Below are 54,336 nucleotides of genomic sequence, written 5' to 3'. Positions count from 1 at the left end.
GCCTTTCCTCGGGCGCGTGTCGATGGATTCGATCATTCTCGACATATCGGCCCTGCCGCCCGGCAGGCTGCGCGAGGGCGATGTGGTCGAGCTGCTCGGTCCCTCGCAGAGCGTCGACGATGCCGCCGGCCATGCCGGCACCATCGGTTATGAAATCCTGGCCAGTCTCGGCCCGCGCTTTCACCGCCACTATGTCGGCGGTTAAGCGGTTTGGCCGCGCTTGACAAGCGGGCGCCTGTCGGCAAGGTTCGGGGCATGAGCAACCTCGCTTACACCAGAACCTTGTTCAGGGTCTGCCCGATCGCGGGATCGTAGCCCCGGCGCGGCCGCCTTCTGGCATCCGTCCGTATCGGGGCATCCATACATCCAAACCGCCATCAAGCCGTACAGCCCTTCGTGGCTGCCGGCTTTCATCACGCCGCCATCAGTGCGGCGGCAAGCGCGCATCCATTCGATGCGCCGATCCAAGAGGTGTGCCATGCAACATGCAACAGGACCGCGTCCATCGAGTCGGATTGTGATCAGCGACACCGACCATGACAGGTTGACCGGCCTGGCGAGAGCCTTGCTCGACCGTGCCCCCGAGACGGCCGAGGAACTGCTCTTCGAGATGGACCGCGCCGTCGTCACGGACGCGGCGGCGATGCCGACCGACGTGGTGCGTATGGGTTCGATCGTGACGGTCCGCGGCGAAGGCGGGGAGACCCAGCGCATCATGCTGGTCTATCCCGGCGACGCCGACATTGCCGAAAACAGGATCTCGGTGCTGACGCCGATGGGAACGGCGCTCATCGGGGCGGCGGCCGGGCAGGCGGTGTGCTGGAGCAGTCGGGGCGGCCGTGAACTGTCGGTGACCGTCGAAGCCGTCGACACGCCGGCCTCCGGCGCGCAGCGGCGCTGATCGAGGAGGCGGTGATGAAGAACACGAATTGCTGCCTGACGACGAAGGACCGCGCCGTCCTCGAAGTCATGCTGGAGCGCCGGCGGGCATTCGCGGATCCGATCGTGCGCATGCTCGAACACAAGCTTTCAAGCGCCGATATCGTGCCGATCGATTCGGTCGGCCCCGATATCGTCACGCTGAACAGCAGGGTGGTGTTCAGCGTCGATGCCGGTCACGCCGAGACGCGTACCCTGGTGCAGAACGAGGGGCGCGGGCCGGTGGGCTCCAGCCTGTCGGTGGCAACCAGGCGTGGGCTGTGCATGCTTGGCATGGCGCAGGGCCAAGCGGCTTCGATCGAGCACGCCGACGGCCGGCGGGAGTCGATCCTGATCAAGGCCGTGCTCTACCAGCCGGAGGCTGCCCGGCGCGCGGTCAGGCAGAGGGACCGGGCCGACGGGCGGCGACCGCACGGGCTCACTCTCGTCTACAGCGCCGCAGACGATTGGCGGCCTCTTGGCGAGACGCCCGGAATGCGGCAGACAGAAGACGACGACCCCGGTCCCTCGGCGGCGTGAATGGGCAACAGCGCATGGTTCTCGAAAATCGGCATCGATTTTCATTTGGGATCATGCGCAAATCGAGAAATGCGGTCGCGTCCACGGGCGTCCTGAGGACGCGCGGCGCGGCAAGGAGTGAACGATGCAGATCATGGTGCTGGGCGGCGGCGTCATCGGGGTGACCACGGCCTATTATCTTGCCGAGGCCGGCCACGAGGTGACGGTGCTCGACCGCCAGAAAGGCCCGGCGCTGGAAACCAGTTTCGCCAATGCCGGCGAGATTTCGCCCGGCTATGCCTCGCCCTGGGCCGGCCCCGGCATTCCGCTCAAGGCGATCAAATGGCTGTTGATGAAGCATGGCCCGCTGGTGGTGCGGCCGGCCTTCGATCCGCATATGTGGACCTGGCTGGTCAAGATGCTGCGCAACTGCACCGCGGAGCGCTATGCCATCAACAAGTCGCGCATGGTGCCGCTGGCCGAATACAGCCGCGACACGCTGAAGGCGCTGCGCGAGGCGACCGGCATCACCTATGACGAGCGCAGCCGGGGCACGCTGCAGCTGTTTCGCACGCAAAAGCAGCTCGACGGTACCGGTGGCGATGTCGATGTGCTGAAGAAATATGGCGTGCCCTACGAGATCCTCGACCAGGACGGCTGCATCGCGGCGGAGCCGGCGCTGGCCGGCGTGCGCGAGAAATTCGTCGGCGGGCTGAGGCTGCCGCATGACGAGACCGGCGACTGCAAGATGTTCACGGAGAAACTGGCCGAGCTCTGCGTGGCGCGGGGCGTCAAGTTCGAATACGACACGACGATCTGGCGCGTCCTGCGCAGCCGCAACCGCATTGCCAATCTCAGCACCAGCAAGGGGTTCAAGACCTCCGAAGCCTATGTGATGGCGCTGGGCAGCTACTCGGCCGGCTTCATGCGCCGGATGAAGCGGTCGATCCCTGTCTATCCGGTCAAGGGCTATTCGATCACCGTGCCGATCAAGGATGCCGCCCTGGCGCCGGTGTCGACCGTGATGGACGAAACCTACAAGGTGGCGATCACCCGGCTGGGCGACCGCATCCGCGTCGGCGGCACGGCCGAGATTTCAGGCTTTGACCTCAGGTTGCACGAATCGCGGCGGCGCACGCTCGAACATTCGGTCGGCGATCTCTTTCCGGGCTCCGGCGCCATGCGCGAGGCGACCTTCTGGTGCGGCCTGCGGCCGATGACGCCGGATGGGCCGCCGCTGATCGGCCGTACCGAGCTTTCCAATCTCTTCCTCAATACCGGCCATGGCACGCTCGGCTGGACCATGGCCTGCGGCTCGGCCAAGGTGCTGGCCGACATCATGTCGAACAAGGTGCCTGACATCGATGCCCGTGCCCTGGCGCAGGAGCGCTACCTGAAATAGGCGGCGCGGGAGATCAGAACGCCTGCTTGACCCAGGCTTCGTCGAACAGCAGCCGATAGATCCACGGGATCGTCACGTTGCTGGAAACCGGATTCGAATGGGCGAGATAGTCGTCATAGATCGGCTTCATCCTGACGTAGAAGGCGGGATCGAGCACCATCATGCCGTTCTCTGAATCGTGGAAGAAGCTGCGGTTGTTGAGGTTGACCGAGGAGATGGCGACCAGCCTTTCGTCGATCATCATGATCTTGGAATGCAGCACCACGTCGGGCGCCTTGAACTCGCGGATGTTGATGCGGTCGCCATATTTCTCGACGAACAGCTTGTTGAGCGCGGTGAGGAACTTGCCGCCAATATCGCCCTTGAGATCGATGCGGCCGACAATGTCGATCTTGACGCCGCGGGCGAGCGCCCGGTCAAAAGCATGGGCGAGGCTCGGCGTCAGATTGAGGTAGGGATTGACGATCTGGATATGCTGCCGGGCGGCATCGACCAGCTCGACGAAATAGTCCTCCAGCGCATGGTCGTCCTCATAGGGCACGGAGATGAAATGCCGGGCATTGCCCTGGGGGCGGCCATTTCCATGGACCGGGATGGAGAAGGGGCGCGCCAGATTGGTGTCGGCGTCGCGCAACCATATCGTCGATAGATGCGCGGCGAGCGTCTCGACCGTCGCCCGGTCGGCGAACTCGATGTCGAAGTCGCTCCAGTTCGAATAGTAGTTCAGCGAAAAGCCGTCGGTCTTGCCGTATTGCTGCAGGTCCGGATAGCGCGACAGGTCGATCGGACTATGGAACAGGAAGCCGTCATGGATGTTGCGGCCGCCGATGATGACGCGCGAGCGCGCAGGGTCCACAGCCAGCGTCGCCAGCATCTTGATATGATGGGTCTTGTGCAGCTGTGAAATCTGCTCGTCGATCGGCGCGCCATGATCGGCGCGCCAGCGGTATTCCTGCAATTCGACATTGGGGAATTCGGCGGCCAGCCGGTGCAGCATGGCGTCGTCCTTTTCGCGCTCCAGCACGTCGGTGACCAGTATGCGCACCTTGGTGCCAAGGGCGGCATGATGGCGGATCAGCCGCTCGATGATGCAGCCGGAGAAGTCCGCCTTGAATTCCAGCGACGACAGATAGATCAGCTTCAGCCGTGGCGCCCTGGAGAAATCGAGAGGCAGCTCCGGGTCGCCTTTGTCTATCGCCGCATCGGACAGCGGTGCGCCCATCAGCGCCTCGACCTTGGCGTTGAAGCCGTCGCGCGACTTGCGCAGCAGCCTGGGCTCGCCGACGGGTAGGGCGCAGGTCTGCGACAGCCAGCGGCTGGCATAGAAGGCGCGCTCGAGCGCGTCGAGGCCGGCGCTTTCGGGGACCGGGCAGCGCTCGTAGCGGCTGTCGAAGCTGGCGAGAGCCGGATCCGCGGTCTCTTCGCGCCGGATGGTGAGCGGCGCCCCGGCCGGGACAAGGCTGGAGCGGATCCTTGCCGTGCAGCGGTTCAGGCTGTCGCTGGGAAACAGGCTGACCGTGTCGTCCTCGCCGGACAGGCGAAAACGAAATGCCGCGCCGGCGGCGATGGTGCGCGAGGCTCCGGCGGCGCGGATCGCCAACGCGCCGTCGCAGGTGGCCTCGATCTCGACCGGCTGCTCTCCGGCCTGGCGCACGACGATCTCGGTGCTTCGCGCCTGCAGGCCGGAGAAATCGAAACTCTTGGGTGACGAGGGCCGTGCCGCCGCATCGATGTAGAGCGTCTGCCGCGACACCCGCCAGCGTCCGTCGAAATGGCCCACGCCGCTACCGCCATTGGCCGACGGCAGATGCGTCCTGGCGAGTGGTTCGGCCAGTTGCTGCAGCGTCGAATAGGTCGCCCGGAAGCCGCTGTTCTGCACATCGCGGCGGTTGCGCCCGTACGGGCCGGTACCATTGGCGCGATCCATGGCGCCGAGCTGATTGTGGGCGAGCAGCGCCAGGAAGCGTCTTTCGTAGTCGCTGGCGCCGGCATCGCCAAAAAACTGCGACGCGGCGACCTGCGGCCCAGGCGTGCTGGCCGACAGAGACGGCCGCGCGCAGGCCGCCTGTCCCGGCAGGAGATCGCAGGCATCGCGGCCTGTGCCGGCACAACCGGCAAGGGCGGTCAGCCCGAACAGGGCAAGGATGATAAATGCGTGGCGATTCACCCGGTGGCTCCGGCCTTCATGGCGCTCAACTGAGCCGGGTCGCGCGGCGGCATGAAGCCTTGGGGAAACACCTTGCAGACGGGGATGGCGAAGGTAGCGATCAGCAATTCCGCCTCGCCGCGCATCTTGCGTGGCGCCGTCTTGTCATCACGGATCGCCCGGGCGGAGGCGACGAGCGCGCCGTCGCAATCGCAATGATTGTGGCGTGCGATGTAGCAGGCGTCGTGGGTCTGACACGCCGCGTCGAGGCGGTCGACCGGCCGGGCCGACATATCGCCGGTGCGGGTGCCGGGGCCGCAATAATTGCCGAAGACGAAAGGCGAGGGGCGCGCCATGGCGTAACGGATCGGCTTGGGCAATTCGGCTTCCGGCACTTTTGTCCACGGGTTGGCGCAGGCCGAAACGAAAATCAGCGGCAGGATGGCAAGAACGGCTCGCATTTTTTCCGCGCCAGCTTTCTGAACGATTCCCACCGGCGGCCCTGCCAATGGCCGGCGACCGCATGCCTGATGCCACACTGGCCGGTTTTGTGGCAAGCAAAAGGCGGCGTGTATCACCAGACCGTGTTATTACCGCAGCGATACAACCTGCCGGGCGCATCGACCCCGTCTGGCATTTCGCGAGCACCAGTGATGCGTATCGGCTTTGCGGTTACAGCTGTCGTATTTCTGTCCTGCATCTCGGCGGCCAATGCCGCCGCCAAGACCGTTCACGACAAGGACAACGGATTTTCCCTGACCTTTCCGGAAGGGTGGAGAAACGAGGCGCCTTCCGGCAAGACGATGCGGCTGAAGATAAAATCCGGTGATCAGGGCCTGACCTGCCGGATATCGGTCGGTCACTATGATCCGCAGGCGTCCGGTTCCCCCGCCGATCCCAAGGCATTTCTCGAAACGGGCTGGTCGCCGCAGGCCTGGCAAGAGATGGTGGGAGCCGCCTTTACCTCGGCGGCCTTCAGCAACGAAAAGTTGATCCGCTTTCCCGACGGCTATCCGGCACGAATGGCCGATATGGATTTCCAGGTCGGCGACGGCAGCGCCAGCTTCCCCGGTCACGCCAAGGTCGTGCTTTCGCTGCGCGGCAGCCACTTCGGTCTGGTGACTTGCGGGCTCACGGGCGACAGCCTCGAGCAAATGAAGCAGAAGTGGGCGCCACTGGCCGACGAGGCCGAACGGGTGGCGAGTTCGTTCGTTCTCGATAGGCCGTGAGCGCCTTACAGGAAGAGACTTTTTTCCCGCTCCACCGCCTTGGTGATGAAGCCGGCGACGATCTGGATGCGGCGCAGCGGCCTCACCGATTCATGATAGACCAGCCAGTAGGCACGGCGGATGGGCGCCACCACATCGACGGCCACCAGCTCCGGCATCGAGCGCGCGACGAAGGTGTGCAGGATGCCGATGCCGGCGCCCGAGCGCACCGCTTCGGCCTGGCCGAGTGCCGAGGAGATGGCGAAGCTGGTGCGCCAGTCCGCGCTGAATTCGGCCGCGTAGTCGAGCGAAGGGCTGACGATGAGATCCGGCACATAGCCGATGAGGGTGTGTCGGCCGAGTTCGGCCGCGGTTTTGGGCAGGCCATTGGCCTCGGCATAGGCGCGCGAGGCAAACAGGCCCAGCGAATAATCGACCAGCTTACCCGCTACCAGCCGGCCCTCGGTCGGCCGCTCGACGGTGATGGCGATGTCGGCTTCGCGACGGGACAGCGAGAAGGAGCGCGGCACCGGCACGAGCTGGATCGTCAGCTCGCGATGCAGTGCGGTCAGTTCGCCGAGGCGCCTGGCCAGGAAGGCGACGCCGAACCCGTCCGGCGCGCCGATGCGCACGGTGCCGGAGATATCGTCGCCTTCGCCTGATATGATCGAGCGCGCGGCGATCATGTCACCCTCCATGCGCTCGGCAATGTCGAGGAAGCGCTCGCCGGCCGGCGTCAGTTCGCTGCCGGTGGTCAGCCGGCGAAAGAGCTTTGTGCGCAATGCGTCTTCGAGCGCTGCAATGCGGCGCGAGACGGTGGCGTGGTTGAGCTCCAGCCGCTTGGCGGCGCCAAGGATCTGGCCGGCGCGTGCCACGGCGAGGAAGATGCGGACGTCATCCCAGTTCATGGGAATCCCCAGGAGATATCTTGCGGTCCTCCATTTGCGAGAATTGATGCGCGCCCGTCAATCGTTATCTATTTGCTGCACAACGGTTGCGTTCTTCCTCGCGTTGCCTTCGCCATCGCAAAGGCGGACAATGCGTCCATCACAAACAAGGGAGAGATATCATGATCGAATACGGTCATTTCATCGGCGGCAAGCGTGTCGCCGGCACCAGCGGCCGCAAGCAGGACGTCATGCAGCCGATGGACGGCTCCGTGCGCGGCACGGTGGCGCTGGCCTCGCAGGCGGAACTGCGCGCGGCGGTCGAGAATGCCAAGGCGGCGCAGCCGAAATGGGCCGCCACCAACCCGCAGCGCCGCGTTCGCGTCTTGATGAAATTCCTCGAACTGGTCGCCCGCGACTATGACGAACTGGCCGACATACTGGCGCGCGAGCACGGCAAGACCATCGCCGACGCCAAGGGCGACATCCAGCGCGGCCTCGAAGTGGTCGAAGTCTGCATCGGTGCGCCGCACATGATGAAGGGCGAGTTCACCGATGGCGCCGGCCCCGGCATCGACGTCTATTCGATGCGCCAGCCGCTCGGCGTCGTCGCCGGCATCACCCCGTTCAACTTCCCGGCGATGATCCCGCTGTGGAAGATCGCCCCGGCGATCGCCTGCGGCAACGCCTTCATCCTGAAGCCGTCGGAGCGTGATCCGGGCGTGCCGATCCGCATCGCCGAACTGTTCCTCGAGGCCGGCCTGCCGGCTGGCATCCTCAACGTCGTCAACGGCGACAAGGAAGTCGTCGACGCCATCCTCGACGATCCCGACATCAAGGCCGTCGGCTTTGTCGGCTCAACGCCGATCGCCCACTACATCTATTCGCGCGGCACCGCGGCGGGCAAGCGCGTGCAGTGCTTCGGCGGCGCCAAGAACCACATGATCATCATGCCTGACGCCGATATGGACCAGACCGTCGACGCGCTGATCGGCGCCGGCTACGGCTCCGCCGGCGAGCGCTGCATGGCGATCTCGGTGGCTGTGCCGGTCGGCAACGACACGGCCAACCGGCTGATGGAAAAGCTGATCCCGCGCGTCGAGAGCCTGAAGGTCGGACCGTCGACGGATTCGGCCGCCGATTTCGGCCCGCTGGTGACGGCGCAGGCGCTGGAGCGGGTGAAGGGTTACGTCGATACCGGCGTCAAGGAAGGCGCCAAGCTGGTCGTCGATGGCCGCGGCTTCACGATGCAGGGCTATGAGAACGGCTACTATATGGGCGGCTGCCTGTTCGACAATGTCACGGCGGACATGCGCATCTACAAGGAAGAAATTTTCGGGCCGGTGCTCTCGGTGGTACGTGCACCGACCTATGAGAGCGCGATCAAGCTCGCCAACGACCATGAAATGGGCAATGGCGTCGCCATCTTCACCCGCGACGGCGACGCCGCGCGTGATTTCGCAAGCCGTGTCCAAGTCGGCATGGTCGGCGTCAACGTGCCGATCCCGGTGCCGATCGCCTATTACACGTTCGGCGGCTGGAAGGCGTCGTCCTTCGGCGACCTCAACCAGCACGGCCCGGACGCCTTCCGCTTCTACACCAAGACCAAGACGGTGACGTCGCGCTGGCCGTCCGGCATCAAGGATGGCGCCGAGTTCGTCATCCCGACGATGAACTGATTGGGAAACGTTCCAAAAAAAGAAAGAGGCGGCTCATCCCGCCTCTTTCTTTTTTGTCGGCCGCTTGCCTCCGTCAGACCGTCGGTATGGTGCCACCGTCGATGACGTATTCGGCGCCGTGGATCGCCGAGGCGCGGTCCGAGACAAGGAATGCCACGAGTTCCGCAACCTCTTGCGGCCATGCCGGCCGGCCGATCGGGATGCCGCCCAGCGCATCCATGATGCCCTGGCGGGCGGTTGCCTCATCCGAGCCCGAGTGGGATGCCAGCCGCTTCACCATGGCTTCCGAAGCAGTGGTGTGGATCCAGCCCGGCGCCACGGTGTTGACGCGGATGCCTTTGGGGCCGAGTTCCTTGGACAGCGCCTTGCTGTAGGTTGAAAGGGCTGCCTTGGCCGCCGCATAGGCGATGGTGGATTCGTGCAGCGGCAGGCGGCGCTGGATCGACGACATGTGAACGATCACGCCTGAACCTTGCTCGATCATATGCGGGACAAGCAGGCGATCGAGCCGCACTGCCGCCAGCAGGTTGAGGTCCAGTTCATCTTGCCAGGCCTGCTCCGACAGTCCGGCAAATCCTCCTCCTGGGCTCTTCGAACCGCCGACGTTGTGAACGATGATGTCGACACCACCAAGCTGCTCCATGACACCCGCGGCGACCTTTTCGACGCCTGCCAGAGTGCTGATGTCGGCCCGCATGAACAGCTTCGGCTGGCATGCTTCCGTCGCCGAGCGAGCGGTGGTTGCAACCATCGCTCCCGCCGCCGAAAGCCTACGCACGATGGCCTCGCCGGCACCCTTTGTGCCCCCGGTGACCAGAACGCGCTTGCCGGCAAATTCCCGATCGTCGACCGCAAATTTCTGGACGAAGGTCATGCGCCGATCTCCAGCCGCGCGATCCGGTCATCGGCCAGTGTGAAGACGTAGTGGAGTGTCGCGGGGCTGCCGGGGAAATTTCCAGACACGATGCCGGCGATCCGCCATTTATCGCCGTTGACCGTCACGTCGGCGACCTCGACGGACACCCGGTATTTGCGTGTCGTTGCCTCCATCCAGCCGCGGATGGCGACTGAGCCTCGATGGGGTTCGCCTTCGTCCTTGACCGTGGCGTCTGACGAGAAAGGCACGAGCATGGCGTCGATGTCGTGCCGGTTCTTGGCGGCAAAATAGTCGGCCAGCGGCTGCGGAAGGTTTGCGGTCATGGTGTCGTCTCCGGTGCGGGGTTGCCGCCGCCCATCGAGGCCGGCGGCGCTTGTCCGGCTTCTAAAATGAGATATACTGGTGAAATGACAAGAACCGACGAAAAAGTAAGGTACTTACCTGAGAGTAAGCCCGAGACGTTGACGCCGTTGTCGGCAGCGAGCGGCGTCGAGAATGTGCTGCGCATCCTCGAGGGCCGCTGGAAGCTGGTGATCCTGTTTCACCTGTTCGGCGGCAAGGTGCTGCGCTTCTCCGACCTCGAACGGGCGATCCCGGCGATCTCGCAGAAGATGCTGATCCAACAGCTGCGGCAGATGGAGGCCGACGGCATCGTTCGCCGTATCGTCCACCACCAGGTGCCGCCGAAGGTCGAGTACTGCCTGACCGATTGGGGCCAGGCGCTGTGCCCGGCCCTCGACGCCTTGCTGAAATGGGCGGCACTTCGCGAACCGACGGAAGTCTGACGCCGATCGTTGCTCTGCAACGCGCCGCAAGCTCCGAAGCGATGCTTGTTTTCAGATCGGGGCCTCACCATATCGATTCCAGGGAATGATAAGGTTCCCTGACGACAGACCGGAAACCAGAAGGAGTGACGTGATGAAGACGTCGAACCCGGCCTGGAGCGTTCCGGTGCGTTGAGGCTGCCCCATGTGCCTCCCTTTGCCGGAACGTCGAGGCGAAGGAGGTGCCAAATGGCACACAGATTTTCGTTTCGATGGATCAGGATAGCCGTGATCGGCGCCGCGCTGGCGCTGTCGACGCTATCGGCGCAGGCGCAATTTATCTGCGGCGGCCACAACGACCTCGTCGCGGGACTGGCGCAGGCCTTTCAACAAAAGCAGCTTGGTTATGGTGTGGTCGGGCAATCCGCCATTGTCGAGATCTATGTTTCGGCAAGCGGGACCTGGTCCATGCTGGTGACCGACGTGCAGGGCCGAAGCTGCATCTTCGCGACCGGTGAGGGATGGGAGAGTACCGCCATCGCCGCCGCGCAAGGAATCTGATCGCCCATTCAACGCGTCGCGGCGACCTCGGCGTGGCCGCGCAGCAGTGCCATCAGCCGCTTGGCATCCTTGGCGGCTGCCTCCTCGTCGCCGTCGAGGATCGAGCGGATCAGCGCGACATGATGCTCGGCTGACTCGGCCAGGCCCGTATCCGCCTTGTAGCGGAACCAGAAGCGGCGGCTGTGGGTCTGCAGCGGCGCGGCCAGCCGCGCGGCGAAGCGGTTGTCAGCGGCCATCGCCAGCGCCTCGTCCAGCGCCTTGTCGGCCTGGATGAAGGCAAGCACATTGCCCGAGATGACCGCCTTCTGCATGGCCAGCGCCGCCTCGTGAAACAGGTCGGCGGCCTCGCGGGTGACGAAGCGGGCGGCCGAGCGGGCCAGCACCACCTCGACGCCGCGCCGGGCGTCGAGCACGCGCAGCCAGTCGCCGGGATGCAGCGGCGCGATCGCGATGCCGGCGCGTGGCCTGACATCCAGCAGCCCTTCCCAGGCCAGCCGCTGGATCGCCTCGCGCACCGGCGTGCGGCCGAGGTCCAGCTTCTCGATAAGCGCTCCTTCGGTGACAAAGCTCGACGGCGCCAGTTCCAGCGTGACGATCATATGCTCGAGCACGCGGTAGGCCCTGGCCGCCGCCGGCTCGGACGTCATGGTTGCTTCCATGGATATCAAAGGCGATCTCCTGATATATTTTGGATATATCATAACGGATTCCGCATTGACAGTGGGTTTCTTAACAGATATACGTCTGATATATCAGATGGAGACACGACTATGTGGACCGGAGTTTTCCCCGCCGTTACGACCAAATTCACCGCCGACGACCGGCTCGACCATGCCGAAATGGAGCGCTGCTTCGGCCTGCAGATGGAGGCCGGTTGCGACGGCATCATCGTCTGCGGCTCGCTCGGCGAAGGGCCGATGCTGTCGCCTGACGAGAAGATCGAGGTGCTGAAGACCGCGCAGAAAGTCGCCGGCAAGAAGCCGGTGCTGCTGACCGTCAATGAGGCGGGCACCCGGGAGGCCGCCGCTATTGCCAGGCGCGCCGCGAGCGAAGGTGCCGATGGCCTGATGGTGGTGCCGAGCCCGATCTACCACACCAATGCGGAAGAGACCGTCGCGGCGCTGCGCGCGGTCGCCGAGGCCGGCGACCTGCCGGTCATGATCTACTCCAACCGGCTCGCCTATCGCGTCGACGTCACCGTCGACCAGATGGAGGAGTTGGCGTCGGACAGGCGCTTCGTCGCCATCAAGGAATCCTCCGACGACATCAGGCGCTCGACCGAGATCATCAACCGGCTTGGTGACCGCTACGATCTGTTCACCGGTGTCGACAATCTCGCCTTCGAGGCGCTGTCGATCGGCGCCATCGGCTGGGTAGCCGGCCTGGTCACCGCCTTCCCGCGCGAGACCGTCGCCATCTTCCAACTGATGAAGCAGGGCCGCCGCGAGGAGGCGCTCGCCATCTACCGCTGGTTCCGGCCGCTGCTCGACCTCGACGTCTCGACCTATCTGGTACAGAACATCAAGCTTGCCGAAGTGCTGGCAATCGATACCAATGACCGCGTGCGCATGCCGCGCCAGCCGCTGTCGGGCGAGCGCCGCAAGGCAGTCGAGAAGATCATACGGGATGCGCTGGCGGTGCGGCCGAAGCTGCCGTCGCTCCAGACGTCTCCTCTATCGGCGGACAGACTGGTGGCAGCCGAATAAGGGACAGCACCGACGTGCCAGAAAATTCCAAATCCCCGGAACAGGAGCAGCGTTCCGCCGCTGGGGCGCCTTCTCCCCGTGAATGGGGAGAAGGGAAAGATATCGCCATTGTCGGCGGTGGCATCATCGGCATCTGTGCCGCTGCCTTCCTTGTCGAGGCGGGGTGCAGCGTAACAATCTTCGACCGCACCGGCATCTGCGAGGAGACGAGCTCCGGCAATGCGGCGGCCTTCGCCTTCTCAGACGTGCTGCCGCTGGCGCACAAGGGCATGATCAAGCACCTGCCGAAATGGCTGGCCGATCCGCTCGGCCCGCTCAGCATTCCGCCCGCCTACCTGCCGCGGCTGCTGCCCTGGCTGATCCGCTTCTGGCGCGCCGGCGCGCCGGCGAAATACGAAGCCAGCCTCGCCGCCCAGGCCGGCATGATGAAGCTCGCCGAAACCGAATGGATGGGGCTGCTCGATCGCTCCGGCACGCGGCCGATGCTGCGCGAGGACGGCTCGCTGGAGCTCTACGAGAGCGAAGCCGAGTTCCGCGCCTCGCTGTCCGGCTGGGCCGCGCGCGAGCGCTTCGGCATCGGCTTTCGCCATGTCGAGGGCGAAGGCCTGGCGGGTTTGCAGCCAGGCCTCTCCCCGCGCTTCATCAAGGGCACCTTCGTGCCGGGCTGGAAGACGGTGGCCGATCCAAAGCTGCTCGGCAAGGCGGTGTGGGCTTACGCCGAGGCCAAGGGTGCCCGCTTCGAGAGGGCTGGGATCGATCGGGTCGCGGCGGACCAGGATGGCGCGACACTGACGTTGGCCGATGGCACGACCAGGCAGGCAAGGCACCTTATCGTCGCTGCCGGCGCCTGGTCGCATCTTCTGGCGCGGCAGCTTGGCGACCGCATTCCGCTGGAGACCGAGCGCGGCTACAACACGACGCTGCCCAGGAGTGCCTTTGACGTGAAGCGACAGCTGATCTTCTCCGGCCATGGCTTCGTCATCACGCCGCTGGAGACGGGCCTGCGCGTCGGCGGCGCCGTCGAGCTCGGCGGCATCGAGCGGCCGCCCAATTTCAACAGATCGAAGGCGCTCCTGCAGAAGGCGCAGCAGTTCCTGCCCGGGCTCAATCCCTCGGGCGGGCGCGAATGGATGGGGTTCCGGCCCTCGCTGCCGGATTCGGTGCCTGTCATCGGCAAGGCCTCGGGAAGCCGGCCGGTGGTCTATGCTTTCGGCCACGGCCATCTGGGCCTGACCCAGGCCGCGGCGACCGCACGGTTGATCCGGGAAATCATCCTGGGGCAGGTTGCGTCTGTTGATCTTGCCCCCTTCAGTCCACAACGGTTTTGAATTTTTCGAGGAACGACATGGCCAAGAAATCCTTCTTCTGCATCGACGGCCACACATGCGGCAATCCGGTGCGGCTGGTCGCCGGCGGCGGCCCGCTGCTCGAGGGCTCGACGATGATGGAACGGCGCGCGCATTTCCTTGCCGAGTATGACTGGATCCGCACCGGGCTGATGTTCGAGCCGCGCGGCCATGATGTGATGTCAGGTTCGATCCTCTATGCGCCGACGCGCGAGGATTGCGACATCGCCATCCTGTTCATCGAAACCTCCGGCTGCCTGCCGATGTGTGGCCATGGCACCATCGGCACGGTGACGATGGCCATCGAACACGGGCTGATCAAGCCGAAGACGCCGGGTGTGCTGAGGCTCGATACGCCGGCCGGGCTCGTCATCGCCGAATACAAACAGGTCGGCGAATATGTCGAGGAAGTGCGCATCACCAATGTGCCGTCTTTCCTCCATGCCGAAGGTCTGACGGTCGAATGTCCCGGGCTCGGCGAGATCACCGTCGATGTCGCCTATGGCGGCAATTTCTACGCCATCGTCGAGCCGCAGAAGAACTACCGCGACATGGCGGATTATTCCGCCGGCGACCTCATCGCCTGGAGCCCGGTGGTGCGGCAACGGCTCAACGAGAAATATTCCTTCGTGCATCCGGAGAACCCCGGCATCAATAGGCTGTCGCACATGCTGTGGACCGGAAAGCCGACGGTGAAAGGGGCTGATGCCCGCAATGCCGTGTTCTACGGCGACAAGGCGATCGACCGCTCACCGTGCGGCACGGGTACCTCGGCGCGCATGGCGCAGCTCCATGCCAAGGGCAAGCTCACGGCAGGCGATGCCTTCGTGCATGAATCGATCATCGGTTCGCTGTTCAAGGGCAAGGTCGAAAAGGAGGTCACCGTGGCGGGCAGACCGGCGATCATCCCCTCGATCGGCGGCTGGGCGCGGATGACCGGACTGAACACGATCTTCATCGACGACCGCGATCCGTTCGCGCATGGTTTCGTGGTCAAGTGAGGAGAATCCTGACCTTGCGGAAAGGAGTGTGACGAAAAGACGAACCCTGTCAGTAACGCAACGAATCCTCATATCACCTAATTTTGACGGCGATTTCTTCGAAACGGGGTGCATGATACGGCCGAATCGTCAAAGACATTGCGTTATGCCAATGATAGGGTCCGCGATAGTCCAGGGGTCGGGTGCAGAAAACGGGCGGTCGGAACGACGTGAATCGGAAACACGCGGGGCGGTCAAAAAAATCACGTTGCAATCCGGGCTCGAAACTTTACGACTAGGGGAAATACGAAAAGGAATGCGTCTGCATGGGCGACATTCCAGGGGAGCCATGTACACATGCAGTATTTTGTCCAGCAGCTTATCAACGGGCTGACGCTGGGATCGATCTATGGGCTGATCGCAATCGGCTACACGATGGTCTACGGCATCATCGGCATGATCAACTTCGCCCATGGCGACATCTTCATGGTGGGCGCCTTCACGGCGCTGATCGTCTTCCTCATCCTCGGCGCGCTGTTCTATTCGGTGCCCGTGGTCATCGCGCTGCTGGTCATGATGATCGTGGCGATGCTGCTCACCAGCCTCTACAACTGGACGATCGAGAAGGTGGCCTATCGGCCGCTGCGCGGTTCGTTCCGGCTGGCGCCGCTGATCACCGCCATCGGCATGTCGATCGCGCTGTCGAACTTCGTCCAGGTGACGCAAGGTCCGCGCAACAAGCCGATCCCGCCGATGGTCAGCCAGGTCTACAACATCAACGGCGTCAGCGTGTCGCTGAAGCAGATCATCATCGTCATCGTCACCGCGCTGCTCCTGGTGGTGTTCTGGTACCTGGTCAACAAGACCTCGCTTGGCCGGGCGCAACGCGCCTGCGAACAGGACCGCAAGATGGCGGCCCTTCTGGGCATCGACGTCGACCGCACCATCTCCATCACCTTCATCATGGGCGCCTCGCTTGCCGCCGTCGCCGGCACGCTGTTCCTGATGTATTATGGCGTGGTGGCCTTCTCCGACGGTTTCGTGCCGGGTGTGAAGGCATTCACCGCGGCGGTGCTTGGCGGCATCGGCTCGTTGCCGGGCGCCGTGCTCGGCGGGCTGCTGATCGGCTTCATCGAGAGCATGTGGTCGGCCTATTTCTCGATCGACTACAAGGACGTCGCGGCGTTCTCGATCCTGGCGATCGTGCTGATCTTCCTGCCTTCCGGCATATTGGGCCGGCCAGAAGTCGAAAAGGTCTGAGATCATGGCCGTGACCGTATCTCGTGAGAGCGACAGCGTCGCCACCCCCACCCAACGCGCGCTTAAGGAAGCGTTTTATGCCGGTGCCATCGCGCTTGGCCTGTTCGTGCTGTTCATCGGTCTGAAGACCGGTCAGAACATGTCCAATGAACTGGTCCTGACTCAGCGTTGGGGCCTGCTCGCCGCCGTGGTGATCGCCACGGCCGTCGGCCGTTTCCTCTATGTCGCCTATGGCCAGCCCTTCATGGCCAACCAGAAGATCGCCAACGTCGCCACCGGTCTGTTGCCGGCCAGCGTGGGGTCACGGTTCTTCACGCTGCCGGCGTTCATCGTGGCTGTCGTCGCGATGGTGCTGCTGTTCGTCTTCAATGGCTCCCTCGCCGGATGGGTGGGAGCGGAACCTGCCGGCTATCTGCAATTCCTGCGCGCCCTGGCGGTCATCTATGTGCTGGCTTGCGTGATCTACTACTTCCGCGCCTTCATCCATGCCAACTTCACCAAATTGGGCATCACAGCGCTGGTGCTATACCCGATCCTCGTGGTCGCGGTGCTGTCGCTGAACGCCTGGTCGATTGCTGGAGGGCTGCAGGGCTCGCTGAAATGGGTCGACAATTTCGGCATCCAGATCCTGATCTATGTGATGCTGGCCTGGGGGCTGAACATCGTCGTTGGCCTCGCCGGCCTGCTCGATCTCGGCTACGTCGCCTTCTATGCACTTGGCGCCTATGCCTATGCGCTTCTTGCCACGCAATACGGCCTGTCGTTCTGGATCCTGCTGCCGGCAGCGGGCTGCATGGCCGCTCTGTGGGGGGTGCTGCTCGGCTTCCCCGTGCTGCGCCTGCGCGGCGATTATCTGGCGATCGTGACGCTCGCCTTCGGCGAGATCATCCGCCTGGTGCTGATCAACTGGCGCGAGGTCACCAACGGGTCGGCCGGTATCTCCGGCATTCCCAAGGTTTCCTTCTTCGGCCTGATGACCTTCAACGTGTCGGACCCCAACTACATTGCCAAGGTTCTGCACATTGCGACCTCGAGCGCCTACTACAAGATCTTCCTCTACTATCTGATCCTGGGCCTGTGCCTGCTTACCGCCTTCGTCACCATCAGGCTGCGCCGTCTGCCGGTCGGCCGCGCCTGGGAAGCCTTGCGTGAGGACGAGATCGCCTGCCGCTCGCTCGGCATCAACACCACCACCACCAAGCTGACTGCCTTCGCAACCGGTGCCATGTTCGGTGGCTTCGCCGGCTCGTTCTTCGCCGCGCGGCAAGGCTTCGTCAGCCCGGAATCCTTCGTTTTCCTGGAATCGGCCATCATCCTTGCCATCGTCGTTCTCGGCGGCATGGGCTCGCTGGTCGGCATTGCGGTTGCCGCGATGGTGATGATCGGCGGCACCGAGGCGCTGCGCGAACTCGACTTCCTCAAGCAGATCTTCGGGCCGGACTTCACCCCCGAACTCTACCGCATGCTTCTGTTCGGCATGGCCATGGTCATCGTCATGCTGTGGAAGCCGCGCGGCTTCGTCGGCAGTCGCGAACCGACCGCCTTCCTCAAGGAGCGAAGGGCTGTCTCAAGCTCCTTCACCAAGGAGGGCCACGGCTGATGAACGCGACCACGCAAATGAACGACGCCATCCTGCAGGTCGACCATCTGTCGATGAAATTCGGCGGCCTGGTCGCCATCGGCGACCTCTCCTTCACCGCCAGGCGCGGCGAGATCACGGCGCTGATCGGGCCTAACGGCGCCGGCAAGACCACCGTGTTCAACTGCATCACCGGCTTCTACAAGCCGTCCGAAGGCATGATCACGCTCAACCGGGCCGACGGCTCGACCTATCTGCTGGAGCGGCTGCCCAACCATGAGATCCCGGCGCGCGCCAAGGTGGCGCGCACCTTCCAGAACATCCGGCTGTTCTCGGGCATGACGTTGTTGGAGAACCTTCTGGTTGCCCAGCACAACAAGCTGATGAAGGCCTCGGGCTATACGGTGCTTGGCCTGTTCGGCTTCAGCGGTTACCGCAAGGCGTCAGCCGAGTCGATGGAGCTGGCCAGGCATTGGCTGGAGAAGGCCGATCTCGTCGATCGCGCCGATGATCCGGCCGGCGATCTGCCCTATGGCGCGCAGCGGCGCCTCGAGATCGCGCGTGCCATGTGCACGGGTCCGGAACTTCTGTGTCTCGACGAGCCGGCGGCGGGCCTCAACCCGAAAGAATCGGCGGCGCTCAACGAGCTCTTGATGGACATTAAGCACAACACCGGCACCTCGATCCTGCTGATCGAGCACGACATGTCGGTGGTCATGCAGATTTCCGACCATGTCGTGGTGCTGGAATACGGCCGCAAGATCTCCGACGGCAATCCGCAGTCGGTGCGCACCGATCCGCGCGTCATCGCCGCCTATCTCGGCGTCGACGACGAGGAGGTCGAGACCGTGCTGACCGAGGTCGGCGACGAGGACGTCATCGAGCAGCTCGACATTGGGCCGGATGCGGCGCATGGCCCGGGTACGTCGTCATCATACCTGGCCGGACCTGTGACCGACACTGTCGGACATAGCGATGGCGAGCGCGTCACGGTGTCGAAAGGCGCCTCGAAGGCGGCACAGGTCGATGCCCGCGCGGCAACCGTGGTGAGCAAACCCGTCGCAAAACCGGCCGCGCCGGCCAAGCCGGCGGCGAAAGCAGCACCGAAGAAGACGGCCGCCAAGGTGCCCGCGGCAAAAGCCGAAGGCATTTCGAACCGCCTCGCCGCCCCTCGTGGCGGCAAGGCCGACAACCTGACCCGCATCAAGGGTATCGGCACGGTCAACGAGAAGAAGCTCAACGAGCACGGCATCTTCCACTTCGACCAGATCGGCGCCTGGAAGAAGGCCGATGTCGAGGCTGCCGAAGCCTATCTCGCCTTTGACGGGCGCATTGCGCGCGAGGAATGGGTCAAGCAGGCCAAGCTGCTCGGTCGGGGCAAGGACACGGAATTCTCGCGCCGCGTCGATGCCGGCAAGGTGGCGACCAGCCATGCTTCCGCAAAGACTACCGGTGCGGCCAAGCCTGTGTCGGGCAAGCGTGGAGGGGGCAAATAATGGCCGGGACAACGCTGCTCGATATCAAGGGCGTGGAGACCTACTACGGCAACATCCGGGCGCTGAACGGCGTCGATGTCACCGTCAAGGAGGGCGAGATCGTGGCGCTGATCGGCGCCAACGGCGCCGGCAAATCGACGCTGATGATGACCATTTTCGGCGCTCCGCGCGCCCGCACAGGGACCATCACCTTCGCCGGTACCGACATCACCCAGTTGCCGACGCACGAGATCGCGCGCATGCGCATCGCCCAGTCACCCGAAGGCCGGCGCATCTTTCCGCGCATGACGGTGATGGAAAACCTGCAGATGGGCGCCAGCCTCGACAACCTCAAACACTATGACGAGGACGTCGAGAAGGTGTTCACGCTGTTCCCGCGGCTCAAGGAGCGCATCGCGCAGCGCGGCGGCACGCTGTCGGGCGGCGAGCAGCAGATGCTGTCGATCGGACGCGCGCTGATGGCGCGGCCGAAGCTGCTTCTGCTCGACGAGCCGTCGCTGGGCCTGGCGCCGCTGATCGTCAAGCAGATCTTCGATGCCATCCGCGAGCTGAACCGCACGCAAGGACTGACCGTGTTCCTGGTCGAGCAGAACGCGTTCGGCGCGTTGAAGCTCGCCACGCGCGGCTACGTCATGGTCAACGGCAATGTGACGATGAGCGGCACCGGCAAGGAACTGCTCGCCAATCCGGAAGTGCGCGCCGCCTATCTCGAAGGCGGACATCACTGAGTTTGGAGCGGAATGTGCATCCGGTATCCCGCTCCAACTTGTTTGTTTGTCGCATGATCCTTGTCCGAAAAGTCTGCAACTTTTCGGGATCGTGCTAGGGAGACTTCATCATGCAGGGCATTCTCTATGAGGAACCCTCGATCTGGCAGTTCTTCTTCGTCACTTGCCTGCTCGGCGGCTGGGCGGCCTGGATGACCGGCAAGGCCAGCGCCCAGACATGGCGCTCCTTCATCCAGCTTTTCGCCTATCTGCTGGGTCTCGGCATCGGCATCCGCTTCATCCATCATGCGCTGTTCGACGGCACGATGTTCTCGCTGCAGTACTATATCGTCGACACCATCGTGCTGATGATATTGGGCTTCGTCGGCTATCAATACACACGAACCAACCAGATGGTCACACAGTATAATTGGCTCTACGAAAGAGCTTCAATCTTGAGCTGGAAACCGAAAGGTTGAGGTTCATCATTAACGCCGGGTCAGGGATGAATCGGCGTGACAAGTGCCTGAAAATCGGCAAACTATGCTTTCTGCGATAAGGGTGGGCATCGCATGAAAGCTTCATCCACGCCCACTCCGTTAATGGGAGCGTTTAAATGAAAAAGTCACTTTTGTCCGCCGTCGCCCTGACCGCGCTTGTCGCGTTCGGCGGCAACGCGTGGGCTGATGTAATGTTCGGCGTTGCCGGTCCGATCACCGGTCCGAACGCGGCCTTCGGCGCACAGCTGCAGAAGGGCGCAGAGGCGGCGGTCGCTGCGATCAATGCCAAGGGCGGCATCAACGGCGAGCAGATCAAGCTTGAAGTCGGCGACGACGTCTCCGACCCGAAGCAAGGCATATCGGTTGCCAACAAGTTCGTCGGCGACGGCGTCAAGTTCGTGATCGGCCACTTCAACTCGGGCGTCTCGATCCCGGCCTCGGAAGTCTACGCCGAAAACAACATCGTCGAAATCACCCCGGCCGCGACCAACCCGAAGTTCACCGAGCGCGGTCTGTGGAACGTGTTCCGCACCTGCGGACGCGACGATCAGCAGGGCAGCATCGCCGGCGCCTATATCGCCGCGAACTTCAAGGATGCCAAGGTCGCCGTCGTGCACGACAAGACCCCTTATGGCCAGGGCCTCGCCGATGAAACCAAGAAGGCGATGAACGCCGCCGGCGTCAAGGAAGTGATGTATGAAGGCGTCAATGTCGGCGACAAGGACTTCTCGGCGCTCATCGCCAAGATGAAGGAAGCCGGCGTCACCCTGATCTATTGGGGCGGCCTGCACACCGAAGCCGGCCTGATCATCCGCCAGTCGGCGGACCAGGGCCTCAAGGCACCAATGATGTCGGGTGACGGCATCGTGACGGACGAACTCGCGGCGATCGCGGGCGACGCCGTCGCCGGCACGCTCAACACGTTCGGACCCGATCCGCGCCTGATCCCGGCCAACAAGGAACTCGTCGAGAAGTTCCGTGCGCAGGGCTTCGAGCCGGAAGCCTACACGCTCTACGCCTACGCCGCCGTGCAGGTGGTCGCCGAGGCGGCTGCTGCCGCCAAGACGAACGATCCGCAGGCCGTTGCCAAGGCGATGCATGAAAACGGCCCGTTCCCGACCGTTCTGGGCGATCTTGCCTATGACGCCAAGGGCGACCCGAAGCTGCCGGGCTACATCATGTACGAGTGGAAGAAGAAGGACGACGGCAAGTATTCCTGGTTCCCGAAATAAGCTGCTCTGACAGGTCTGAAATCCAAGATGCCCGGCGCAACGCGCCGGGCATTTTCTTTTGGCGCGTTCGGTCGGCCGATGATCTTTCTTGCCGGCTCCCCTCAGGCGGAGAGATCGCATCCAGGATCGAAATTGTCGCCATTGTTCCGTCCGTTGGGGCTAAGGCGTGCGAGTGTTGGCCGGATAATTGATTTAAATCGGTTTAAACCGGCGCTGATTTTGTTTGCACTGCAGCATTTTCACGCTAATCATTGCACCGATTTCCCGTCCCTTCCGCTGCGGAGCCCAGTCCTTGGCCATCACGAAGATCCTCGTCGCCAACCGGTCAGAAATCGCCATCCGCGTCTTTCGCGCGGCCAATGAACTGGGCCTCAAAACCGTGGCGATCTGGGCCGAGGAAGACAAATATTCGCTGCACCGCTTCAAGGCCGACGAGAGCTACCAGGTCGGGCGCGGTCCGCATCTCATCAAGGATATGGGGCCGATCGAGAGCTATCTGTCGATCGAGGAGGTGATCCGCGTCGCCAGGCTCTCGGGCGCCGATGCCATCCATCCCGGCTACGGGCTTCTGTCCGAAAGCCCCGAATTCGCCGAAGCCTGCGCGCAAGCGGGCATCACCTTCATCGGACCGAAGCCGGACACGATGCGCCGTCTCGGCAACAAGGTCGCGGCGCGCAATCTCGCCATCGAAGTCGGCGTGCCTGTCATTCCCGCCACCGATCCGTTGCCGGACGATATGGAGGCGGTCAAGAAACTGGCCAAGGAGATCGGCTATCCGGTGATGCTGAAGGCCTCCTGGGGCGGCGGCGGGCGCGGCATGCGTGCCATCCGTTCCGAGGCCGATCTCGCCCGCGAGGTCACGGAAGGCAAGCGCGAGGCGAAAGCCGCTTTCGGCAAGGACGAGGTCTATCTCGAAAAGCTGATCGAACGCGCGCGCCACGTCGAGGTGCAAGTTCTTGGCGACACGCATGGCAATGCCGTGCACCTGTTCGAGCGCGACTGCTCGATCCAGCGCCGCAACCAGAAGGTCGTCGAGCGGGCACCCGCGCCCTATCTCGAAATGGCGCAGCGCGAGGAGCTTTGCGGCTACGCGCTGAAGATCGCGCGCGAGACGAGCTATATCGGCGCCGGCACGGTCGAGTTCCTGCAGGATGCCGATACCGGAAAATTCTATTTCATCGAGGTCAACCCGCGCATCCAGGTCGAGCATACCGTCACCGAGCAGGTGACCGGCATCGACATCGTCAAGGCGCAGATCCACATCCTCGACGGCTTCGCCATCGGCACACCGCAATCGGGCGTGCCGGCGCAGAAGGACATCAGGCTGAACGGCCATGCCTTGCAGTGCCGCATCACCACCGAAGATCCCGAGCACAATTTCATCCCGGACTATGGCCGCATCACCGCCTATCGCGGCGCCACCGGCTTCGGCATCCGGCTGGATGGCGGAACCGCCTATTCCGGCGCCGTCATCACCCGCTTCTACGATCCGCTGCTGGAGAAGGTGACGGCCTGGGCGCCGACGCCGGCCGAGACGATTGCCCGCATGAACCGGGCGCTGCGCGAATTCCGCATCCGCGGCGTCGCCACCAACCTCACCTTCCTCGAAGCGATCATCAACCACCCGAGCTTCGCCGACAACTCCTATACGACCAAGTTCATCGACACGACGCCGGAGCTGTTCCAGCAGGTCAAGCGCCAGGACCGCGCGACCAAGCTGCTCAACTATCTGGCCGATGTCAGCGTCAACGGCCACCCCGAGACGCGCGGCCGGCCGATGCCGAAGGCCGATGCGGCCGCACCTGTCGTGCCCTATCTCAACGGCAATGTGCCAGGCGGCAGCAAGCAGAAGCTGGACGTGCTCGGTCCGGAGAAATTCGCCGGCTGGATGCGCGAGCAGAAGGAAGTTCTGGTCACCGATACGACCATGCGCGACGGCCACCAGTCGCTGCTGGCGACACGCATGCGCACGCATGACATTGCCAATATTGCCGGCACCTATGCGCGCGCCCTGCCGCAGCTTCTGTCGCTCGAATGCTGGGGCGGCGCGACCTTTGACGTCGCCATGCGCTTTCTCACCGAGGATCCTTGGGAGCGGCTGTCGCTGGTGCGCGAGGCGGCCCCCAACCTGCTGCTGCAAATGCTGCTGCGCGGCGCCAACGGCGTCGGCTACACCAATTATCCCGACAATGTCGTTCAGCATTTCGTCAAGCAGGCGGCGAGCGGCGGCATCGATCTGTTCCGCGTCTTCGACTGCCTGAACTGGGTCGAGAACATGCGCGTCGCCATGGACGCGGTCGGCGCCGAGGGCAAGCTGTGCGAGGCGGCGATGTGCTATACCGGCGACATTCTCGATCCGGCGCGGGCCAAGTACGACCTGAAATACTATGTCGGCCTGGCCGGCGAACTGCAGGCCGCCGGCGCCCACATCATCGCCGTCAAGGACATGGCGGGCCTGTTGAAGCCGGCGGCGGCCCGCGTGCTGTTCAAGGCGCTGCGCGAGGCGACCGACCTGCCGATCCATTTCCATACCCACGACACGTCGGGCCTGTCGGCGGCGACCGTGCTGGCGGCGGTGGAGAGCGGCGTCGACGCCATCGACGCGGCGATGGATGCCTTCTCCGGCAACACGTCGCAACCTTGCCTGGGTTCGATCGTCGAGGCGCTGAAGGGCACCGAGCGCGACCCCGGCCTCGATCCGCAATGGATCCGCAAGATCTCGTTCTACTGGGAAGCGGTGCGCAACCAGTACGCCGCCTTCGAAAGCGATCTCAAGGGGCCGGCCTCGGAAGTCTATCTGCATGAAATGCCGGGCGGACAGTTCACCAACCTCAAGGAACAGGCTCGCTCGCTCGGGCTGGAAACGCGCTGGCACGAGGTGGCGCAGACCTATCACGACGTCAATCTGATGTTCGGCGACATCGTCAAGGTGACGCCGTCATCCAAGGTCGTCGGCGACATGGCGCTGATGATGGTGAGCCAGGACTTGACCGTCGCCGATGTCGAGAACCCGGCCAGGGACATCGCCTTCCCGGACTCGGTCGTCTCGATGCTGCGAGGCGATCTCGGCCAGTCGCCCGGCGGCTGGCCGGCGGCACTGCAGAAGAAGGCGCTGAAGGGCGACAAGCCGATCACGGCGCGGCCCGGCTCGCTCTTGAAGCCCGCCGATCTCAAGGCCAGCCGCAAGGAGATCGAGGAGAAGCTCGAGCGCAAGCTCTCGGAATACGAGTTCGCCTCCTGGCTGATGTATCCGAAGGTGTTCACCGACTTTGCCGGCGCGCAGGAGACCTACGGCCCGGTCAGCGTCCTGCCGACGCCGACCTATTTCTACGGCATGAAATCCGAAGACGAGATCTTCATCGACATCGAGAAGGGCAAGACGCTGGTCGTGCGGTGCCTCGCCATCGGCGATGTCGACGACAAGGGCATGGTCACCGTGTTCTTCGAGCTCAACGGCCAGCCGCGGCGCGTGAAGGTGCCGGACCGGGCGCATGGCGCCTCCGCCGCCAAGGCGCGCCGCAAGGCCGAGCCTGGCAACGAGGCGCATGTCGGCGCGCCGATGCCGGGCGTGGTCTCCGCCCTTTCGGTCGCCACCGGCCAGGCGGTGAAGGCCGGTGACGTGCTGCTCTCCATCGAGGCGATGAAGATGGAAACGGCGCTGCATGCCGAGCGCGACGGCACCGTCGCCGAGGTGCTGGTCAAGGCCGGCGACCAGATCGATGCCAAGGATCTGCTGATCGCCTTCGCTTAAGACCCGGCAAAGAGCGGGCAGGCTGTCGGCTTCTGTCGGCAGCCCTCATGCCTTGTTCGATAACAGCTTGACCCGCCGCCGCCGGTCGGGCATCGAACCGGCTCAAATTTGCCGCCGTCTTTCGCCGAGTCGCGGCCCAGAACCAATTTTGGAGAAAAACATGGCCGACGATATCACCGAGACCAGCCAGACTGTTGCCGCCGGCCAGCTGCGTGCCCTCATCGAACGCATCGAGCGGCTCGAGGAAGAAAAGAAGACGATCGCAGACGACATCAAGGAAGTGTTCGCCGAGGCCAAGGGCACGGGTTTCGACACCAAGGCGATACGCACCATCATCCGGCTGCGCAAGAAGGATCAGGCAGAGCGCCAGGAAGAGGATGCCATCCTCGATCTGTACATGGCAGCGCTCGGCATGGTGTAAGACTAACCGCCCGGTGCCCGATGCGGTTACCGGAGATACGGTTTGAACCATGAGCGAATTCGATTTCGGCAGCCGTCGCGCCTCGGAGTTCCGCCATCGTGGCTTCTGGTCGCTGTTCGCCGAACGGCATCCGGAGGAAAGAGCCCGGCTGGCGCGGCGCGGGCCTTGGTTCTGGCAGCGCGGGCTGCCTGATTTCGCCCTGGCCATTTCCATGTATGTCGCGCCGGCGCAGAACCATGTCGGCGTCTTTTTCGGCCGCAACGAAAAGTTCGGCGCAACGCAAAGCTGGTCCCGGTTGAAGCCGTTCCAGCCGGCGATCGAAGAGAGGCTTAACCTCAGGCCGGAACAAAGTTGCGAGGGCCTCGGCATCAATTCGATGTGGCGGGTCAACTGCTTTGCCGAGGACAACTGGCCCGCCATGACCGACTGGCTGGTGACGGAATGCTCGCGCGTCGAGCGCGCCGTTGTCGATGTGCTCGGACAGGGGTAGGGCGCCGGTGTCCCCGGAAGGTGCCGGATCCTTCTTCCGCTCGCGCTGGCAAGGCGAGGTGCCGATCGACCGGCTGTTCTGGCGCGACATGCTGCTGGTCGGGACGGGGATCAGCATTGCCTCGTCCGTGGTCGCTCTGATCCTGCTTGGGCTGAAGATGCCGCTCGGGCTCGTGCTGGCGGTGCATTTCGCACCGGTGCCCTACAACATCTTCCTCACCATAGCGGTCTGGCGGACGGCCGAGAAATCGGGCGCCAAGGCCTCCCTGATGCTGCTAGGCTCGGCGCTCTGGCTCATCGCCACGGTTGTGGTCTGAGCGGGCGGATCGTACCATGAAAAAGGGCGGCCGAAGCCGCCCTTTGCCGGAAGCCTGCGCAATGCCCTTCAGGCCGCCGGCTCGAAATTAAGCGCCACGCCGTTGATGCAATAGCGCAGACCTGTCGGCGGCGGGCCGTCCTCGAAGACGTGGCCGAGATGGCTGCCGCAGCGCGAGCAATGGCACTCGGTGCGGACCATGCCGTAGCTGCGGTCGACGGTGGTCTCGATCGAGCCGGGCACCGGGTCGTTGAAGCTCGGCCAGCCGGTGCCGCTCTCGAACTTCAGCGTGGATTCGAACAGCGGCTGGTCGCAGCCGACGCAGGAAAATGTGCCGGCGCGCTTCTCGTAGAGCAAAGCGCAGCTGCCCGGCCGCTCGGTGCCGTGATTGCGCATGACCGCATATTGCTCCGGCGTCAGCCGGGCGCGCCATTCGGCATCGGTGCGGGTGACGGGGTAAGTGTGGGTGTCCATTTGATCTCCTCAGCCTTGGCGGCTCGTTCTTTGTTGCAACCTCATATTCGCAACAAATAGGCATTTGTTACAAGGTTTGCCCGCATTTACGCTCGCGATCATCATCCTATCGCCGCCAGATAGCGCGCGACAGAGGTGGCCAGGGCCGTCTTGCCACCGCCGATGATGTTCAGGTCCCACCATGCCCCGCGGATATCGTCGAAGGCGAATGGTTCCAATACCGCCGCTATGCGGCGCACGGCCGCCGCGTTGAGCGGTATCTGGTTGGGATAGCTGTACATGAAGCTGACATGGCGGCGCGTTGGCGTCACCTGCACCGTGTCGCCGGTCAGTAGGGCGTTGCCGCCCTCGCGCTGCCAGTGCAGCACCTGGCTGCCGGCAAAATGGCCGCCGCAGCGGACGAGCGTGAGCGACGGATTGAGGACGAGCGTCTCGCCTTGCCAACTGACGATCGAGGGATGCGGCCGCATGATCCATTGGCGGTCGTCGGCGTGGAGATAGATCGGCACGCCGCCAAACGCTTCGCTCCAACATGCCATCGCCGAGTAGAAGTGGCAGTGCGAAATGGCGATGGCCGCCAGGCCGCCGCGCCGGTTGATCTCGGCCACCGCCTCGTCGCTGACCATCGAGACGCAGTCCCACAGCACATTGCCGTGCCGCGTCTGCACAAGCTGCGCCCGCTGGCCGATGGCGAAGCGCGGCTCGATGCCGAAGGCGAGCACGCCGGCATCGTCCCTCATCACAAGCCTATGCCCGGCAGAGAGCTCTTGCTGTGTGATCCAGGCCTGGCCCTCCCAGCGTACGAACTGCCGCTCGTCCTCGCAGATCGGGCAGTGTTGCGGCGGTGTCTCCGTCGCCGCGAACTGGACGCCGCATTGCAGGCAGAGGAAGCAGGTCATGGTGGCTCCGGAAATTGCTCAGTGTTTTCTGGAAAGCTGCTTCGTTGCGCTTTCGAGCCCGGCCAGCGTCAGCGGGAACATGCGGCCGCCGAAGATGTCGCGGATCATGGTGATCGAATGGGTGTAGCCCCAGTTCTTTTCGCTTTCGGGGTTCAGCCATACCGCATTCGGCCATTGCTGCAGCAGGCGGCCGAGCCAGACGGCGCCGGCCTCCGGGTTCCAATGCTCGACCGAGCCGCCGGGGTGGGCGATCTCGTAAGGGCTCATCGAGGCGTCGCCGACAACGATCACCTTGTAGTCCTGGCCGTATTTGTGGAGGAGATCGAAGGTCGGGATCACCTCGGCATGGCGGCGGCGATTGTCCTTCCACACGCCCTCGTAGAGGCAGTTGTGGAAGTAAAAATATTCGAGCTGGCGGAATTCCGCACGCGCCGCCGAAAACAGCTCTTCAACACTTTTTATGTGGTCGTCCATCGAGCCGCCGACATCGAAGAACATCAAAAGCTTCACCGCGTTGCGCCGCTCGGGCCGCGTCTGCACGTCGAGATAGCCATGTTCGGCGGTGGCGTGGATGGTGCCGGGCAGGTCGAATTCCTCCTCGGCGCCCTCGCGCACCCAGCGGCGCAGCCGCTTCAGCGCGATCTTGATGTTGCGGGTGCCGAGCTCGACGGCATCGTCGAAATTGCGGAACTCGCGCTTGTCCCAGACCTTCACGGCGCGGCGGTTGCGGCTTTCGTGCTGGCCGATGCGCACGCCTTCGGGATTGTAGCCATAGGCGCCGAAGGGCGAGGTGCCGCCAGTGCCTATCCATTTCGAGCCGCCCTGATGGCGGCCTTTCTGCTCCTCCAGCCTTTGCTTCAAGGTCTCCATCAGCTTTTCGAAGCCACCGAGCGCCTCGACCAGCTTTTTCTCCTCCTCGGTCAAATGCTTTTCGGCAAGCCGGCGCAGCCACTCTTCCGGGATGTTGGCGACATCGACCGCATCCGGCCCGCCCAGCGCTTCAATGCCCTTGAAGACATGCGCGAACACCTGGTCGAAGCGGTCGATGTGGCGCTCGTCCTTCACCAGAGCGGCGCGGGCCAGGTAATAAAAACCCTCGACGTCATAGTCGACCAGCCCGGCTTCCAGTCCTTCCAGCAGTGACAGATATTCCCGGAGCGAGACGGGAACACGTGCGGCCTTCAGTTCGAGGAAGAAGGGGATGAACATTGTCTATCTACAGCAGATCATACTCGATGAAGCCGGTGCGGCGCGCCACGTGGTCGTAGAGCTTGCGCGCCGTGGCATTGGTTTCGTGCGTCATCCAGTAGACATTCTTGACGCCGATCTTTACCGCTTCCTGCTTTACGGCATTGATCAGCGCCGCACCGATGCCCTTGCCGCGCACGTCCGGGTCGGCGAACAAGTCCTGCAGGTAGCAGTTGTTTTTCTCGGACCAGCCTGAGCGATGGTAGAGATAGTGGGTGAGGCCGACCGCCTTGCCGTCGAGCGTGGCGATAAAACCCTTCGGCTCAAATTCGCCTTCCGTGAACAGCCGCTTCCAGGTGACGGCATAGACCTCTTCCGGCAGCCTGGTTTCATAGAAGGTAAGGTAGTCGGTCCACAGGCGCTTCCAGTCGGCGTGGTCGGACTGTGCGAGCGGGCGGACAATAGTCTCAGACATTTCATCTCCTCCGAAAGGTTCTGGCCGAAGCTGCCGTCCCGTCCCGCCCGCGGCAACGGTCCACGGTCGGGGAAAGCGCTATTGCTGTCGTCTGGCCATGAAAGCCAGCCGCTCGAACAGATGCACGTCCTGTTCGTTCTTCAACAGCGCGCCATGCAGTTTGGGCAATGCGTTCTTCGGGTCGGCGCGCAAATCCTCGGGCGCGATGTCGTCGGCGACCAGCAGGCGGATCCAGTCGAGCGCCTCGGAGGTCGACGGCTTCTTCTTCAGGCCGGGGACCTCGCGGATCTCGTAGAACTGGGTAAGTGCCGCGCGCACCAGATTCTGCTTGATACCGGGATAATGGACGTCGACGATCCTGTGCAGCGTGTCGACGTCGGGAAAGCGGATGTAGTGGAAGAAGCAGCGGCGCAGGAAGGCGTCCGGCAGTTCCTTCTCATTGTTGGAGGTGATGATGACGATCGGCCTGATAGCAGCGCGGATGGTCTCGCCGGTCTCGTAGACGAAGAACTCCATCCGGTCGAGTTCCTGCAGAAGGTCGTTGGGGAACTCGATGTCGGCCTTGTCGATCTCGTCGATGAGGAGCACAACCTTCTTGCCCGCCGCGAACGCCTCCCAGAGCTTGCCGCGCTTGATGTAGTTCTTGATGTCGTTGAACCTGGCATCGCCGAGCTGGCTGTCGCGCAGCCGCGACACGGCGTCATACTCGTAAAGGCCTTGCTGCGCCCGCGTCGTCGATTTGACGTGCCATTCGATGAGATCGAGGCCGAGGGCCGCCGCCACCTGACGGGCAAGCTCGGTCTTGCCAGTGCCGGGCTCGCCCTTGACCAGGAGGGGCCGCTCCAGCGCGATCGCCGCGTTGACGGCCACCATCAGATCCTTGTCGGCGACATAGGCCGCCGTGCCTTCGAAACGCATTTTTGCTCCTTGGTTCACCCTGTGACCGTAAGGACGCCGCCCGGCCTGTGCAAGGGTGCGGCGCGGATGGCGAATAAAGCCGCCGAGACTGCCGGTCTCACTGGCGCTCGACCGATGAGCGGCCTATATTGGACGGGACGGTCTGTGCTTCCCGGCAGGAGAACATTTTCCCCGGGGCCTTAACGATCCTTAGGGAGCTGTCCCTGGGAAGACCCGTGGGTTTTCTCACACGGCGCCCACCTACTTTGTAGGTTCCCGGGATCGCTCTCTCCACCGGTTGTGTGGATCGTCACTTCTTGCCCCTGTATCCACGCATTTCGGTGGATGATGCGGTGGAAAACGTCGCTCCCAACACGCAATCCCAATCCGGCCTTTTCTATCGTCCGCGCATGACATCTCTCAAAGACCAGAAAAAACAGCTGCGACTCCAGGCGCTTGGACGCCGCGATGCGCTCGATGAATTCTGGCGGGTGGAGATGGCGCTCGAAATGGCCGAGACGGCGCGCGATCATCTCGCCATCGAGCCCGGCCAGATCGTCTCCGGCTTCTGGCCGATGCGTTCGGAAGTCGACGTCAGGCCCTTGATGTTTGCCTTGCGTGAACAGGGCGCGAGGCTTTGCCTGCCCGCCATTCTCGACAAGACCACGATCGTCTTTCGCGAACTGGTGCGCGGCGCGCCGATGGTCGACATGGGCTTCGGCACGGTCGGGCCCCATGAAGAGGCCGAGGTGCTCGATCCCGAGGTGATGCTGGTGCCGCTCGCCGCCTTCGACGCGCGCGGCCACCGCATCGGCTATGGCGCCGGCTATTACGACCGCGCGATCGCGAAGCTCGTCGACAAGGGGCATACGCCCCGGCTGATCGGCATCGCCTTCGACTGCCAGGAGGTGGCACAGGTTCCGGACGAGAACCATGACGTGATCATCCCGGAAATACTCACCGAGAGCGGGTTGCGCCGCTTCACGCCAAAATTGTAGATAATGGAGGCATGATCTTTTCGCGGATGTCATGCAGCTTTTGCTTCGCTGACTTTCGGTGCGGGATCATATGAGACTTCTCTTCCTCGGTGACATGGTCGGAAAAACGGGACGCACGGCGGTGTGGGAACAACTGCCCGGCCTGATATCGGACTTCAAACTCGATTTTGTCATCGTCAATGGCGAGAATGCCGCCGGCGGCTTCGGCATCACCGAGGAGATCTTTCGCGAGACGATCGCGGCGGGCGCCGATGTCGTAACCACCGGCAATCATGTCTGGGATCAGCGCGATGCGCTGGCCTTCGCGCCGCGCGAAGAACGCTTCCTACGTCCGTCGAATTTTCCCAAAGGCACACCCGGGCGCGGCTCCGGCGTCTACATCGCCAGAAGCGGCGCGCGCGTGCTGGTCGCCAACATCATGGGCCGGGTGTTCATGCATCCCGAGCTCGACGATCCGTTCCAGGCCGGCGAACGCGAGCTTGCCGCCTGCCCGCTGGGCGAGCAGGCGGATGCGGTGGTGATCGACTTCCATGCCGAGGCAACCTCGGAAAAGATGTGCTTCGCGCATTTTGTCGACGGCCGCGCCAGCCTAGTCGTCGGCACCCACACCCACCAGCCGACCGCAGACCACCAGATACTCAATGGCGGCACCGGCTATCTGTCGGATGCCGGCATGTGCGGCGACTATGATTCCTCGCTCGGCATGGACAAGGAGGAACCGCTCAACCGGTTCCTGTCGAAAGTGCCGAAGGGGCGCTTCGAGGCAGCGACCGGCCCGGCGACCTTGTGTGGGGTCGGTGTCAATATTTCCGATCGTACCGGACTGACCGAGAAGATCGCGCCGTTTCGTCGCGGGCCCAGACTGGAAGAAACGGCTCCATCCTTCTGGTCATGACATTGATATAGGCGCGCGCAGTACCTAACTGCCGACGACATCTGCTTCAGATCGTTAAAAGAGGGGACAACGACCTCCATGCAGCTTATCGAATTTCTTGCGCCGCATTTTCAATTCGTTTCCGATCCAACCGCATGGGTCGCCTTGCTGACGCTGGTGGTGCTCGAGATTGTGCTCGGCATCGACAATCTGATCTTCATCTCGATCCTGACCAACAAGCTGCCGGAAGCGCAGCGGGCTCGCGCCCCGCCGGCTCGGCATTTCGGCGGCGCTGGTCATGCGGCTGGTGCTGCTGGCCACCATCTCGATCATCGTTCAGCTGACGACGCCGGTCTTCACCGCCTTCGGCCATGGCTTCTCCTGGCGCGACCTGATCCTGATCGCCGGCGGCCTGTTCCTGGTGTGGAAGGCGACCAAGGAGATCCATCACACGGTCGATCCCGACGACCACAAGGACACGATGATGGGTGAGACGCTCAAGATCTCGCTTGCCGGCGCGATCTTCCAGATCCTGCTGCTCGACCTCGTCTTTTCGATCGATTCAATCATCACCGCCGTCGGCATGACCGACGAGATCGCCATCATGTACATCGCCGTGATCGTGGCCGTCAGCGTGATGATGCTGGCGGCGGGTCCGCTGGCCAACTTCATCGCCAAGAACCCCAGCATCGTCATGCTGGCCCTGGGCTTCCTGTTGATGATCGGCATGACGCTGATCGCCGACGGCATGGGCTACCACGTGCCCAAGGGCTACATCTACGCGGCGATGGGTTTCTCGGCCCTGGTCGAGGGGCTCAACATGCTGGCGCGGCGGCGCAGGAAAGCGAAGCCCGGCGACGGGCATTGAGCATCGGGGTGCTGGGGCATCTAACGCCCCGGCACGCCCTTCGGGTGGCGGTCGCCAATCAGGCCGAGCGTCAGGCCTTGTTCCAGCCAGGCCTTGGCGCCGGCCAGCACCAGCGTGAAGCCACCGGTCGATCCGATCGCTTCCTTAACCTGCTCGTCGCCCGTCCCGGCGAAACCGAAGTTACGGACCTCGAGAAAGGTCGCATCCCCGGGCATTTCGTTGAAGGTCCAGACCACCGTGGTCGGCGGATCGCTCCATTGCATGACGATCCTTTCGTTCCTGACGATCTCGCTGGCCTTGGCGGTCGTCGAGACGCCATACATGCGCCATTCCCAGCGGACCTCCTTGCCGCTGTCCAGCCGGTCGCTGCCATGAGTGAACCAGAATTTGGTGGTGACGGCTGGATCGACGATGGCCTCGAACACTTCGGCGACAGGCCGCCGGATCAGCATGCCGGCTTCGGCTGTCGGGGTTTCGCGGATCTCCATGGCGGTCTCCTTTCTGGCCTTGGCGCTCACCAGGCGTCGGGCTCGCGCAGCATGTGGACGATGCTGGCCGGGTTGGTGATCCAGCCGCCGCGAAAGCCTTCGCCCAAGGGCTCGATGGCATCGCAACGCACGACGCCGGCCTCGGCGAGGTGTGCGGCAGCGGTCGTGAAATCCTCGGTGAACAGTTCCAGCCAGACCTCGGCTTGGCTAAACATCGGCGCCTCGTCGATCCATAGGCGGTTTGGCCCGAGCTCGAAGCCGATCGCCGGCGCCTTGGCGGTGAATGGCTTCAGGCCGACGATATCGCGGTAGAAGGCGATCGTCGCCTCAAACTGATGCGGCGGCACCTTCATGGCGATGTTGATGCCGCCGGTGATTTTCGTCGTCATTGCTGTCTCCATTGCGCTGCGCTTGGGTGTCTTCGTGATCGTTTCGGCCAGGTTCGGTCAGGCCAGGTTGACTTGCCAGGAGACACCAAACCTGTCGTTCAACCACGCAAAGCGGCGGCTGAAACCGTAATTGTCGGGTGGCATCAGGAACCCGCCATCCTTCGCCAGTGCGTCGACGATGCGGTCCAGTTCCTCCGAGGAGGAGCAGTCGATATAGAACGAGACCGACGGCGTGAAGCCGAAGGCGTGGTGCACGGGGCTGTTGAAGACCATGACGTCCAGGCCGGCGATCGAAGCGCGCGCCAGCTTCAGCGTCCCTTCCGGGCCATCCTCACCGGCGCCATAGCGGGTGATGTCGAGGATGTTGCTGCCGGGAATGGTCTCGCAATAAAGCGCCAACGCCTCCTCGGCCTTGCCCTCGAACATCAGGAACGGTGTTACTTTCGTCATCGCTGGCCTCCGTTTTCGCTGCTCAAACATTGGTCTCGTTGGCGGGTTCGCCCTTCATCTCGCTGCGGTAATAGCCGTCGCGCAGATTGATGCCGTATTCGACATAAGCCTTCATGCAGGCCAGCATCTGCGACCAACCCTCGCAGTTGAGGTAGGATTTCTTCAGGCCGACCGCGCCTTCCTGCCAGCCGCTTTCGGCGATGGTGACAAAGGTGCCGCCATCGTCCAGCTGTTCGAAATTCATCTCGATGCGGGTCTTGTAGGCCGGCTTGCCGTCGGCGTCGGTGGCGTCCCAGCGCAGCACGATACGGCTGTCCCTGACCACCTCGTCGACCTCGACCGGCACCGTGCCCCACCAGACGACGCTGGTGCCGGTCTTGAGCGGTGCGCTGGCGCCGCCGATGGTGGTGAAATAGCCGCTCAGCTTCCTGGGGTTGATGACGGCGTCGAAGACTTCGGCGACCGGTTTGCCGATGCGGCCGGAAACGCGGAATCCAAGAGACATATCCACAGCTCCATCCTTGATCGGTTCGACGATATGTTATATAAACATAACATGTCAAGTCGATCGCAGGATGACAATGTTTTCAAGGCGCTGGCGCACCCGCGCCGGCGCGAAATGCTCGATCGGCTGAGGGACGAACCGAAGACCACCGGTATGCTGTGCGATGCCTTCCCCGACATCGACCGCTGCACCGTCATGCTGCACCTCAAGGTGCTGGAGGAGGCGGAGCTGATCGTTGCGCGCCGCGACGGACGCGAGCGCTGGAACCATCTCAACGCGCTGCCGATCAAGCAGATCCACGACCGCTGGATCAGCCAGTATGCCGGCCATGCGCTCAGCATCATCGACCGGCTGAAGTCCGATCTGGAGGCATGAGCGCCTGTAGACGTCCTTGTTGGCTGCTGGCAGCACGGCGCGGCTGGACGAATTGAGCCGATTTATCTATAAGCCGGCCATTCCGACAGAGAACGCCGTGCTTCCACGGGTTGCACCTGGGACGCTCTGAAATTTGAATTCGAGCATTTTGCAAGGGCGAGGTGATCCACCTGGCTGCGAGATGCTCTAGCCGAACACGACAGGGGTGCCATGGCTGGCCATTCACAGTTCAAGAACATCATGCACCGCAAGGGCCGTCAGGACGCGGTGCGGTCGAAAATGTTTTCCAAGCTGGCGCGCGAAATCACCGTGGCCGCCAAGAGCGGCACGCCCGACCCATCGATGAACCCACGCCTGCGGCTGGCGATCCAGAACGCCAAGGCGGTGTCGATGCCGAAGGACAACATCCAGCGCGCCATCAACAAGGCGTCGATGGGCGATGCCGAAAACTACGAGGCCGTGCGCTATGAGGGCTATGGCCCAGGAGGCGTCGCCGTCATCGTCGAGGCGTTGACCGACAACCGCAACCGCTCGGCGTCGAATGTGCGCGCGGCCTTCACCAAGGCCGGCGGCGCGATGGGCGAAACCGGTTCGGTGTCCTTCATGTGGGACCGCGTCGGCGAGATCTATTATCCGGCATCGGCCGGCAGCGCCGACAAGGTCATGGAAGCGGCGATCGAGGCCGGCGCCGACGATGTCGAAAGCGACGAGGAAGGCCACACGATCTATTGCGCCTTCGAGAATCTCGGCGAGGTGTCGAAAGCACTGGAAGCCGCGCTCGGCGAAGCTGAATCAGTGAAGCTGATCTGGCGGCCGCAGAACAATGTTCCGGTCGACGAGGAACGGGCACAGTCGCTGATGAAGCTGGTCGCCACGCTCGAGGACGACGATGACGTGCAAAGCGTCTACGCCAACTTCGAAGTCGACGACGAGACCTTGGCCAAGCTCAGCGCGGCGTGATCGGTTGGGATGACCAAGGCTCAATCGATATGAGCGAAGCTCAATCCGATAGGAGCGAGACGCCGTCGCCCGCCATCCGCATCACCTATTGCACGCAGTGCCAGTGGCTGCTGCGTGCCGGCTGGATGGCGCAGGAACTGCTCTCGACCTTCGGCACAGATCTCGGCGAAGTGGCGCTTGTGCCTGGCACCGGCGGCGTCTTCACCATCTCCTGCAATGATGTTTTCATCTGGGATCGCAAGCGCGACGGCGGCTTTCCCGATGCGGCAAAACTCAAGCAGCTGGTGCGCGACGTGGTCGACCCCGATCGCGATCTCGGTCATTCCGACCGCAAGGGCCACACGTCAAAGGGGCACACGCAAAAAGACCCCGCCTGAGCGGGGCCCAGCGGGGCCCTTTGTGTTTCGCAAGGCCTCTTCACAGCAATGCGAAGATAAAGCAGGCCATCGCCACGATGGCGGTGATGGTGCGGACGTGGTTCCACATCACCCATTGGCTCAGATGGTTGGCCCACACGGCGGCGCCATTGCTGCTGGCCGGATCGATGGCGGCAAGCGCATCGTTGAGCGGCACGTTGAAGACCATGGTCACGATAGGGTTGCCGATCACGTAGAGCACCGCACCGGCAAGCAGCCAGTACGAGCCGGACTGGCTCCAGCCCATGAGGGCGGCCGCGATAAGCACCAGACAGAGCAGGCCGGTGCCGAAAAGCGCCGTCATGAAAGTCGGCGTGATCACCGTGATGTTGATCGAATTCATCGCGGCGATGCCTTGCGGGACGGGCAGCCGGGCAAGTGCTGCCATGACGAAGTTGGAAAAGGCGAAGAAGACGCCGCCGACGACGCCCGAGCCGATTGCGGCGATGATGGTGAGGGCGGGAACAAGCTTGCTCATCTCAGTTACTCCAGATGCCTGTTGCGGCGGTTTCGGTTGCGTAGGCGGAAAAGTCTTTCGGTGCGCGGCCGAGCACGCGTTGGACGCCGTCGGTGAGCGATTCGTTGCGGCCGTCGAGCACCTTGGTGAACAGCTCATCGAGCAGCCAGACGATTTCGGGTGGCAGTTCATGCGACGCGACGGCGGCGGTGAACTCGTCATGCGAATTTCTGACGAAGCGGATGTCGCGCCCGACCGCCTTGGCAATCTCGGCGACCGCGTCGGCAAAGCTCAACAGCCGCGGCCCGGTAAGCTCATAGAGCTGGCCGACATGACCGGGCTCAGTCAGCACCGCTTCGGCGGCGTCAGCGATGTCGTCGACATCGACAAAGGGTTCGCCGACAGGTCCGACCGGCAGTGCCACTTCGCCCGCCAGCAGCGGCTCGACGAGGAAGCCTTCGCTGAAATTCTGCGAGAACCATGCGCAGCGCAGGATCGTCCAGTCGGCCCCGGAAGCCTTCAGCATCTCTTCGGCGCGCTGCGCCTCATGCTCGCCGCGGCCCGACAACAGCACCAGCCGGCGAACGCCATGCTCCATGGCAAGGCGGGTGAAGGCATCGATCACTTCGGCGGCGCCCGGCACGGCGATGTCGGGATAGTAGCTGATGTAGACCGCGCTGACGTCCTCGAGTGCGGGAGCCCAGCTTGCGGGAACCTCCCAGTCGAAGCGCGGCGTGCCGGAACGGGAGCCGATCCGTACCGGAATGCCGCGCGCCGTCAGCCGCTCGGCAAGACGGCGGCCGGTTTTGCCGGTGCCGCCGAGGATCAGGATTGGTTTGGTTTCGGTCATGGTGGTTTTCCTTTTCGCAGAACATGAGTAATCCTCATATTTGCAAAACGTGATAAACCCTCGTATTTTGCGAGTCAAGCCATTTCCCTCGGCGTTCGTGCCGAATGCGTTGTTGGAGACAGTCCATGGAAGGCAAGCCGGCCAACGAGCAGATCGCTTCGCCACGACGGGCGCCAAGCCAGCAGCGCAGCCGCGAGCGGGTGGAGCGCATGCTGGCGGCCGCCTCGGCGCTGATTACCGAGCAAGGCAGCGATGCCATGCGCATGGGCGAAGTCGCCGAACGGGCAGGGGTGTCGATCGGCTCGCTCTACCAGTTCTTTCCCGACAAGCGGGCGATCATCTGGGCGCTGGCAGAGCGCTACACCGCCGAGAGCCAGGCCTGCATCTCGGCCGCGCTCAAGGATGTCGGCGACGCCGAAGGCCTGCGGCGGGCTTTCTCGGAGTTGGTCGATATCTATTACGGGCTATTCCTGGCCGAACCGGTGATGCGCGACATCTGGTCGGGCACGCAGGCAGACCAGGCGCTGCGTCAGCTCGAACTCGCCGACAGCCGGGCCAATGCCGAATTCCTGGTGGCGGTGCTGAGGCGATTGCGTCCCGGCGCCGACCCTGTCTCGCTGGAGACCACGGCGTTCCTCGTCTGGCAAATGGGCGAGGCAGCGATGCGGCTGGCCATCTCGGTCGAGCGGCAGGAGGGCGACAGGCTGGTGGCAGCCTACAAGCGCATGGCGCTGCGGGAATTGTTGGACGGGTAGAATGCCTCCCCATCCTCCCCCTCGTGGGGGTTCGAAGGACGGGCGAAACCCGCGCCCCGCCCCCGGCAAGTCGGTGTGCGAAGGGGCGGCGTCAGACCCGCACCCAGACCCTCGGTCCCCCTCACTACAAGGGGGAGTTCGGGGGATGAGGGCCAGCTCGAGTCGCGTCACCTCATCGCAACAAAAAAACCCGCCACAAGAGGCGGGTTTTTGATCTGCGACAATGCCGAAGTGGGCTTAGAGGCCGAAACCTTCGAAACGCTTCTTGAACTTGGAGAGGCGGCCGCCGCGGTCGAGCAGGGTCTGCTGGCCGCCGGTCCAGGCCGGGTGGGTGGTCGGGTCGATATCGAGGTTCATCGTATCGCCTTCCTTGCCCCAGGTCGAACGGGTCGTGTATTCGGTGCCGTCGGTCATGACGACCTTGATGGTGTGGTAGTCGGGATGGATAGCGCTCTTCATGGTTCGGTTCCTGGCTTGTCGACGCGGCTGACGGGCATAAGCCTGCGTCGATGCGCCTCTTTTTAAAACTCGAAGCCGTAGCTATTGAGTAGCCACGGCTTCTAAAACGGTCGGCGAGCCTATACATCAGCCGAAATTGAATCACAAGGCCGCGTCAACCGCATATTGATGGCGCGCACGAAAAGGGCCAGAGGAAAACGGTCATGGCGGACATCAGTGGCGATGCGGACGAGCGTCGGCGCTCGCTCAAGCCGCTCAGGCGCCTGTTCCCCTATCTTGGCCGCTACCGGAAACTGGTGGTCGGCGCGGTGATCTCGCTGACGGTCGCGGCGGCGACGACGCTGGCCTTGCCGCTGGCGGTGCGGCGCATGATCGACCACGGCTTTTCGGCATCGGATTCCAGCTTCATCGCCGAATATTTCGGCATGCTGGTGGTGATGGCCGCGGTGCTGGCGGCGGCGTCGGCCTGCCGCTACTATTTCGTCATCACGCTCGGCGAACGTGTTGTTGCCGACATACGCAACGACGTGTTCAGCCATGTGACGACCCTGTCGCCATCCTTCTTCGATACGTCGCAGTCGGGAGAGATCGTATCGCGGCTTGCGGCCGATACGACGCAGGTCAAATCGGCGGTCGGCGCCACCGCCTCGGTCGCGTTGCGCAACGTCATCCTCGGCCTCGGAGCCGTGGCGATGATGGTCTTCACCAGCCCGAAGCTGTCCGGCCTGGTCATTGCCGCCATCCCCGTCATCGTCTTGCCGCTGGTCGCCTTTGGGCGCTCGGTGCGTCGCAAATCGCGGCTGGCGCAAGACACGTTGGCCAATGCGACGGCCTATGCCAGCGAGCAGATCGGCGCGGTGCGTACACTGCAGGCCTTCACCAATGAAAGACTGGTCACCGGTCGCTTTTCGTCCGCCGTGGAGGCTGCCTTCGAGGCGGCGCGCGCCTCGATCTTTGCACGCTCGTTCCTCACTTTCTTCGCCATCTTCATGATCTTTTCCTCTGTCGTGGCGGTGCTGTGGTTCGGTTCGCGCGACGTGCTCGAAGGCACGCTGTCGCCGGGCACGCTTGGCCAGTTCCTGCTCTATTCGGTGTTCGCCGCCGGCGCGCTCGGCGCGCTGTCGGAAGTCTGGGGCGAACTTTCCCAGGCGGCGGGTGCGGCCGAGCGGCTGACCGAGATCCTGGCCGAAAAGCCGGCGATCCAGGCGCCGTCCGATCCGAAGCCGCTGCCGGCGGTCGCCAAGGGCGCGATCGTCTTCGACAACGTCTCCTTCTCCTATCCGGCGCGACCCGACCGTGCCGCCGTCCACGGCCTGAGTTTCCAGGTCATGCCCGGCGAGACGGTGGCCATTGTCGGCCCCTCGGGAGCCGGCAAGAGCACCGTGTTTTCGCTGATCCTGCGCTTCTACGATCCCGAAAGCGGCCGGATCCTGATCGATGGCGTCGACGTGCGCGAAGCCGATCCGGTTTCGGTGCGCGAGCGCATCGCCATCGTGCCGCAGGACGTCACCGTCTTCGCGGCGAGCGCGCGCGACAATATCGGCTTCGGCCGACCGGGTGCCAGCGAAGCCGAGATCGAGGCGGCGGCGAAGGACGCGCTGGCCGACGAATTCATCCTCAAGCTCGAGAACGGCTATGACAGCCAGGTCGGCGAGCGCGGCGTCACGCTGTCCGGCGGCCAGCGCCAGCGCGTGGCGATCGCCCGCGCCATCCTGCGCGACGCGCCGATCCTGCTGCTCGACGAGGCCACCTCGGCGCTGGATGCCGAAAGCGAGACGCTGGTGCAGACAGCGCTGGAACGGCTGATGCAAGGCCGCACCACCATCGTCATCGCCCACCGGCTGGCGACGGTGCTGAAGGCCGACAGGATCCTGGTCATGGATGGCGGCCGCATCGTCGAGGAAGGCACGCATCAGAGCCTGGTCGCCAGGGGCGGCATCTATGCCAGGCTGGCCAAGCTGCAGTTCGAGACCGGCGCCAGCGCCTTCAGGGGCGCGGCGGAGTAGACAGGCGCTTCTGTCCTGTCGGTTCCTTCGATCGCTTTACGCGGTTCCATACCGTTTGCGCAGGTGATCGACGAAATACACGGCGTTGAGCTTTTCGCCGGTGGCGCGTTCGAGCAGGTCCGACGTCGACCAGCGCGAGCCCTGCGACCATATCTTCTTGCGGCGCCAGTCATTGATGGCGGTGAAATTGCCTTTCGCGAGATCGTCATCGGCTGAGGGATGTTCGCGCGTCAGCGCGGCCCATTGCTGCGCCGCCATCATCGCGCCCAGCGTATAGGACGGGAAGTAGCCGAAGGCGGCACCCGGCCAGTGCACGTCCTGCATCGGCCCGTCGGCCGGGTTGTCCAACGTGGAGAGGCCGAGATAGTCGCGCATCTTGGCGTCCCAGGCTTCGGGCAAATCGGCAACCTCGAGCCTGCCCGAGACCAGTTCCTGCTCCAGTTCGTAGCGCAGGATAACGTGCAGGGGATAGGTCACCTCGTCGGCGTCGACGCGGATCAGCCCGCGCTCGACGCGATGCACATGCGGCAGGAGATCGTCGAGCGACCAGGCCTCGCCGAGATGTTTGTCCACCACCGGCAGCGCCCAGCGCCAGAAGGCGGGGTTGCGGCCGATCTGCTTTTCGACGAACAGGCTCTGGCTCTCATGCACGGCCATGCCGCGCGCCTTACCGAGCGGCCAGTGCGACCACGCCTTCGGCAGGTTCTGTTCATAGAGCGCATGGCCGGTCTCGTGCAGCACGCCCATCAGTGCCGACAGGAAATCCGACGTCTTGTAACGGGTGGTGATGCGCACGTCGCTGGGCACGCCGCCGCAGAAGGGATGGTGCGACACCGACAGCGAGCCGTGCGTCAGGTCGAAGCCGACGGCTGCCATCATGGCAAGGCCAAGTTCGCGCTGCTTGTCGATCGCGTAGGTGCCGGAGAGCGGCTTCAGCGGATGCTTGCGCAGCCGCGCTTCCTGGATCGCCAGAGCCTCCGGGACGAAGCCTTTGAGGAAGGCTTTCAAATCGGCGAAGACGGGCGTGATGTCTGATGTACGGTTGCCGGGGTCGAATTGCTCCATCAGCGCATCGTAAGGGGCAAGGCCGAGCACGTGGGAGCGCAGGGCCGCCTCTTCGCGCACCAGCGCCACCACGCTTTCGAGCGCCGGCTGGAAGCCCGCCCAGTCGTTCTTGGCGCGCAGGTCACGCCACAGCTGCTCGCAGCGCATGCGCGCCGTCGTCTGGCGTTCGACGAATTCGACCGGCAGGCAGGTCAGGTTGGTGTATTGCCGCCGCAGTTCGCCGAGCGCCGCACGCTGCTCGTCGTCGAGCGCCTCGCCTTCGGCGGCGGCGATCCAATCGGCGACTTCCGGGGCGGTCGCCCTGGTGTGGTACATGCCGGCGAGTGCCGCCATCGCCTCGGCGCGCTTCTCGCCGCCACCGACGGCCATATGCGTGGCTTCGTCGGCGCCGAGGATGGCCAGCGCATGCTCAAGCGCTTCGAGCTTGTGGCCGAGGTCATCGAGTTTCTGAAAGGACATGGCGGCTTCCGTGATTGAGACGGCGCGAAAAGACACCAACGCAAAAGCGTTGGCAACCCTCAGAGCGGTTCACCGTTCCATGGAAACGGCAAGCCGCTCTAACTCTTTGTTTTGATGCAATTCCCAAGGGAAAGCGCTGCGCGCTTTTCCCGGGAAAACCGCCTCACACTTTTCCTGGAATTGCTCAGATACCGCCCGGCGGATGCACCTTGCGCAAGCGATGCCAGACATGAAATGCTGCCGGCAACGCGTGAAGGGGGAGCAAATGATCGGCAACATCCTGGTCGGGCTGGTGGCCTTGATCCATGTCTACATCGTCTATCTCGAGATGGTGCTTTGGGACACGCCTCGCGGGCACAAGACATTTCGCCTGACGCCCGAATTCGCTAACGCATCGAAGGTGCTCGCGGCCAATCAGGGCCTCTATAACGGATTTCTCGCGGCCGGCCTGATCTGGGGGCTGTACCTCGGCGCCGCCGGTTTTCAGGTCAAGGTCTTCTTCCTGTTGTGCGTCGCCATTGCCGGCCTCTACGGCGCGGCAACGGTCGGCCGCAAGATCCTGTTCATCCAGACCGTGCCGGCGGTGGTCGCCCTGATCGCGATCTGGCTTGGTTGGTAGGCAAGCCGGGCTGGTGAGGAAAAAGGACGCCCGCGGGATTGGGGTCCCGAAGGCGCCAGATGGTCCCTTCCTCTTGGACCTTGCCGGATGGCTTCAGCCGTTCGGATAGGTTCCGCCGTCGGCGCCATCACCCATCAGGAAACCGCTGCCGGTGTCGACCCGCAGCTGCTGGTCGACATTGTCGAGACGGCGCAGCAGGTCATGATACTGCGCGGCCGGAATCCTGCCGTGATCCGACGCGGCTATCTTCTCGGCCGCCTGGCTGATGCGGGCGGTACGCATCTCCAGGCGCTCCGCCACCGCCGGAGTGATGTTGTTGGCCTGCCTGGCGTCGACGATGCCGTGGCGGACACCCTGGACCTGTTCGATGAGAGCCTCGACGCGCGGGCCGGTCATGTCTGTCGGGTCCGTCGCGTCGAGAGCGCCCTTGTGATGACCCGCGGCATAGGCGCCGGCGAGCGGAATGGCGATAAAGAATGCGGTCAATGCTGCAGTTCTGAGCGTAGGGTTAAAAGAGCGCATCGTCGCGTCTCCTCCAGAAGAGGAAGGCAGCGGTTCTTTCGTCTACCTTCCAGCCGCGGGCCGTCGGGTTCCGTCGCGTCGCGATGGGAGGCATCGCCGGCGGTTCTCGGCCCTGGGCGGCAAGCTAGGAGCGCTCCGGCGCGAAGTGTAATTAAAAAAAGATAATCTTTTCAGGCCTTGCCGGCTCCGGTCTGCGCCCTAGAGTTGAGCCGGCGAACAAATTCGCGTGAGTTCGCGTGATGAGAAATCAACGTTCGGTGAGCTTCAGTTCAATGCGGCGGTTCTTGTTGCGCGCCTCGTCGGTGTCGGCGGGGTCGAGCGGCTGGAATTCACCAAAGCCGGCGGCGACCAGGCGGTTGGCCGGCACGCCGTTCTCGATCAGGAACTTGACCACCGAGGTCGACCGCGCCGTCGACAATTCCCAATTGTCGCGGTAGCGGCCGGTGCCGGAGAGCGGCTTGTTGTCGGTATGGCCGTCGACGCGCAGCACCCAGTTGATCTCGGGCGGGATTTCCTTCTGCAACTCGATGATGGCGTCGGCGAGCTTCTTCATCTCGACCTTGCCGGCATCGTTGATCACCTCGGAGCCGGTCGGAAACAACACTTCCGACTGGAACACGAAGCGGTCGCCGACGATGCGGATGTTTTCGCGATCGGCGAGGATCTCGCGCAGGCGTCCGAAGAAGTCGGAGCGGTAGCGGTTCAATTCCTGCACGCGCTGCGCCAGGGCGACGTTCAGCCGGCGGCCGAGATCGGCGATCTTGGTGTTGGAATCGCGGTCGCGGGCTTCGGACACATTGAGGGCGTCTTCAAGCGCGCCGATCTGCTTGCGCAGCGCGGCGATCTGCTGGTTGAGGATCTCGACCTGGCTCAGCGCCTGCTGGCTGATCTGGCGCTGGCTGTCGAGTTCACCCGAAAGCGCCGCGGCGCGCTGGTTGGCCTGGTCGCCGGCGCCCGCGCCTTGCGCCAGCAACTGTTCGAGCCGGCTCTTCTCCGCCTCGGCCGCCGACAGCGACGCCTGCAGATTGGCCAGCGAATCGTCCTTGTCCTGGGCGGTCGAGCGCTCCAGCGCCAGCAACTGGGTCAGTTCGTTGATTTGCGAGTTGAGACGGGCGAGCACCGTATCCTTGCCGGAAATCTCGCGGCCGAGCAGGAACTGCGCCAGCACGAAGACGGTGAGCAGGAACATAATGGCCAAAAGCAGCGTCGACAGCGCATCGACAAAGCCCGGCCAATAGTCGATGCGGCGATCGGTACGCCGGCCCCTGGCAAGCGCCATGTCAGTGCACCCCGGGCTTCTTCAGGGCGTCGGCAATCTTTTCCAGCGTGTTGCGCATCGCCTTCTGCTCATCGGACTGGGCCTCGACCCAGTCACGCATGATCTGCTGCTCGGAGCGCATGTTCTTGACCAGGCCGGAAATGCCGTCGGCGAGATTGGCCATCGCGGTGGCGACGCGCGGATTGGAGCCGCCGCCATTCTCCTGCATGCTGCGCAGCCGCTCCGACAACAGACGGATCTCGTCGGATGGTTCGCTCTTGGCCGGATCGGAGACGACGATGTCGGAGGAAAGATCGGTGACCGAGGACAGCCAGTTCTCAAGCTCGGTGTAGAAGCGCGTCTGGGCGCGGCCCGCCTGCAGGTCGAGGAAGCCGAGCACGAGCGAGCCGGACAGGCCGAACAGCGAGGACGAGAAGGCGGTGCCCATGCCGGCCAGCGGCGCCGACAGGCCCTGTTTCAAGGAATCGAGCACCGCCGCGGCGTCACCCGTGCCGGGGTCGAGCGATTCGATGGTCTCGCGGATCGAGCCGATCGTGTTCAACAGGCCCCAGAAGGTGCCGAGCAGGCCGAGGAACACCAGGAGGCCGACCAGGTAGCGCGAGGTGTCGCGGCTTTCGTCGAGGCGCGTGGCGATGGAATCGAGCATGGTGCGCATCGAGGAGGTCGAGAACGCCATGGTCGAGGAGCGGCCGATCATGGCTTTCATCGGCGCCAAAAGCACCGGCTCGGTGGTCTCCGAGCCGGCGCGGAAGGAGTTGAGCCAGCGCACCTCGCGAAACAGCCGGCCAACCTGGGCGAAGGCAAGCAGGATGCCGACCGCGAGCACGCCGATGATCAGGCCGTTGAGGCCCGGGATTGGTGACGAAGGCCGTCGAGATCTGGCGGGTCAGGATGGCGGCAATGAAGGCGACGATGGCCAGGAAGATGACCATGGTCAGCAGGAACACCTGCGGACTCGACAGTTTATGTGGATCGTAGATCAGTACGTCGGAGCGCCTGCCCATGCCGAAGGATCTGAGAAAAGCCATCCGTGCCCCGTTTTCGCTGCCGCTGCCGCCGATCACGTCGTTCGCGACTCTAAACGGAATTGTGACCAAATTGAATGGCGCTTGGCAATATTGCCGCAGGCGGATCAGAAACGGTTTATCACCAGGCAGTCGACCATGGCCGCCAGATGCAGGCCCGCGCCAGTGACGACGAAGCCGTGCCACAGGGCGTTGTGGAAGCGCAGACCCTTCCAGGCGAAGAAGATGACGCCGCAGGAATAGACGACGCCACCGGCGACGATGAGCACGATCGACGTCGTCGGCAGCGTCTCGACGAGCGGCTTGACCAGGACGATGCCGCTCCAGCCGATGGCGAGATAGAAGACGATCGCCAGCCGGTCGAAACGGCCGGGAAAGCACACCTTGATGGCGATGCCCGTCGCCGCCGCGATCCAGACCAGCACGATCATCCAGCGGGCCAGCGGCGAAGCGTCGAGCTGAGCCAGAAAAGGCGTGTAGGTGGCGGCGATGAGAAGATAGATCGCGGCGTGATCGAAGCGCCGCAGAACCCATTTGGCCGGTGACGTCACCGGCCACAGATTGTAGGCCAGCGACACCGAGAGCACGGTCAGCAGCGAAACGACATAGAAGGCGGCGGCAATGTACTCGCCCGGTCCGACGCGAAACGCCGCCAGCGCCAGCAACGCCGAGCCGGCCGCGATCGCCAGCACGATGCCGACCGCATGGACAATGCCGTCGGCGATCATCTCCGCGCGGGAGTAGTGCCAGCGCCCGACAAAGGGGATTTCGAGTTGCGGCGGGATATTGGTCATCGATCGTCCTGCGTCACCCTATATCTGGGCAACCGCCGGACAGTATTTCAAGCTTAGGTGGCGGTTTTGCGACTGCGGCCGTTCAGCGCGGCGGGAGGGCTTTAGCGGGATGCCAGGGGCTTTTTCACCGTCTTCAGCAGCGCACGCTGGATGACCTCGTTGCCGGCAACGACGGAGCCGTTGTCCAGCATGTCCTGCCCGCCATCCATGTCCGAGACGAAGCCGCCGGCTTCGCGGATCAGGAGCATGCCGGCGGCAATGTCCCAGGCCGACAGGCCGGTTTCCCAGAAACCGTCCATGCGGCCGGCAGCGACATAAGCGAGATCGAGCGCGGCGGAACCGAGACGGCGCACGCCCGAGACCTCGGCCATGACGTTGCGCAATTCCACGAGGAAATTGCCGTGGTGGCCGCGTCCCAGATGCGGCATGCCGCAGCCGATCACCGTGTCGACCAGCTTGATGCGGCCGGCCACGCGCAGCCGGCGGTCGTTCATGAAGGCGCCGCCACCGCGCTCGGTCGTGTAGAGCTCGTCCATGGCCGGATTGTAGATGACGCCGGCGACGATCTGGCCCTGGCGCTCCAGCGCGATCGAGACGGCGAACAGCGGAATGCCGTGCAGGAAATTGGTGGTGCCGTCGAGCGGATCGACGATCCAGCGGTGCTGGCTGTCTTCGCCTTCCACCGCGCCACGCTCTTCCATCAGGAAACCGTAGCCCGGACGCGCCTTCGACAATTCGGCAAAGATGATGTCCTCGGCCTTGCGGTCGGCCTGGCTGACATAGTCGCCGGGTCCCTTCAGCGAGACCTGCAGGTTCTGGACCTCGCCGAAGTCGCGCGACAGCGAGCGGCCGGCCTTCATTGCGGCCTGGACCATGACGTTGAGAAGGGCTGAGCGTGCCATCGTATGTCTTCCTGCTGCAGCGCGTCAGTCGGCGCGGCGCACGTAAGTGATTTCGTTGGTGTCGACGATGATGCGTTCGCCGGCGCCGATGAAGGGCGGCACCAGCACGCGGATGCCGTTCTCCAGCACCGCCGGCTTGTAGGAGGATGCCGCCGTCTGGCCCTTCACCACCGGGTCGGCCTCGGTAATGGTGAGGGTGACATAGTCGGGCAGCGAAATGCCGATCGGCCTCTCCTCATAGAGCTGGACCGTCACCATCATGCCGTCCTGCAGGAAGGCGGCGCGGTCGCCGACGAAATCCTTGTTCAGTTCGAGCTGTTCGTAGCTCTGGGTGTCCATGAACACCAGCGCGTCGTCCTGTTCGTAGAGGAAGGAGAAATCCTTCAGGTCGAGGCGGATCTGTTCGACCGTCTCGGCCGAGCGGAAGCGCTCGTTGAGCTTGGTGCCGTTGATCAGATTCTTCAGTTCGACCTGGTTGTAGGCGCCGCCCTTGCCGGGCTTGACGGTGTTGGTCCTGACCGCCACCCACAGGCCGCCATCATGCTCGATGACGTAGCCGGGACGGATTTCGTTGCCATTGATCTTGGCCATGATGATGGGATCCGGAATGAGATTTTCGCTGGGACAAGCGATTTAGGGGCTCCCAAGACCACAAATCGTCCGGAGAGGCAAGGGAGCGGGCAGCAATGGACCCAGCGCCGGGCGATCGCACCTGCCGCCATCAGGGCAGGCGGTTTGCCTTCTGCAGGGCCTGCTTGGTCTGGTCGTCGCTCAGGCCCTGCAGGAAATCGTCCATGTCGGGATCGATGAGACCGGCGCGGCGGGCGACGACGTACCAGGCGCCGGCGAGCACCAGGTCCGGGTCTGTACCGATGCCTTGCATGTAGAGTTTTGCCAGCCGGTTCTGCGCCGCGACGTTGCCGCCCTCGGCTGCCTGCTTCGTCCAGCCGAAAGCCGATTTCAGGTCGCGGGCGCCGCCGCGGCCCTCGATCATCCAGGCGGCGAGATCGATCTGCGCGGTGTCGTAGTTCTGCCGCGCGGCCTGCGCGAGAAAGCGTCTCGCCTGCGCGTCGTCGCGCGGCTTGCCGCCGACGCCGTTGGCATAGATCTGGGACATGGCGTATTGCGCGTCGGCGAGGCCGGTCGCGGCGGCGCGCTCATAATAGGAAACCGCCTTGGTCAGGCCCGCGTCGCCGGGATCCTGCTGGACCAGCATCTGCGCGAAATTGAACTGCGCCAGCTGGTTGCCGGCTTCGGCGGCGGCCTGCATCAGGGCGTAGGCCTCTTTCGGATCCTTCTTGACGTAACGGCCGTCGAGCAGCATCAGCGCATACTGGAACTGCGCCTCAGGCACACCCTGTTCGGCGGCAAGCGCATACCATTTCGAGGCTTCCGCCGCATTCAGCGGCACGCCGAGCCCGCGCGACAGGATCTCGGCCACCAATGTCTGCGCCGCCGGGTCGCCGTTCTGGGCGCGAGTCAGCGCCAGATTATAGGCCGTTTTGTAGAGCCCGCGCTGGAAAGCGCCATAGGCTGCGTCCGCCGGCTTGGCGCCGAAGCGGTCGGGATTGATGCTGTCGACCGAGGGCAGCGGTGCCGGCTCCGCCGTGGTGGCGGGCTGCGGCAGCTGCTTTTCGATCGGCTTGTCGGTGTGCACGCCGTTTTCAGGCTTGGGCTGCGGCTGGGGTACGGTTTCGGCGGCGGCGGCCTGGATCATGACCGCTGCAAGCAAGGCCTGAAGGGGAAACCTTACCGGAGCCACATCAGTCCTCGAAGCGCGGCGCGGTTTCGTCGAGCAATGCGTTGGCACGGGCCACGGCGGTTTTCGGATCGACGCCCTCGGCGAACACCGCGCTCGACAGCGCGACGAACTCGGCGCCGGTGGCGGCCACGTCCTCGACGGAAGCCAGATCGGATCCGGCCATGACGATGCAGGGGATCTGGATCATCTGCGCCCACCACTCGCCCAGCGACAGGTTGCGCGGATGCGGCTCCGGCTTGTTGTCGTAGCCGAAGCGGCCGAAGAAGATGTAGTCGGGCCTGACCTCACCAAGCTCGAGCGCGTCGTCGCGCTTCTTGGCACCGCCGGCGCCGACCATCATCTTCGCCTGGAAATGTTCGATCGTCTCGGCGAGTTCGGCCTTGGATGTCTCGACATGGATGCCGTCGGCCTGGACACGGCCGGCGATGCGGGTGTCGCCAGCGATGATCACGGCCACGCCCGCGGCCTGTGCCGTCGGCACGATCTGTTCGGCAAAGGCCTGGAAGGAGGCCTCGTCCATGCCGTTCTCGGGCAGGATCAGCGAAGCGACGTCGCCGCCGTCGAATGCGGTGGCGATGCGGGCGGCCGGCACGCCGGGCGGCGCGATCAGCACGATGCGGCAACGATTTGGGGGTGTGGCGTCGTTCATGGTTCTTCGATCCCGGATTTCGCCTATGCCGGGCGAAGATGGTTGCATTGCGGCATAGAGCAAACTGCCCGCTTTGAACAGGCTGGCAGTCGGGATCGCGTTTCCTGGCCGCGGGGCGGCAGGCGTGCCTGCCCTACTTGGCCGGCCCAGGGCTCGCGGTGACCGGGTTCGATTTCCACAAGGACCAGCCGAGGTTCATGCCGGCGGCAGCCACCAGGATGGCGCCGGCGCCGGCGACCTGGCTGAGATGCAGCCGATGGCCGAAAGCCACTACATCGACCAGGATGGCGACCACCGGATAGATGAAGGATAGTGATCCCTGCAGATGCGTCGGCAGCTTCTGGATCGCGCCGTACATCAATATGTACATCAGGCCGGTGTGGACGATGCCGAGCGTCGCCAGCATCGCCCAGCTCCACGGGTCGGCGGGAAGACGCGAGAGATGGGCGAAGGGCGCCAGCATGACGACGCCGACGCAGACCTGTATCAGCGCGATCAGATGCGGCGGCGTGCCCTTGAGCTTCTTGGTGACGATGGCCGCGACGGCCCAGAAGAAGGCCGCGGCCAGGGCCATGAGGATGCCGGCAAAATAGTTGGTGCCGACATCGCCGGAATCAGGTGTGGCCTCGACGATGAGCACCATGCCGGCAAAGGCTATTGCCAGCCATGTCAGCTTGGTCAGCGTCAGCCGTTCGGCGAAGAAGAGTGCACCGAAGCCGACCAGCATGAAGGGCTGGGTGTTGTAGACGGCGGTGGCGATCGAGATCGACGCGCGGGAGAAGGCGCTGAACAGGAGCAGCCAGTTGATGACGATGGCCGCGCCGCCAAGCGCGGCGAGGCCGATGACGCGCGGCGGCAGCCTGCCGCGCAACAATCCCAGACAGGCGCAGATGATCAGCAGCGTCACCGCGCCGAACGCGCAGCGCCAGAACACCACATCCATGATCGGCTGGCCGGACATGACGACGAACCATCCGATCGTCCCGAGGATGGCCATTGCGGCCGACATTTCGACCGTGCCACGTACCGTATCGTTCATGATAACCTCTGAGCCCATTTTGAGGCGGCATAATCTCATGCGGGTTGGACGCTTTCCATCTGATTGGAAAGGCTGTATGGAGGCCTGACCTAATTATATTAGGTTCCTGCCACGAATTTGTGAGAAATCTGAAATGCTTGACGATCTCGACCGAAATCTCCTCGAAATCCTGGTCAGGGATGCGCGGACCTCGCTGAAGGAGTTGGCCGCCCAGGTCGGGCTGTCGTCGCCAAGTGTTTCGGAGCGGCTGCGGCGGCTCGAGGAGCGCGGCGTCATCCGGGCGTTCACCGTTGAAATCGATCCGCTGGCGCTCGGCTATACGCTGCAGGCGATCGTGCGTATCCGGCCTTTGCCGGGCAGGCTGCACATCGTCCAGAAGCTGATCGAGGAGATCGCCGAGTTCGGCGAATGCGACAAGGTGACGGGTGACGACTGTTTCGTCGCCCGGCTGTTCGTGCGCTCGATCGGCGACCTCGACGGCATTCTCGACCGCATCGCCGACAAGGCCGAGACCAGCACCGCCATCATCAAGGCGCAGCCGATCCGGCGGCGGCCGCCGCCGCTCGGGGCGCCGTCGGCCCCGTCGTCTTGACTCCACATGGCTGTGGTGGACAGGCGCGACCAGTCCACTAAATGTCAGCCCGCCGGATGATTGGCTGAGAGACGAGGTAGACATGGCGCAGAATATCTACGACCAGCCGGATTTCTTCGCGGGCTACAGCCAGCTTGGCCGGTCGATCGACGGCCTGGAAGGCGCCGCCGAATGGCCGTCGCTGTGCGCCATGCTGCCTCAAGTGGGCGGCTTGCGGATCGTCGACCTCGGCTGCGGTTTCGGCTGGTTCTGCCGCTGGGCGCACGAGCATGGGGCGAGCCATGTCTTGGGGCTGGACGTGTCGGAGAAGATGCTGGCCCGGGCGAGGGCCGCCGGCCCGGACACCGGCATCACCTATGAACGGGCCGACCTCGACAAGCTCGACCTGCCGCAAGACAGCTTCGGTCTCGCCTACAGCTCGCTTGCGCTGCATTATGTCGAGGATGTCGCGCGGCTGTTCGGGACGGTGCATCAGGCGCTGTCGGCCGGCGGCCATTTCGTCTTTTCGACGGAGCATCCGATCTACATGGCTCCGACCAGGCCGGGCTGGGCGGTCGATGCCGAAGGCCGAAGGACATGGCCTGTCGACCGCTATCTGGTGGAGGGCCCGCGCAAGACCGACTGGCTGGCCAAGGGCGTGGTGAAACATCATCGCACCATCGGCACGACGCTGAACGCGCTGATCCGGACCGGTTTCGCGATCGAGCATGTCGAGGAGTTCTGTCCGACAGACGCGCAGATCATGGCCAAGCCGGAACTCGCGGAAGAGCTGGAACGGCCGATGTTCCTGCTGGTCTCGGCCCGGCGATAAGGCACGAGCCGGACATTGGCAGGTGTTCGGCAACCGGCCCGCATTTACAGTCGCCCAAAGCGCAATTCTCGGCTATTCAGGCGATGACGCCTTCCCTCCAGACCAGTCCCTCCCCATGTCAGGCCTGCTTCTCGATCCGTGGTTCTACGCGGCTGCCATTCCGGCGGTCATTCTGGTCGGCCTGTCCAAGGGCGGGTTTGGCGGCGCTGTCGGTTTCGTCGGCGTGCCGCTGATGGCGCTGACCATGCCGCCGGTGCAGGCGGCCGCCATCCTGCTGCCAATCCTGTGCCTGATGGACATCGTCTCGGTTTGGACGTGGTGGGGCGTCTATGACCGCAAGATGCTGGTCGACATGATGCCGGGCGCCGTCATCGGCATCGGCATTGGCTGGTTGACGGCGGCCTTGGTCACCGAGGAAGCGGTGCGGCTGATCGTCGGTGCCGTCGCCATCATCTTCGTGCTGCGCTGGCTCTATCTGCAGTTCCGCCATGGCGCCGACCACGCCGCCGAACCCAACCGCGTGGCTGCCGCGATCTGGGGGACGGTCGCCGGCTTCACCAGCTTCGTCGCCCATGTCGGCGGCCCGCCCTTCCAGGTCTATGCGCTGCCGATCCGGCTCGACCCCAAGGTCCTGTCGGGCACGGCCGCGATCTTCTTTGCCGCGACCAATGCGCTGAAGCTCATACCCTATTTCGCGCTCGGCCAGTTCGACACCGCCAACCTGACGGCGTCGGCCGTGCTGATGCCGCTGGCGCCGCTTTCGACTATCGCCGGCGCCTGGCTGGTGCGGCGCATGCGGCCGGAGATTTTTTATCCCTTCACCTACGCGACCGTGGCGGTCGTGGCACTGAAGCTTTTGTGGGACGGCCTCGCCGGCCTGATTTAGACAGGCGAGGCGGCTGTTCGGCCGCTCTCACCGTCAGGGAGATCAGGCGGCGCTTTCCACCAGCCGGCGGCTTCCGCCGAAGGCCAGCGTGGCGCCGACCACCAGGACCAGTACCATGCCGGCGAGGATGCCGATGTCATGCGTGGTCGGCTTGAGCACCATGTCGGCGACGATCACCAGCATCACCGCATAGTCGAAGCGAGCCGCGCTCATCATGCGCTGGCCAATGGCAAGCACGGAAGGTGTCACGCCCTCCTTGGCGATCATCGCGCCCATGCGCTCGCCGGTCGGCTTGAAGATGAGCATGCCGATCGAGAAGGTCGTGGCGTAGCCTGCCAGGCCGATGATGATCCACAGGTCGGAGAAGCCGACCCAGAAGCCGCACATGATGAGGCCGAAGAGCAA

General features: G+C 63.8%; 60 protein-coding genes, 1 other RNA gene and 2 pseudogenes (2 of these 63 cut by a window edge). 34 read left to right on the top strand and 29 right to left on the bottom strand.

Annotated features, from left to right (window positions below; translation table 11 throughout):
• The 4 genes from alr to ACVILI_RS02290 all read left to right on the top strand — a co-directional run.
• Positions 1 to 205 carry the end of an alanine racemase gene (gene alr / locus ACVILI_RS02305; RefSeq protein ID WP_240564708.1) on the top strand. It extends 941 nt beyond the left edge of the window, so only the last 205 of its 1,146 coding nucleotides appear in the window; its start codon lies beyond the left edge, outside the window; it ends in the stop codon at positions 203 to 205.
• Positions 206 to 478: 273 nt separating this feature from the next.
• The gene (gene rnk, locus ACVILI_RS02300; RefSeq protein ID WP_038650334.1) at positions 479 to 901 is read left to right on the top strand and encodes a nucleoside diphosphate kinase regulator; all 423 of its coding nucleotides are present in this window, start codon (positions 479 to 481) and stop codon (positions 899 to 901) included.
• Positions 902 to 915: 14 nt separating this feature from the next.
• Positions 916 to 1,458, top strand: a complete 543-nt coding sequence (locus ACVILI_RS02295; protein WP_019861809.1) for a nucleoside-diphosphate kinase — start codon at positions 916 to 918, stop codon at positions 1,456 to 1,458.
• 124 nt (positions 1,459 to 1,582) lie between these two features.
• Entirely contained in the window at positions 1,583 to 2,839 is a 1,257-nt protein-coding gene (locus tag ACVILI_RS02290) for a D-amino acid dehydrogenase (protein WP_038650332.1), read from the top strand.
• Positions 2,840 to 2,852: 13 nt separating this feature from the next.
• On the opposite strand, the gene ACVILI_RS02285 is transcribed toward ACVILI_RS02290, so the two are convergent.
• Together ACVILI_RS02285 and ACVILI_RS02280 are read right to left on the bottom strand one after the other, a co-directional pair.
• Positions 2,853 to 5,006 (bottom strand): phospholipase D-like domain-containing protein, encoded by a 2,154-nt coding sequence (locus tag ACVILI_RS02285; RefSeq protein ID WP_038650331.1) that lies wholly within the window; start codon positions 5,004 to 5,006, stop codon positions 2,853 to 2,855.
• Positions 5,003 to 5,446, bottom strand: coding sequence for a hypothetical protein (locus ACVILI_RS02280; protein ID WP_038650330.1), 444 nt, complete (start codon positions 5,444 to 5,446; stop codon positions 5,003 to 5,005). The genes ACVILI_RS02285 and ACVILI_RS02280 overlap by 4 nt, the downstream gene beginning before the upstream one ends.
• 192 nt (positions 5,447 to 5,638) lie before the next feature.
• Between ACVILI_RS02280 and ACVILI_RS02275 the strand changes: the two genes are divergently transcribed.
• Positions 5,639 to 6,214 (top strand): hypothetical protein, encoded by a 576-nt coding sequence (locus ACVILI_RS02275; RefSeq protein WP_038650328.1) that lies wholly within the window; start codon positions 5,639 to 5,641, stop codon positions 6,212 to 6,214.
• 5 nt (positions 6,215 to 6,219) lie between these two features.
• On the opposite strand, the gene ACVILI_RS02270 is transcribed toward ACVILI_RS02275, so the two are convergent.
• On the bottom strand, positions 6,220 to 7,101 hold the full coding sequence (locus ACVILI_RS02270; protein WP_038650326.1) for a LysR family transcriptional regulator: 882 nt from the start codon (positions 7,099 to 7,101) through the stop codon (positions 6,220 to 6,222).
• Between the two features lie 161 nt (positions 7,102 to 7,262).
• On the opposite strand from ACVILI_RS02270, the gene ACVILI_RS02265 reads away from it, so the two are divergent.
• Positions 7,263 to 8,759 (top strand): CoA-acylating methylmalonate-semialdehyde dehydrogenase, encoded by a 1,497-nt coding sequence (locus ACVILI_RS02265; RefSeq protein ID WP_019861803.1) that lies wholly within the window; start codon positions 7,263 to 7,265, stop codon positions 8,757 to 8,759.
• 73 nt (positions 8,760 to 8,832) lie between these two features.
• Here the strand turns inward: ACVILI_RS02265 and ACVILI_RS02260 are convergent, their stop codons facing one another.
• Positions 8,833 to 9,633, bottom strand: coding sequence for an SDR family oxidoreductase (locus tag ACVILI_RS02260; RefSeq protein WP_019861802.1), 801 nt, complete (start codon positions 9,631 to 9,633; stop codon positions 8,833 to 8,835).
• Entirely contained in the window at positions 9,630 to 9,959 is a 330-nt protein-coding gene (locus ACVILI_RS02255; RefSeq protein WP_019861801.1) for a nuclear transport factor 2 family protein, read from the bottom strand. Before ACVILI_RS02255 ends, ACVILI_RS02260 begins: the two co-directional genes overlap by 4 nt.
• Positions 9,960 to 10,097: 138 nt before the next feature.
• On the opposite strand from ACVILI_RS02255, the gene ACVILI_RS02250 reads away from it, so the two are divergent.
• Together ACVILI_RS02250 and ACVILI_RS02245 are read left to right on the top strand one after the other, a co-directional pair.
• A complete protein-coding gene (locus ACVILI_RS02250; RefSeq protein WP_020629070.1) occupies positions 10,098 to 10,421 on the top strand; it encodes a winged helix-turn-helix transcriptional regulator in 324 nt (107 codons plus the stop codon).
• A 267-nt stretch (positions 10,422 to 10,688) separates the two neighbouring features.
• Positions 10,689 to 10,961: a hypothetical protein gene (locus ACVILI_RS02245; protein ID WP_019861798.1), complete on the top strand. Its 273-nt coding sequence runs from the start codon at positions 10,689 to 10,691 to the stop codon at positions 10,959 to 10,961.
• An 8-nt stretch (positions 10,962 to 10,969) separates the two neighbouring features.
• Here ACVILI_RS02245 and ACVILI_RS02240 read toward each other — a convergent pair whose 3' ends face one another.
• Positions 10,970 to 11,662: a GntR family transcriptional regulator gene (locus ACVILI_RS02240; RefSeq protein WP_064981273.1), complete on the bottom strand. Its 693-nt coding sequence runs from the start codon at positions 11,660 to 11,662 to the stop codon at positions 10,970 to 10,972.
• Between the two features lie 69 nt (positions 11,663 to 11,731).
• Between ACVILI_RS02240 and ACVILI_RS02235 the strand changes: the two genes are divergently transcribed.
• From ACVILI_RS02235 to ACVILI_RS02175, 13 genes are all read left to right on the top strand, one after another.
• Positions 11,732 to 12,667 carry a dihydrodipicolinate synthase family protein gene (locus ACVILI_RS02235; RefSeq protein WP_038650320.1) on the top strand — a complete coding sequence of 312 codons (936 nt, stop codon included), beginning with the start codon at positions 11,732 to 11,734 and terminating at the stop codon, positions 12,665 to 12,667.
• A gap of 14 nt (positions 12,668 to 12,681) precedes the next feature.
• A complete protein-coding gene (locus ACVILI_RS02230; protein ID WP_038650319.1) occupies positions 12,682 to 13,995 on the top strand; it encodes an FAD-dependent oxidoreductase in 1,314 nt (437 codons plus the stop codon).
• Between the two features lie 17 nt (positions 13,996 to 14,012).
• The gene (locus ACVILI_RS02225; RefSeq protein WP_038650318.1) at positions 14,013 to 15,014 is read left to right on the top strand and encodes a 4-hydroxyproline epimerase; all 1,002 of its coding nucleotides are present in this window, start codon (positions 14,013 to 14,015) and stop codon (positions 15,012 to 15,014) included.
• 336 nt (positions 15,015 to 15,350) lie between these two features.
• Positions 15,351 to 16,253, top strand: coding sequence for a branched-chain amino acid ABC transporter permease (locus tag ACVILI_RS02220; protein WP_019861793.1), 903 nt, complete (start codon positions 15,351 to 15,353; stop codon positions 16,251 to 16,253).
• Between the two features lie 4 nt (positions 16,254 to 16,257).
• The gene (gene livM, locus ACVILI_RS02215) at positions 16,258 to 17,853 is read left to right on the top strand and encodes a high-affinity branched-chain amino acid ABC transporter permease LivM (RefSeq protein ID WP_019861792.1); all 1,596 of its coding nucleotides are present in this window, start codon (positions 16,258 to 16,260) and stop codon (positions 17,851 to 17,853) included.
• A complete protein-coding gene (locus ACVILI_RS02210; RefSeq protein ID WP_038650317.1) occupies positions 17,853 to 19,328 on the top strand; it encodes an ATP-binding cassette domain-containing protein in 1,476 nt (491 codons plus the stop codon). The genes livM and ACVILI_RS02210 overlap by 1 nt, the downstream gene beginning before the upstream one ends.
• Entirely contained in the window at positions 19,328 to 20,056 is a 729-nt protein-coding gene (locus ACVILI_RS02205; RefSeq protein ID WP_010912086.1) for an ABC transporter ATP-binding protein, read from the top strand. Before ACVILI_RS02210 ends, ACVILI_RS02205 begins: the two co-directional genes overlap by 1 nt.
• Positions 20,057 to 20,166: 110 nt before the next feature.
• Positions 20,167 to 20,514, top strand: coding sequence for a DUF6867 family protein (locus ACVILI_RS02200; RefSeq protein ID WP_010912085.1), 348 nt, complete (start codon positions 20,167 to 20,169; stop codon positions 20,512 to 20,514).
• A 137-nt stretch (positions 20,515 to 20,651) separates the two neighbouring features.
• Positions 20,652 to 21,767 carry a branched-chain amino acid ABC transporter substrate-binding protein gene (locus ACVILI_RS02195; protein WP_019861791.1) on the top strand — a complete coding sequence of 372 codons (1,116 nt, stop codon included), beginning with the start codon at positions 20,652 to 20,654 and terminating at the stop codon, positions 21,765 to 21,767.
• A gap of 292 nt (positions 21,768 to 22,059) precedes the next feature.
• Positions 22,060 to 25,518 (top strand): pyruvate carboxylase, encoded by a 3,459-nt coding sequence (gene pyc / locus ACVILI_RS02190; protein ID WP_038650315.1) that lies wholly within the window; start codon positions 22,060 to 22,062, stop codon positions 25,516 to 25,518.
• Positions 25,519 to 25,678: 160 nt separating this feature from the next.
• Positions 25,679 to 25,939: a DUF2312 domain-containing protein gene (locus tag ACVILI_RS02185; protein ID WP_010912082.1), complete on the top strand. Its 261-nt coding sequence runs from the start codon at positions 25,679 to 25,681 to the stop codon at positions 25,937 to 25,939.
• A 49-nt stretch (positions 25,940 to 25,988) separates the two neighbouring features.
• Entirely contained in the window at positions 25,989 to 26,429 is a 441-nt protein-coding gene (locus ACVILI_RS02180) for a hypothetical protein (protein WP_457102295.1), read from the top strand.
• A gap of 7 nt (positions 26,430 to 26,436) precedes the next feature.
• Positions 26,437 to 26,745, top strand: a complete 309-nt coding sequence (locus tag ACVILI_RS02175) for a hypothetical protein (RefSeq protein WP_038650312.1) — start codon at positions 26,437 to 26,439, stop codon at positions 26,743 to 26,745.
• Between the two features lie 68 nt (positions 26,746 to 26,813).
• Here the strand turns inward: ACVILI_RS02175 and msrB are convergent, their stop codons facing one another.
• The 5 genes from msrB to ACVILI_RS02150 all read right to left on the bottom strand — a co-directional run bounded on the left by msrB (position 26,814) and on the right by ACVILI_RS02150 (position 30,698).
• Complete coding sequence (gene msrB / locus ACVILI_RS02170) at positions 26,814 to 27,218, bottom strand: peptide-methionine (R)-S-oxide reductase MsrB (protein ID WP_038650311.1); 405 nt, start codon at positions 27,216 to 27,218, stop codon at positions 26,814 to 26,816.
• Between the two features lie 101 nt (positions 27,219 to 27,319).
• Complete coding sequence (locus tag ACVILI_RS02165; RefSeq protein ID WP_038650310.1) at positions 27,320 to 28,117, bottom strand: MBL fold metallo-hydrolase; 798 nt, start codon at positions 28,115 to 28,117, stop codon at positions 27,320 to 27,322.
• Positions 28,118 to 28,135: 18 nt separating this feature from the next.
• Positions 28,136 to 29,326: a vWA domain-containing protein gene (locus tag ACVILI_RS02160; RefSeq protein WP_038650308.1), complete on the bottom strand. Its 1,191-nt coding sequence runs from the start codon at positions 29,324 to 29,326 to the stop codon at positions 28,136 to 28,138.
• Positions 29,327 to 29,333: 7 nt separating this feature from the next.
• Positions 29,334 to 29,780: a GNAT family N-acetyltransferase gene (locus ACVILI_RS02155; RefSeq protein ID WP_038650305.1), complete on the bottom strand. Its 447-nt coding sequence runs from the start codon at positions 29,778 to 29,780 to the stop codon at positions 29,334 to 29,336.
• A gap of 78 nt (positions 29,781 to 29,858) precedes the next feature.
• Entirely contained in the window at positions 29,859 to 30,698 is an 840-nt protein-coding gene (locus ACVILI_RS02150; RefSeq protein WP_027047501.1) for an AAA family ATPase, read from the bottom strand.
• A 136-nt stretch (positions 30,699 to 30,834) separates the two neighbouring features.
• Here ACVILI_RS02150 and ssrS point away from each other — a divergent pair.
• From ssrS to ACVILI_RS02130, 4 genes and pseudogenes are all read left to right on the top strand, one after another.
• Positions 30,835 to 30,990: non-coding RNA, 6S RNA (gene ssrS / locus ACVILI_RS02145), on the top strand.
• 97 nt (positions 30,991 to 31,087) lie between these two features.
• Positions 31,088 to 31,675: a 5-formyltetrahydrofolate cyclo-ligase gene (locus tag ACVILI_RS02140; RefSeq protein ID WP_027047500.1), complete on the top strand. Its 588-nt coding sequence runs from the start codon at positions 31,088 to 31,090 to the stop codon at positions 31,673 to 31,675.
• A 70-nt stretch (positions 31,676 to 31,745) separates the two neighbouring features.
• A complete protein-coding gene (locus ACVILI_RS02135) occupies positions 31,746 to 32,570 on the top strand; it encodes a TIGR00282 family metallophosphoesterase (RefSeq protein WP_019861780.1) in 825 nt (274 codons plus the stop codon).
• Between the two features lie 78 nt (positions 32,571 to 32,648).
• Positions 32,649 to 33,417: pseudogene (locus tag ACVILI_RS02130) on the top strand (TerC family protein).
• 20 nt (positions 33,418 to 33,437) lie between these two features.
• Here ACVILI_RS02130 and ACVILI_RS02125 read toward each other — a convergent pair.
• The 4 genes from ACVILI_RS02125 to ACVILI_RS02110 are packed head-to-tail and all read right to left on the bottom strand — an operon-like array spanning position 33,438 to position 35,249.
• Positions 33,438 to 33,905 carry an SRPBCC family protein gene (locus ACVILI_RS02125; RefSeq protein ID WP_027047499.1) on the bottom strand — a complete coding sequence of 156 codons (468 nt, stop codon included), beginning with the start codon at positions 33,903 to 33,905 and terminating at the stop codon, positions 33,438 to 33,440.
• A 26-nt stretch (positions 33,906 to 33,931) separates the two neighbouring features.
• Positions 33,932 to 34,294, bottom strand: a complete 363-nt coding sequence (locus ACVILI_RS02120) for a glyoxalase/bleomycin resistance/dioxygenase family protein (protein WP_038650302.1) — start codon at positions 34,292 to 34,294, stop codon at positions 33,932 to 33,934.
• Positions 34,295 to 34,351: 57 nt separating this feature from the next.
• Complete coding sequence (locus ACVILI_RS02115) at positions 34,352 to 34,744, bottom strand: VOC family protein (RefSeq protein ID WP_457102294.1); 393 nt, start codon at positions 34,742 to 34,744, stop codon at positions 34,352 to 34,354.
• A 22-nt stretch (positions 34,745 to 34,766) separates the two neighbouring features.
• On the bottom strand, positions 34,767 to 35,249 hold the full coding sequence (locus ACVILI_RS02110) for an SRPBCC domain-containing protein (protein WP_038650300.1): 483 nt from the start codon (positions 35,247 to 35,249) through the stop codon (positions 34,767 to 34,769).
• A gap of 51 nt (positions 35,250 to 35,300) precedes the next feature.
• Here ACVILI_RS02110 and ACVILI_RS02105 point away from each other — a divergent pair, with 51 nt between their 5' ends.
• From ACVILI_RS02105 to ACVILI_RS02095, 3 genes are all read left to right on the top strand, one after another.
• Positions 35,301 to 35,624 (top strand): ArsR/SmtB family transcription factor, encoded by a 324-nt coding sequence (locus tag ACVILI_RS02105; RefSeq protein ID WP_019861773.1) that lies wholly within the window; start codon positions 35,301 to 35,303, stop codon positions 35,622 to 35,624.
• Between the two features lie 210 nt (positions 35,625 to 35,834).
• Complete coding sequence (locus ACVILI_RS02100; protein ID WP_010912066.1) at positions 35,835 to 36,584, top strand: YebC/PmpR family DNA-binding transcriptional regulator; 750 nt, start codon at positions 35,835 to 35,837, stop codon at positions 36,582 to 36,584.
• 29 nt (positions 36,585 to 36,613) lie between these two features.
• A complete protein-coding gene (locus ACVILI_RS02095; RefSeq protein WP_038650297.1) occupies positions 36,614 to 36,961 on the top strand; it encodes a SelT/SelW/SelH family protein in 348 nt (115 codons plus the stop codon).
• 40 nt (positions 36,962 to 37,001) lie between these two features.
• Here the strand turns inward: ACVILI_RS02095 and ACVILI_RS02090 are convergent, their stop codons facing one another.
• On the bottom strand, positions 37,002 to 37,478 hold the full coding sequence (locus ACVILI_RS02090; protein WP_038650294.1) for an anthrone oxygenase family protein: 477 nt from the start codon (positions 37,476 to 37,478) through the stop codon (positions 37,002 to 37,004).
• 1 nt (position 37,479) lies between these two features.
• A complete protein-coding gene (locus ACVILI_RS02085; protein WP_038650292.1) occupies positions 37,480 to 38,307 on the bottom strand; it encodes an NAD(P)H-binding protein in 828 nt (275 codons plus the stop codon).
• A 125-nt stretch (positions 38,308 to 38,432) separates the two neighbouring features.
• Between ACVILI_RS02085 and ACVILI_RS02080 the strand changes: the two genes are divergently transcribed.
• A complete protein-coding gene (locus ACVILI_RS02080) occupies positions 38,433 to 39,062 on the top strand; it encodes a TetR/AcrR family transcriptional regulator (protein ID WP_019861769.1) in 630 nt (209 codons plus the stop codon).
• A 237-nt stretch (positions 39,063 to 39,299) separates the two neighbouring features.
• Here the strand turns inward: ACVILI_RS02080 and rpmE are convergent, their stop codons facing one another.
• Complete coding sequence (gene rpmE, locus ACVILI_RS02075) at positions 39,300 to 39,521, bottom strand: 50S ribosomal protein L31 (protein ID WP_010912060.1); 222 nt, start codon at positions 39,519 to 39,521, stop codon at positions 39,300 to 39,302.
• Positions 39,522 to 39,724: 203 nt separating this feature from the next.
• On the opposite strand from rpmE, the gene ACVILI_RS02070 reads away from it, so the two are divergent.
• Positions 39,725 to 41,527, top strand: coding sequence for an ABC transporter transmembrane domain-containing protein (locus ACVILI_RS02070; protein WP_240564707.1), 1,803 nt, complete (start codon positions 39,725 to 39,727; stop codon positions 41,525 to 41,527).
• Positions 41,528 to 41,563: 36 nt separating this feature from the next.
• On the opposite strand, the gene ACVILI_RS02065 is transcribed toward ACVILI_RS02070, so the two are convergent.
• The gene (locus ACVILI_RS02065; RefSeq protein WP_038653484.1) at positions 41,564 to 43,051 is read right to left on the bottom strand and encodes a carboxypeptidase M32; all 1,488 of its coding nucleotides are present in this window, start codon (positions 43,049 to 43,051) and stop codon (positions 41,564 to 41,566) included.
• 265 nt (positions 43,052 to 43,316) lie between these two features.
• Between ACVILI_RS02065 and ACVILI_RS02060 the strand changes: the two genes are divergently transcribed.
• Positions 43,317 to 43,670 (top strand): DUF1304 domain-containing protein, encoded by a 354-nt coding sequence (locus ACVILI_RS02060; protein WP_038650288.1) that lies wholly within the window; start codon positions 43,317 to 43,319, stop codon positions 43,668 to 43,670.
• 93 nt (positions 43,671 to 43,763) lie between these two features.
• Here ACVILI_RS02060 and ACVILI_RS02055 read toward each other — a convergent pair whose 3' ends face one another.
• The 9 genes and pseudogenes from ACVILI_RS02055 to ACVILI_RS02015 all read right to left on the bottom strand — a co-directional run bounded on the left by ACVILI_RS02055 (position 43,764) and on the right by ACVILI_RS02015 (position 51,642).
• Positions 43,764 to 44,192 (bottom strand): hypothetical protein, encoded by a 429-nt coding sequence (locus ACVILI_RS02055; RefSeq protein ID WP_019861764.1) that lies wholly within the window; start codon positions 44,190 to 44,192, stop codon positions 43,764 to 43,766.
• Between the two features lie 247 nt (positions 44,193 to 44,439).
• On the bottom strand, positions 44,440 to 45,471 hold the full coding sequence (locus tag ACVILI_RS02050; protein ID WP_019861763.1) for a peptidoglycan -binding protein: 1,032 nt from the start codon (positions 45,469 to 45,471) through the stop codon (positions 44,440 to 44,442).
• A gap of 1 nt (position 45,472) precedes the next feature.
• Positions 45,473 to 46,499, bottom strand: a pseudogene (locus ACVILI_RS02045) (MotA/TolQ/ExbB proton channel family protein).
• A 104-nt stretch (positions 46,500 to 46,603) separates the two neighbouring features.
• On the bottom strand, positions 46,604 to 47,290 hold the full coding sequence (gene trhA, locus ACVILI_RS02040; protein ID WP_038650286.1) for a PAQR family membrane homeostasis protein TrhA: 687 nt from the start codon (positions 47,288 to 47,290) through the stop codon (positions 46,604 to 46,606).
• Between the two features lie 101 nt (positions 47,291 to 47,391).
• Positions 47,392 to 48,192, bottom strand: coding sequence for an inositol monophosphatase family protein (locus tag ACVILI_RS02035; protein ID WP_019861759.1), 801 nt, complete (start codon positions 48,190 to 48,192; stop codon positions 47,392 to 47,394).
• 24 nt (positions 48,193 to 48,216) lie between these two features.
• Positions 48,217 to 48,783 (bottom strand): elongation factor P, encoded by a 567-nt coding sequence (gene efp, locus ACVILI_RS02030; protein WP_019861758.1) that lies wholly within the window; start codon positions 48,781 to 48,783, stop codon positions 48,217 to 48,219.
• A gap of 130 nt (positions 48,784 to 48,913) precedes the next feature.
• Positions 48,914 to 49,909, bottom strand: a complete 996-nt coding sequence (locus ACVILI_RS02025; protein ID WP_084791697.1) for a tetratricopeptide repeat protein — start codon at positions 49,907 to 49,909, stop codon at positions 48,914 to 48,916.
• A 46-nt stretch (positions 49,910 to 49,955) separates the two neighbouring features.
• The gene (locus tag ACVILI_RS02020) at positions 49,956 to 50,603 is read right to left on the bottom strand and encodes a thiamine phosphate synthase (RefSeq protein ID WP_027047496.1); all 648 of its coding nucleotides are present in this window, start codon (positions 50,601 to 50,603) and stop codon (positions 49,956 to 49,958) included.
• 133 nt (positions 50,604 to 50,736) lie between these two features.
• A complete protein-coding gene (locus tag ACVILI_RS02015) occupies positions 50,737 to 51,642 on the bottom strand; it encodes a DMT family transporter (protein ID WP_038650281.1) in 906 nt (301 codons plus the stop codon).
• Between the two features lie 133 nt (positions 51,643 to 51,775).
• On the opposite strand from ACVILI_RS02015, the gene ACVILI_RS02010 reads away from it, so the two are divergent.
• The 3 genes from ACVILI_RS02010 to ACVILI_RS02000 all read left to right on the top strand — a co-directional run bounded on the left by ACVILI_RS02010 (position 51,776) and on the right by ACVILI_RS02000 (position 53,931).
• On the top strand, positions 51,776 to 52,234 hold the full coding sequence (locus tag ACVILI_RS02010; protein WP_240564706.1) for an Lrp/AsnC family transcriptional regulator: 459 nt from the start codon (positions 51,776 to 51,778) through the stop codon (positions 52,232 to 52,234).
• A gap of 82 nt (positions 52,235 to 52,316) precedes the next feature.
• A complete protein-coding gene (locus ACVILI_RS02005; RefSeq protein ID WP_019861751.1) occupies positions 52,317 to 53,045 on the top strand; it encodes a class I SAM-dependent methyltransferase in 729 nt (242 codons plus the stop codon).
• A 115-nt stretch (positions 53,046 to 53,160) separates the two neighbouring features.
• A complete protein-coding gene (locus ACVILI_RS02000) occupies positions 53,161 to 53,931 on the top strand; it encodes a sulfite exporter TauE/SafE family protein (protein ID WP_019861750.1) in 771 nt (256 codons plus the stop codon).
• Between the two features lie 42 nt (positions 53,932 to 53,973).
• Here the strand turns inward: ACVILI_RS02000 and ACVILI_RS01995 are convergent, their stop codons facing one another.
• A protein-coding gene (locus ACVILI_RS01995) for a DUF2269 family protein (protein ID WP_038650278.1) crosses the window boundary here: on the bottom strand, positions 53,974 to 54,336 show its 3' portion. Its footprint extends 189 nt past the window's final position; 363 of the gene's 552 nt are visible here — the last part of the coding sequence; its start codon lies off the right edge, out of view; the stop codon is at positions 53,974 to 53,976.

This window comes from Mesorhizobium sp. USDA 4775 (assembly GCF_054062655.1).
Note: the sequence above shows the minus strand (reverse complement) of the source record. Positions and strands in the feature narration are given on the sequence as shown.

Bases quoted from the DNA above. Each gene is read 5' to 3' on its own strand.
- ACVILI_RS02010 (WP_240564706.1), top strand. From the start codon at position 51,776: ATGCTTGACGATCTCGACCGAAATCTCCTCGAAATCCTGGTCAGGGAT.
- ACVILI_RS02275 (WP_038650328.1), top strand. From the start codon at position 5,639: ATGCGTATCGGCTTTGCGGTTACAGCTGTCGTATTTCTGTCCTGCATC.
- ACVILI_RS02140 (WP_027047500.1), top strand. From the start codon at position 31,088: ATGACATCTCTCAAAGACCAGAAAAAACAGCTGCGACTCCAGGCGCTT.
- ACVILI_RS02065 (WP_038653484.1), bottom strand. From the start codon at position 43,051: ATGTCCTTTCAGAAACTCGATGACCTCGGCCACAAGCTCGAAGCGCTT.
- ACVILI_RS02205 (WP_010912086.1), top strand. From the start codon at position 19,328: ATGGCCGGGACAACGCTGCTCGATATCAAGGGCGTGGAGACCTACTAC.
- ACVILI_RS02120 (WP_038650302.1), bottom strand. From the start codon at position 34,294: ATGACGACGAAAATCACCGGCGGCATCAACATCGCCATGAAGGTGCCG.
- ACVILI_RS02180 (WP_457102295.1), top strand. From the start codon at position 25,989: ATGAGCGAATTCGATTTCGGCAGCCGTCGCGCCTCGGAGTTCCGCCAT.
- msrB (WP_038650311.1), bottom strand. From the start codon at position 27,218: ATGGACACCCACACTTACCCCGTCACCCGCACCGATGCCGAATGGCGC.
- ACVILI_RS02235 (WP_038650320.1), top strand. From the start codon at position 11,732: ATGTGGACCGGAGTTTTCCCCGCCGTTACGACCAAATTCACCGCCGAC.
- ACVILI_RS02280 (WP_038650330.1), bottom strand. From the start codon at position 5,446: ATGCGAGCCGTTCTTGCCATCCTGCCGCTGATTTTCGTTTCGGCCTGC.
- rnk (WP_038650334.1), top strand. From the start codon at position 479: ATGCAACATGCAACAGGACCGCGTCCATCGAGTCGGATTGTGATCAGC.
- ACVILI_RS02240 (WP_064981273.1), bottom strand. From the start codon at position 11,662: ATGATATATCCAAAATATATCAGGAGATCGCCTTTGATATCCATGGAA.
- ACVILI_RS02085 (WP_038650292.1), bottom strand. From the start codon at position 38,307: ATGACCGAAACCAAACCAATCCTGATCCTCGGCGGCACCGGCAAAACC.
- ACVILI_RS02160 (WP_038650308.1), bottom strand. From the start codon at position 29,326: ATGTTCATCCCCTTCTTCCTCGAACTGAAGGCCGCACGTGTTCCCGTC.
- ACVILI_RS02090 (WP_038650294.1), bottom strand. From the start codon at position 37,478: ATGAGCAAGCTTGTTCCCGCCCTCACCATCATCGCCGCAATCGGCTCG.
- ACVILI_RS02210 (WP_038650317.1), top strand. From the start codon at position 17,853: ATGAACGCGACCACGCAAATGAACGACGCCATCCTGCAGGTCGACCAT.
- livM (WP_019861792.1), top strand. From the start codon at position 16,258: ATGGCCGTGACCGTATCTCGTGAGAGCGACAGCGTCGCCACCCCCACC.
- ACVILI_RS02095 (WP_038650297.1), top strand. From the start codon at position 36,614: ATGAGCGAAGCTCAATCCGATAGGAGCGAGACGCCGTCGCCCGCCATC.
- rpmE (WP_010912060.1), bottom strand. From the start codon at position 39,521: ATGAAGAGCGCTATCCATCCCGACTACCACACCATCAAGGTCGTCATG.
- ACVILI_RS02185 (WP_010912082.1), top strand. From the start codon at position 25,679: ATGGCCGACGATATCACCGAGACCAGCCAGACTGTTGCCGCCGGCCAG.
- ACVILI_RS02195 (WP_019861791.1), top strand. From the start codon at position 20,652: ATGAAAAAGTCACTTTTGTCCGCCGTCGCCCTGACCGCGCTTGTCGCG.
- ACVILI_RS02005 (WP_019861751.1), top strand. From the start codon at position 52,317: ATGGCGCAGAATATCTACGACCAGCCGGATTTCTTCGCGGGCTACAGC.
- ACVILI_RS02000 (WP_019861750.1), top strand. From the start codon at position 53,161: ATGTCAGGCCTGCTTCTCGATCCGTGGTTCTACGCGGCTGCCATTCCG.
- ACVILI_RS02105 (WP_019861773.1), top strand. From the start codon at position 35,301: ATGTCAAGTCGATCGCAGGATGACAATGTTTTCAAGGCGCTGGCGCAC.
- ACVILI_RS02150 (WP_027047501.1), bottom strand. From the start codon at position 30,698: ATGCGTTTCGAAGGCACGGCGGCCTATGTCGCCGACAAGGATCTGATG.
- ACVILI_RS02115 (WP_457102294.1), bottom strand. From the start codon at position 34,744: ATGACGAAAGTAACACCGTTCCTGATGTTCGAGGGCAAGGCCGAGGAG.
- ACVILI_RS02035 (WP_019861759.1), bottom strand. From the start codon at position 48,192: ATGGCACGCTCAGCCCTTCTCAACGTCATGGTCCAGGCCGCAATGAAG.
- ACVILI_RS02265 (WP_019861803.1), top strand. From the start codon at position 7,263: ATGATCGAATACGGTCATTTCATCGGCGGCAAGCGTGTCGCCGGCACC.
- ACVILI_RS02100 (WP_010912066.1), top strand. From the start codon at position 35,835: ATGGCTGGCCATTCACAGTTCAAGAACATCATGCACCGCAAGGGCCGT.
- ACVILI_RS02165 (WP_038650310.1), bottom strand. From the start codon at position 28,117: ATGACCTGCTTCCTCTGCCTGCAATGCGGCGTCCAGTTCGCGGCGACG.
- ACVILI_RS02020 (WP_027047496.1), bottom strand. From the start codon at position 50,603: ATGAACGACGCCACACCCCCAAATCGTTGCCGCATCGTGCTGATCGCG.
- ACVILI_RS02255 (WP_019861801.1), bottom strand. From the start codon at position 9,959: ATGACCGCAAACCTTCCGCAGCCGCTGGCCGACTATTTTGCCGCCAAG.
- ACVILI_RS02270 (WP_038650326.1), bottom strand. From the start codon at position 7,101: ATGAACTGGGATGACGTCCGCATCTTCCTCGCCGTGGCACGCGCCGGC.
- ACVILI_RS02225 (WP_038650318.1), top strand. From the start codon at position 14,013: ATGGCCAAGAAATCCTTCTTCTGCATCGACGGCCACACATGCGGCAAT.
- ACVILI_RS02290 (WP_038650332.1), top strand. From the start codon at position 1,583: ATGCAGATCATGGTGCTGGGCGGCGGCGTCATCGGGGTGACCACGGCC.
- ACVILI_RS02070 (WP_240564707.1), top strand. From the start codon at position 39,725: ATGGCGGACATCAGTGGCGATGCGGACGAGCGTCGGCGCTCGCTCAAG.
- efp (WP_019861758.1), bottom strand. From the start codon at position 48,783: ATGGCCAAGATCAATGGCAACGAAATCCGTCCCGGCTACGTCATCGAG.
- ACVILI_RS02025 (WP_084791697.1), bottom strand. From the start codon at position 49,909: ATGATCCAGGCCGCCGCCGCCGAAACCGTACCCCAGCCGCAGCCCAAG.
- ACVILI_RS02155 (WP_038650305.1), bottom strand. From the start codon at position 29,780: ATGTCTGAGACTATTGTCCGCCCGCTCGCACAGTCCGACCACGCCGAC.
- ACVILI_RS02080 (WP_019861769.1), top strand. From the start codon at position 38,433: ATGGAAGGCAAGCCGGCCAACGAGCAGATCGCTTCGCCACGACGGGCG.
- ACVILI_RS02060 (WP_038650288.1), top strand. From the start codon at position 43,317: ATGATCGGCAACATCCTGGTCGGGCTGGTGGCCTTGATCCATGTCTAC.
- ACVILI_RS02220 (WP_019861793.1), top strand. From the start codon at position 15,351: ATGCAGTATTTTGTCCAGCAGCTTATCAACGGGCTGACGCTGGGATCG.
- ACVILI_RS02015 (WP_038650281.1), bottom strand. From the start codon at position 51,642: ATGAACGATACGGTACGTGGCACGGTCGAAATGTCGGCCGCAATGGCC.
- ACVILI_RS02260 (WP_019861802.1), bottom strand. From the start codon at position 9,633: ATGACCTTCGTCCAGAAATTTGCGGTCGACGATCGGGAATTTGCCGGC.
- ACVILI_RS02055 (WP_019861764.1), bottom strand. From the start codon at position 44,192: ATGCGCTCTTTTAACCCTACGCTCAGAACTGCAGCATTGACCGCATTC.
- ACVILI_RS02135 (WP_019861780.1), top strand. From the start codon at position 31,746: ATGAGACTTCTCTTCCTCGGTGACATGGTCGGAAAAACGGGACGCACG.
- trhA (WP_038650286.1), bottom strand. From the start codon at position 47,290: ATGACCAATATCCCGCCGCAACTCGAAATCCCCTTTGTCGGGCGCTGG.
- ACVILI_RS02050 (WP_019861763.1), bottom strand. From the start codon at position 45,471: ATGGCGCTTGCCAGGGGCCGGCGTACCGATCGCCGCATCGACTATTGG.
- ACVILI_RS02200 (WP_010912085.1), top strand. From the start codon at position 20,167: ATGCAGGGCATTCTCTATGAGGAACCCTCGATCTGGCAGTTCTTCTTC.
- ACVILI_RS02125 (WP_027047499.1), bottom strand. From the start codon at position 33,905: ATGGAGATCCGCGAAACCCCGACAGCCGAAGCCGGCATGCTGATCCGG.
- ACVILI_RS02110 (WP_038650300.1), bottom strand. From the start codon at position 35,249: ATGTCTCTTGGATTCCGCGTTTCCGGCCGCATCGGCAAACCGGTCGCC.
- ACVILI_RS02295 (WP_019861809.1), top strand. From the start codon at position 916: ATGAAGAACACGAATTGCTGCCTGACGACGAAGGACCGCGCCGTCCTC.